Source organism: Nocardia sp. NPDC049935 (assembly GCF_055586645.1).
Genome location: NZ_JBVJHV010000006.1, coordinates 460,528 through 515,821 on the forward strand (window position 1 = coordinate 460,528; position 55,294 = coordinate 515,821).

58 protein-coding genes (2 of these 58 running past the window's edge) are annotated in these 55,294 nt (G+C 68.9%); 22 read left to right on the top strand and 36 right to left on the bottom strand.

Features of this window, described 5'->3' with window-relative positions:
- The 4 genes in view from ACZ6SF_RS24485 to ACZ6SF_RS24500 are tightly spaced (at most 33 nt apart) and all read left to right on the top strand, a layout consistent with a single transcriptional unit that may run on beyond the window.
- Positions 1-1,164, top strand: the 3' portion of a protein-coding gene (locus tag ACZ6SF_RS24485; RefSeq protein ID WP_466064948.1) for an NADH-ubiquinone oxidoreductase-F iron-sulfur binding region domain-containing protein. Its footprint begins 168 nt before the window's first position; 1,164 of the gene's 1,332 nt are visible here — the last part of the coding sequence; the start codon falls outside the window, past its left edge; it ends in the stop codon at positions 1,162-1,164.
- Entirely contained in the window at positions 1,161-1,379 is a 219-nt protein-coding gene (locus ACZ6SF_RS24490; RefSeq protein ID WP_466064802.1) for a ferredoxin, read from the top strand. The genes ACZ6SF_RS24485 and ACZ6SF_RS24490 overlap by 4 nt, the downstream gene beginning before the upstream one ends.
- Positions 1,380-1,412: 33 nt before the next feature.
- Positions 1,413-2,213, top strand: coding sequence for an alpha/beta fold hydrolase (locus ACZ6SF_RS24495; RefSeq protein WP_466064803.1), 801 nt, complete (start codon positions 1,413-1,415; stop codon positions 2,211-2,213).
- Positions 2,214-2,217: 4 nt separating this feature from the next.
- On the top strand, positions 2,218-3,003 hold the full coding sequence (locus tag ACZ6SF_RS24500; protein ID WP_466064805.1) for a MerR family transcriptional regulator: 786 nt from the start codon (positions 2,218-2,220) through the stop codon (positions 3,001-3,003).
- Positions 3,004-3,100: 97 nt separating this feature from the next.
- Here ACZ6SF_RS24500 and ACZ6SF_RS24505 read toward each other — a convergent pair whose 3' ends face one another.
- Complete coding sequence (locus ACZ6SF_RS24505) at positions 3,101-3,700, bottom strand: TetR/AcrR family transcriptional regulator (protein ID WP_466064807.1); 600 nt, start codon at positions 3,698-3,700, stop codon at positions 3,101-3,103.
- 179 nt (positions 3,701-3,879) lie between these two features.
- Here ACZ6SF_RS24505 and ACZ6SF_RS24510 point away from each other — a divergent pair, with 179 nt between their 5' ends.
- Positions 3,880-4,950: a phosphotransferase gene (locus tag ACZ6SF_RS24510; RefSeq protein ID WP_466064809.1), complete on the top strand. Its 1,071-nt coding sequence runs from the start codon at positions 3,880-3,882 to the stop codon at positions 4,948-4,950.
- 19 nt (positions 4,951-4,969) lie between these two features.
- On the opposite strand, the gene ACZ6SF_RS24515 is transcribed toward ACZ6SF_RS24510, so the two are convergent.
- From ACZ6SF_RS24515 to ACZ6SF_RS24540, 6 genes are all read right to left on the bottom strand, one after another.
- Positions 4,970-5,221: a hypothetical protein gene (locus tag ACZ6SF_RS24515; protein ID WP_466064811.1), complete on the bottom strand. Its 252-nt coding sequence runs from the start codon at positions 5,219-5,221 to the stop codon at positions 4,970-4,972.
- Positions 5,191-5,700, bottom strand: a complete 510-nt coding sequence (locus ACZ6SF_RS24520) for a twin-arginine translocation pathway signal (RefSeq protein ID WP_466064813.1) — start codon at positions 5,698-5,700, stop codon at positions 5,191-5,193. Before ACZ6SF_RS24520 ends, ACZ6SF_RS24515 begins: the two co-directional genes overlap by 31 nt.
- Positions 5,697-6,620: a hypothetical protein gene (locus tag ACZ6SF_RS24525; RefSeq protein ID WP_466064814.1), complete on the bottom strand. Its 924-nt coding sequence runs from the start codon at positions 6,618-6,620 to the stop codon at positions 5,697-5,699. Before ACZ6SF_RS24525 ends, ACZ6SF_RS24520 begins: the two co-directional genes overlap by 4 nt.
- Before the next feature lie 23 nt (positions 6,621-6,643).
- Complete coding sequence (locus ACZ6SF_RS24530) at positions 6,644-6,946, bottom strand: hypothetical protein (protein ID WP_466064816.1); 303 nt, start codon at positions 6,944-6,946, stop codon at positions 6,644-6,646.
- 27 nt (positions 6,947-6,973) lie between these two features.
- On the bottom strand, positions 6,974-8,476 hold the full coding sequence (locus ACZ6SF_RS24535) for a class I adenylate-forming enzyme family protein (protein ID WP_466064817.1): 1,503 nt from the start codon (positions 8,474-8,476) through the stop codon (positions 6,974-6,976).
- 142 nt (positions 8,477-8,618) lie between these two features.
- Positions 8,619-9,290: a TetR/AcrR family transcriptional regulator gene (locus tag ACZ6SF_RS24540; protein WP_466064819.1), complete on the bottom strand. Its 672-nt coding sequence runs from the start codon at positions 9,288-9,290 to the stop codon at positions 8,619-8,621.
- A gap of 99 nt (positions 9,291-9,389) precedes the next feature.
- Between ACZ6SF_RS24540 and ACZ6SF_RS24545 the strand changes: the two genes are divergently transcribed.
- A complete protein-coding gene (locus tag ACZ6SF_RS24545; RefSeq protein ID WP_466064821.1) occupies positions 9,390-10,565 on the top strand; it encodes an acyl-CoA dehydrogenase family protein in 1,176 nt (391 codons plus the stop codon).
- 135 nt (positions 10,566-10,700) lie between these two features.
- Here ACZ6SF_RS24545 and ACZ6SF_RS24550 read toward each other — a convergent pair whose 3' ends face one another.
- The 10 genes from ACZ6SF_RS24550 to ACZ6SF_RS24595 all read right to left on the bottom strand — a co-directional run bounded on the left by ACZ6SF_RS24550 (position 10,701) and on the right by ACZ6SF_RS24595 (position 21,504).
- The gene (locus ACZ6SF_RS24550) at positions 10,701-12,149 is read right to left on the bottom strand and encodes an MCE family protein (RefSeq protein WP_466064949.1); all 1,449 of its coding nucleotides are present in this window, start codon (positions 12,147-12,149) and stop codon (positions 10,701-10,703) included.
- Positions 12,150-12,151: 2 nt separating this feature from the next.
- Positions 12,152-13,420, bottom strand: coding sequence for an MCE family protein (locus tag ACZ6SF_RS24555; protein WP_466064823.1), 1,269 nt, complete (start codon positions 13,418-13,420; stop codon positions 12,152-12,154).
- Positions 13,421-13,424: 4 nt separating this feature from the next.
- Positions 13,425-14,663: an MCE family protein gene (locus ACZ6SF_RS24560; protein ID WP_466064825.1), complete on the bottom strand. Its 1,239-nt coding sequence runs from the start codon at positions 14,661-14,663 to the stop codon at positions 13,425-13,427.
- The gene (locus tag ACZ6SF_RS24565) at positions 14,660-15,691 is read right to left on the bottom strand and encodes an MCE family protein (RefSeq protein ID WP_466064826.1); all 1,032 of its coding nucleotides are present in this window, start codon (positions 15,689-15,691) and stop codon (positions 14,660-14,662) included. Before ACZ6SF_RS24565 ends, ACZ6SF_RS24560 begins: the two co-directional genes overlap by 4 nt.
- 1 nt (position 15,692) lies before the next feature.
- Positions 15,693-16,709 carry an MCE family protein gene (locus ACZ6SF_RS24570; protein ID WP_466064828.1) on the bottom strand — a complete coding sequence of 339 codons (1,017 nt, stop codon included), beginning with the start codon at positions 16,707-16,709 and terminating at the stop codon, positions 15,693-15,695.
- Positions 16,709-17,977, bottom strand: coding sequence for an MCE family protein (locus ACZ6SF_RS24575; RefSeq protein WP_466064830.1), 1,269 nt, complete (start codon positions 17,975-17,977; stop codon positions 16,709-16,711). Before ACZ6SF_RS24575 ends, ACZ6SF_RS24570 begins: the two co-directional genes overlap by 1 nt.
- 11 nt (positions 17,978-17,988) lie before the next feature.
- Entirely contained in the window at positions 17,989-18,846 is an 858-nt protein-coding gene (locus tag ACZ6SF_RS24580; RefSeq protein WP_466064832.1) for an MlaE family ABC transporter permease, read from the bottom strand.
- 13 nt (positions 18,847-18,859) lie between these two features.
- Positions 18,860-19,654 carry an MlaE family ABC transporter permease gene (locus ACZ6SF_RS24585; RefSeq protein ID WP_466064834.1) on the bottom strand — a complete coding sequence of 265 codons (795 nt, stop codon included), beginning with the start codon at positions 19,652-19,654 and terminating at the stop codon, positions 18,860-18,862.
- 741 nt (positions 19,655-20,395) lie between these two features.
- Positions 20,396-20,902: a hypothetical protein gene (locus tag ACZ6SF_RS24590; protein WP_466064836.1), complete on the bottom strand. Its 507-nt coding sequence runs from the start codon at positions 20,900-20,902 to the stop codon at positions 20,396-20,398.
- Positions 20,902-21,504, bottom strand: coding sequence for a TetR/AcrR family transcriptional regulator (locus ACZ6SF_RS24595; RefSeq protein ID WP_466064838.1), 603 nt, complete (start codon positions 21,502-21,504; stop codon positions 20,902-20,904). Before ACZ6SF_RS24595 ends, ACZ6SF_RS24590 begins: the two co-directional genes overlap by 1 nt.
- A gap of 430 nt (positions 21,505-21,934) precedes the next feature.
- Here ACZ6SF_RS24595 and ACZ6SF_RS24600 point away from each other — a divergent pair, with 430 nt between their 5' ends.
- From ACZ6SF_RS24600 to ACZ6SF_RS24630, 7 genes are all read left to right on the top strand, one after another.
- Positions 21,935-23,104: an amidohydrolase family protein gene (locus ACZ6SF_RS24600; protein ID WP_466064840.1), complete on the top strand. Its 1,170-nt coding sequence runs from the start codon at positions 21,935-21,937 to the stop codon at positions 23,102-23,104.
- A 28-nt stretch (positions 23,105-23,132) separates the two neighbouring features.
- Positions 23,133-24,365, top strand: coding sequence for a M24 family metallopeptidase (locus ACZ6SF_RS24605; protein ID WP_466064842.1), 1,233 nt, complete (start codon positions 23,133-23,135; stop codon positions 24,363-24,365).
- A complete protein-coding gene (locus ACZ6SF_RS24610; RefSeq protein ID WP_466064844.1) occupies positions 24,355-25,479 on the top strand; it encodes a M24 family metallopeptidase in 1,125 nt (374 codons plus the stop codon). The genes ACZ6SF_RS24605 and ACZ6SF_RS24610 overlap by 11 nt, the downstream gene beginning before the upstream one ends.
- Positions 25,476-26,474 carry an enoyl-CoA hydratase/isomerase family protein gene (locus ACZ6SF_RS24615; protein ID WP_466064846.1) on the top strand — a complete coding sequence of 333 codons (999 nt, stop codon included), beginning with the start codon at positions 25,476-25,478 and terminating at the stop codon, positions 26,472-26,474. Before ACZ6SF_RS24610 ends, ACZ6SF_RS24615 begins: the two co-directional genes overlap by 4 nt.
- Before the next feature lie 135 nt (positions 26,475-26,609).
- Positions 26,610-29,072: a CaiB/BaiF CoA-transferase family protein gene (locus ACZ6SF_RS24620; protein ID WP_466064847.1), complete on the top strand. Its 2,463-nt coding sequence runs from the start codon at positions 26,610-26,612 to the stop codon at positions 29,070-29,072.
- A 48-nt stretch (positions 29,073-29,120) separates the two neighbouring features.
- A complete protein-coding gene (locus tag ACZ6SF_RS24625) occupies positions 29,121-29,756 on the top strand; it encodes a type 1 glutamine amidotransferase family protein (protein ID WP_466064849.1) in 636 nt (211 codons plus the stop codon).
- Between the two features lie 14 nt (positions 29,757-29,770).
- Complete coding sequence (locus ACZ6SF_RS24630; RefSeq protein WP_466064851.1) at positions 29,771-30,217, top strand: MarR family winged helix-turn-helix transcriptional regulator; 447 nt, start codon at positions 29,771-29,773, stop codon at positions 30,215-30,217.
- Positions 30,218-30,220: 3 nt separating this feature from the next.
- On the opposite strand, the gene ACZ6SF_RS24635 is transcribed toward ACZ6SF_RS24630, so the two are convergent.
- The 3 genes from ACZ6SF_RS24635 to ACZ6SF_RS24645 all read right to left on the bottom strand — a co-directional run bounded on the left by ACZ6SF_RS24635 (position 30,221) and on the right by ACZ6SF_RS24645 (position 34,771).
- Entirely contained in the window at positions 30,221-30,976 is a 756-nt protein-coding gene (locus ACZ6SF_RS24635; protein ID WP_466064853.1) for an SDR family oxidoreductase, read from the bottom strand.
- 107 nt (positions 30,977-31,083) lie between these two features.
- On the bottom strand, positions 31,084-32,343 hold the full coding sequence (locus ACZ6SF_RS24640) for a KasA/KasB family beta-ketoacyl-ACP synthase (RefSeq protein WP_466064854.1): 1,260 nt from the start codon (positions 32,341-32,343) through the stop codon (positions 31,084-31,086).
- A gap of 262 nt (positions 32,344-32,605) precedes the next feature.
- Positions 32,606-34,771: a hypothetical protein gene (locus tag ACZ6SF_RS24645; protein WP_466064856.1), complete on the bottom strand. Its 2,166-nt coding sequence runs from the start codon at positions 34,769-34,771 to the stop codon at positions 32,606-32,608.
- Positions 34,772-35,153: 382 nt separating this feature from the next.
- Between ACZ6SF_RS24645 and ACZ6SF_RS24650 the strand changes: the two genes are divergently transcribed.
- Both ACZ6SF_RS24650 and ACZ6SF_RS24655 read left to right on the top strand, forming a co-directional pair.
- Complete coding sequence (locus tag ACZ6SF_RS24650; protein WP_466064857.1) at positions 35,154-36,884, top strand: sodium:solute symporter family protein; 1,731 nt, start codon at positions 35,154-35,156, stop codon at positions 36,882-36,884.
- Between the two features lie 9 nt (positions 36,885-36,893).
- Entirely contained in the window at positions 36,894-37,139 is a 246-nt protein-coding gene (locus ACZ6SF_RS24655) for a hypothetical protein (RefSeq protein WP_466064859.1), read from the top strand.
- A 235-nt stretch (positions 37,140-37,374) separates the two neighbouring features.
- Here the strand turns inward: ACZ6SF_RS24655 and ACZ6SF_RS24660 are convergent, their stop codons facing one another.
- The 3 genes from ACZ6SF_RS24660 to ACZ6SF_RS24670 form a co-directional block, all read right to left on the bottom strand.
- A complete protein-coding gene (locus tag ACZ6SF_RS24660; RefSeq protein WP_466064861.1) occupies positions 37,375-37,872 on the bottom strand; it encodes a L,D-transpeptidase in 498 nt (165 codons plus the stop codon).
- Between the two features lie 187 nt (positions 37,873-38,059).
- Positions 38,060-39,358, bottom strand: coding sequence for a hypothetical protein (locus ACZ6SF_RS24665; protein ID WP_466064862.1), 1,299 nt, complete (start codon positions 39,356-39,358; stop codon positions 38,060-38,062).
- Complete coding sequence (locus ACZ6SF_RS24670) at positions 39,355-39,579, bottom strand: hypothetical protein (RefSeq protein WP_466064864.1); 225 nt, start codon at positions 39,577-39,579, stop codon at positions 39,355-39,357. The genes ACZ6SF_RS24665 and ACZ6SF_RS24670 overlap by 4 nt, the downstream gene beginning before the upstream one ends.
- 332 nt (positions 39,580-39,911) lie before the next feature.
- Here ACZ6SF_RS24670 and ACZ6SF_RS24675 point away from each other — a divergent pair, with 332 nt between their 5' ends.
- Complete coding sequence (locus ACZ6SF_RS24675) at positions 39,912-40,370, top strand: SRPBCC family protein (protein WP_466064866.1); 459 nt, start codon at positions 39,912-39,914, stop codon at positions 40,368-40,370.
- On the opposite strand, the gene ACZ6SF_RS24680 is transcribed toward ACZ6SF_RS24675, so the two are convergent.
- From ACZ6SF_RS24680 to ACZ6SF_RS24690, 3 genes are read right to left on the bottom strand one after another with little or no spacing between them, the layout of a single operon-like run.
- A complete protein-coding gene (locus tag ACZ6SF_RS24680; protein ID WP_466064868.1) occupies positions 40,304-41,326 on the bottom strand; it encodes an alpha/beta hydrolase in 1,023 nt (340 codons plus the stop codon). The two genes, ACZ6SF_RS24675 and ACZ6SF_RS24680, sit on opposite strands and share 67 nt — an antisense overlap.
- Positions 41,323-42,006 carry a TetR/AcrR family transcriptional regulator gene (locus tag ACZ6SF_RS24685; protein WP_466064870.1) on the bottom strand — a complete coding sequence of 228 codons (684 nt, stop codon included), beginning with the start codon at positions 42,004-42,006 and terminating at the stop codon, positions 41,323-41,325. The genes ACZ6SF_RS24680 and ACZ6SF_RS24685 overlap by 4 nt, the downstream gene beginning before the upstream one ends.
- Entirely contained in the window at positions 42,003-43,337 is a 1,335-nt protein-coding gene (locus tag ACZ6SF_RS24690; protein ID WP_466064872.1) for a flavin-containing monooxygenase, read from the bottom strand. The genes ACZ6SF_RS24685 and ACZ6SF_RS24690 overlap by 4 nt, the downstream gene beginning before the upstream one ends.
- A 180-nt stretch (positions 43,338-43,517) precedes the next feature.
- Between ACZ6SF_RS24690 and ACZ6SF_RS24695 the strand changes: the two genes are divergently transcribed.
- Positions 43,518-44,558 carry an NAD(P)-dependent alcohol dehydrogenase gene (locus tag ACZ6SF_RS24695; protein ID WP_466064874.1) on the top strand — a complete coding sequence of 347 codons (1,041 nt, stop codon included), beginning with the start codon at positions 43,518-43,520 and terminating at the stop codon, positions 44,556-44,558.
- 2 nt (positions 44,559-44,560) lie between these two features.
- Here ACZ6SF_RS24695 and ACZ6SF_RS24700 read toward each other — a convergent pair whose 3' ends face one another.
- Entirely contained in the window at positions 44,561-45,043 is a 483-nt protein-coding gene (locus ACZ6SF_RS24700; protein ID WP_466064876.1) for a nuclear transport factor 2 family protein, read from the bottom strand.
- A gap of 194 nt (positions 45,044-45,237) precedes the next feature.
- Here ACZ6SF_RS24700 and ACZ6SF_RS24705 point away from each other — a divergent pair, with 194 nt between their 5' ends.
- Positions 45,238-45,768, top strand: a complete 531-nt coding sequence (locus ACZ6SF_RS24705; RefSeq protein WP_466064878.1) for a mycothiol transferase — start codon at positions 45,238-45,240, stop codon at positions 45,766-45,768.
- 10 nt (positions 45,769-45,778) lie between these two features.
- Here the strand turns inward: ACZ6SF_RS24705 and ACZ6SF_RS24710 are convergent, their stop codons facing one another.
- The 4 genes from ACZ6SF_RS24710 to ACZ6SF_RS24725 form a co-directional block, all read right to left on the bottom strand.
- Entirely contained in the window at positions 45,779-46,594 is an 816-nt protein-coding gene (locus ACZ6SF_RS24710) for a SigB/SigF/SigG family RNA polymerase sigma factor (protein ID WP_466064879.1), read from the bottom strand.
- Complete coding sequence (locus ACZ6SF_RS24715; RefSeq protein WP_466064881.1) at positions 46,584-47,027, bottom strand: ATP-binding protein; 444 nt, start codon at positions 47,025-47,027, stop codon at positions 46,584-46,586. The genes ACZ6SF_RS24710 and ACZ6SF_RS24715 overlap by 11 nt, the downstream gene beginning before the upstream one ends.
- Positions 47,028-47,196: 169 nt before the next feature.
- On the bottom strand, positions 47,197-47,874 hold the full coding sequence (locus ACZ6SF_RS24720) for a PAS and ANTAR domain-containing protein (protein ID WP_466064882.1): 678 nt from the start codon (positions 47,872-47,874) through the stop codon (positions 47,197-47,199).
- Positions 47,875-47,950: 76 nt separating this feature from the next.
- On the bottom strand, positions 47,951-48,358 hold the full coding sequence (locus ACZ6SF_RS24725) for an STAS domain-containing protein (protein WP_466064884.1): 408 nt from the start codon (positions 48,356-48,358) through the stop codon (positions 47,951-47,953).
- Between the two features lie 380 nt (positions 48,359-48,738).
- Here ACZ6SF_RS24725 and ACZ6SF_RS24730 point away from each other — a divergent pair, with 380 nt between their 5' ends.
- The 4 genes from ACZ6SF_RS24730 (at position 48,739) to ACZ6SF_RS24745 (ending at position 51,617) form a co-directional block, all read left to right on the top strand.
- Positions 48,739-49,749: an iron-containing redox enzyme family protein gene (locus ACZ6SF_RS24730; protein WP_466064885.1), complete on the top strand. Its 1,011-nt coding sequence runs from the start codon at positions 48,739-48,741 to the stop codon at positions 49,747-49,749.
- A gap of 5 nt (positions 49,750-49,754) precedes the next feature.
- Positions 49,755-50,405: a HemK2/MTQ2 family protein methyltransferase gene (locus ACZ6SF_RS24735; protein ID WP_466064886.1), complete on the top strand. Its 651-nt coding sequence runs from the start codon at positions 49,755-49,757 to the stop codon at positions 50,403-50,405.
- Positions 50,386-50,736 (top strand): CDGSH iron-sulfur domain-containing protein, encoded by a 351-nt coding sequence (locus ACZ6SF_RS24740; RefSeq protein WP_466064887.1) that lies wholly within the window; start codon positions 50,386-50,388, stop codon positions 50,734-50,736. The genes ACZ6SF_RS24735 and ACZ6SF_RS24740 overlap by 20 nt, the downstream gene beginning before the upstream one ends.
- A 125-nt stretch (positions 50,737-50,861) precedes the next feature.
- Entirely contained in the window at positions 50,862-51,617 is a 756-nt protein-coding gene (locus tag ACZ6SF_RS24745) for a metallophosphoesterase family protein (protein WP_466064888.1), read from the top strand.
- A gap of 122 nt (positions 51,618-51,739) precedes the next feature.
- Here ACZ6SF_RS24745 and mbp1 read toward each other — a convergent pair whose 3' ends face one another.
- From mbp1 to ACZ6SF_RS24770, 5 genes are all read right to left on the bottom strand, one after another.
- The gene (mbp1, locus tag ACZ6SF_RS24750) at positions 51,740-52,009 is read right to left on the bottom strand and encodes a microaggregate-binding protein 1 (RefSeq protein ID WP_466064951.1); all 270 of its coding nucleotides are present in this window, start codon (positions 52,007-52,009) and stop codon (positions 51,740-51,742) included.
- A gap of 135 nt (positions 52,010-52,144) precedes the next feature.
- Entirely contained in the window at positions 52,145-52,573 is a 429-nt protein-coding gene (locus ACZ6SF_RS24755; RefSeq protein ID WP_466064889.1) for a nuclear transport factor 2 family protein, read from the bottom strand.
- 46 nt (positions 52,574-52,619) lie between these two features.
- The gene (locus tag ACZ6SF_RS24760) at positions 52,620-53,150 is read right to left on the bottom strand and encodes a DnaJ family domain-containing protein (RefSeq protein WP_466064890.1); all 531 of its coding nucleotides are present in this window, start codon (positions 53,148-53,150) and stop codon (positions 52,620-52,622) included.
- Between the two features lie 90 nt (positions 53,151-53,240).
- Complete coding sequence (locus tag ACZ6SF_RS24765; RefSeq protein ID WP_466064892.1) at positions 53,241-54,605, bottom strand: hypothetical protein; 1,365 nt, start codon at positions 54,603-54,605, stop codon at positions 53,241-53,243.
- A gap of 185 nt (positions 54,606-54,790) precedes the next feature.
- Positions 54,791-55,294 carry the 3' portion of an alpha/beta hydrolase fold domain-containing protein gene (locus ACZ6SF_RS24770; RefSeq protein ID WP_466064894.1) on the bottom strand. 393 nt of this gene lie beyond the right edge of the window, so the window shows 504 of its 897 coding nt (coding positions 394-897); the start codon falls outside the window, past its right edge — the gene reads right to left on this strand; the stop codon is at positions 54,791-54,793.

The window sequence follows — 55,294 nt, forward strand, 5'->3', positions numbered from 1 at the left end:
CAGAGCGGGTTGCGAGGGCGCGGCGGCGCCGGGTTCCCGTTCGCGGTGAAGGTCGCGGCGGTCCGGGCCGGCACCCGGGCGGGCGCCGGCATGCCCGCGGGATGGACCGAGGCGATCCTGGTGGCCAACGGCGAGGAAGGCGAACCCGCGTCGTTCAAGGACCGCTGGCTGCTGCGCAACCGGCCGCATCTGGTGCTCGACGGGATCCGGCTGGCCGCGCTGCTCGTGGGCGCCCGGCGCGGCTACGTGTACGTCTCCGATCCCGAATCGGCCCGGGCGGTCCACGCGGCGCTCGACGAACTCGGCGGCGCGCTGCCCGACGGGCCGGATCTGGCGGTGGTACAGGTCGAACCCGGCTACGTGGCCGGCGAGGAATCGGCCGCCGTCCAGGCGATCAACGGCGGTCCGGCCAAACCCACCGACAAACCTCCGCGCCCCTTCGAATCGGGCGTGGCCGGACTCCCGACGCTGATCAGCAATGTCGAAACATTGGCGAATCTGCCCTTCCTGGACCGGTGGGGCGCCGACGCCTACCGGGCCGCCGGCACCGCCATGTCGCCCGGAACCTTCCTGTCCACGGTCACGGTCGCGGGCCGGGAGCCCGTGCTCTACGAACTGCCGCACGGGCTCCCGGTCGGCGAACTCCTCGCACTGCACGGGGTCTCACCCGCGGCGGTGCGCGGCGCGCTCGTCGGCGGCTACTTCACGGGTCTGCTGGACCGCGGCGTCCTGGACCTCACCCTCGACCACGAAACCCTGCGCCGGGCCGGTGTCGGCCTGGGCTGCGGCGCGCTCGCCGTGATCACCGAGGAATGCCCGGTGGCCGTCGCGGCGAGCGTCCTGAACTACTTCGACCGGGAGAACGCCGGGCAGTGCGGGTCGTGTTTCAACGGCACCGCGGCGATGGCCGCGGCCGCCACCGCGCTGGCCGAGGGCCGGGCCGAGCCCCACGATCTGTCCCGGCTGAAACGCTGGTCGACGGTACTGCGGGGCCGCGGCGCCTGCGGCACCCTGGACGCCGCCTGCAACACCGCCGCCGGCCTGCTCGACCGGTTCGGTGCGGAAGTCGCTGCCCACTTGTACAACGTGTGCCCCGACTGCGCCGCCGGACCCACGACCGACCAACCCCCCTTCCGGGTTGTCGAAACGGAGGCGTTGATATGAAGATCAAACTGGACCGCACCCTCTGCGACGGGTTCGGCATCTGCGCCCGGCACGCCCCCGACCGCTTCCCTCTCGACGATTGGGGCTACGCCGTCCTGGCCGGGGATCCGACACTCGACTCCGCCGAGGAACCCGCCGTGACCCGCGCCCTGCTCGACTGCCCGGTCCACGCCATCACCACCCTGCCCGAACAGAGCCCCCAGCAGCACCCTTGACATTGACCCGGGGTCAAGGTGGAGGGTGCCTCCATGACTCGTTCGATCATTTCACCGTGGACCGGCATGGTGCCTGTCGACGACACGGCCCTGTCGGTGACCGACACCCGCGGGTCCGGTCGTCCCGTTGTCTATCTGAACGGCTCCTTCGCCAGTCAGCGTTCCTGGCGGCGCGTGATCGCCGAGCTCGGCCCCGACTGGCGACACATCACCTACGACGAACGCGCCCGCGGCGGGTCGAAGCGGTCGGCGGATTACTCCTTCGAGGGGTGTCTTCGTGACATCGGCGCGGTTGTCGAGGCCGCCGGGGTCGACCGGCCGCTACTTGTCGGCTGGTCCTACGGTGCGGCGCTCGCGGTGCACTGGGCCGACCGCAATCCGGACCGGGTCGCCGGCGTTGTCTCGGTCGACGGTGCGGTTCCGTGGGGGCTTACCGGGGAGGCGAGCCGTGATCGGATCCGGAGCATTTTCCGCAAGATGCGAATGTTCCTGCCGCTCGCACGTCCGTTCGGCCTGGCCGCCTCGATGAGTGCCGCTCAGCACGCTGAGATCAATATCGAGATCAACGAGGTCTGCGCCGCGCTCGGACCGGTCCTGGACCGGCTGGCCTGCCCGGTGCGCTACGTCCTGGCGACGGGTGCGAACCTCGGTGGCGGCGCGGAGGAGATGGAGCAGATGCGTACCTCTCTCGATCCGGTGCTCCGCCGGAATCCGAATCTGCGGGTCGGCACGAAGGTCGAGAGCAACCACACGCAGATCCTGCGTAAGGACTTCCGGGCCGTCGCCGCCGCCGTGCGGGAGACCGCCGCCGCGCACGATCAGGAGGATCGCTGACTCGATGACCGACGGGGTGACCATCGGCCAGGCGGCTGCGTTCGCCGACATCACGATCAAAACGGTGCGGCACTACCACAAGCTCGGCTTGGTCGACGAACCAGCGCGCGACGGCTCGGGTTATCGGCGATACGGGTCGGCTGATCTGTTGCGGCTGGTGCAAGTCAGGTCGCTGGCTGCCGCCGGAGTGCCGTTGGCCGATATCGGTCCGCTCCTCGACTCCGATGCCGTGTCGTTCGCCGCCGCACTCGTCGACGTCGAGCGACACCTCACCGAGCGTATCGCCGAGTTGATCGCGCAACGGGATATGCTCCACCGGCTCTCCTCCGGTGACCGCACCTTGTTGCCCGACCGCGCTGTGGCGATGCTGGAGGGAATGCCGACCCTCGGCTTCACGCCGTACGACGTGCGGACCGCCCGAGAATCCTTCGTGCTGGCAAAGGCTCTGGTCCCCGAACGCTTCGACGACTACCTCACCGATATCGAGCACGCGCTGCAGGACCCCCGTTTCGTCGAACTGACCAGGCGCACGGCCGAGGTGGCCGGCTGGGAAACGGACGACGCCCGCGTCGCCGAACTGGCCACCGATCTGGCCGAGCACTACCTCGCCAACCCCACGCAGCTCAGGATCGTCACCGGCCTGCAAGCCCGCACCGAAGCCGCGACACGGTACCGGTTGGTCGCCCATCACCGCGAGCAGCGCGAATCAGCAGCGGCTCGGCTGACCGCGCTCCTCGAAGCGAAGCTCCGCGCCGCCGGCATCCACATCCCCAGGCCGGACCCCCACTGAACCGGTCCCGCTCTCCCGGCAGGGGTGCCGCGGCTACCGGATCTCCCGCCGGCCGCAGGGCGAACCGCAGCTGATATGGGTTTCCTTCTCGGTCGGGTCAGGAGGTGGATGTGATGCCGTGGAATACGGCGGTGAGCAGTCCATCGAACTTCCGCGACGTATGGGCGCCGGTATCCGGTGGGGTGAGAGTGCTCAGCAGCAGGGTGCCGATGAGGGCGTCCGCGACGGCGTCGATATCGGTGCCTGTGTGGATGTCCCCGGTGGCCGCGGCACGCCGCAGGCGTTCGGTGAGCCCGTGGTGCTGCGGTGCGCTGAGCCGATGGTAGAGCGCGGTTCCGTCCACGGGATTCGCGGCGGCCGCGGCGATGACTGCGCGTACGAGTGCGGCGTTGCGGGACTCGGCGATGAAGGCCGCGTGTTCGTCCAGCCAGGCGCGTAGATCGCGGTGGAGGTCTCCGGTGTCGGCGACCGGGAACGACGGCCCGCTGGTGTAGGCGTCGAGCACCGCCTCCGCGACCAGGGGCGCTTTCGACGGCCACCGCCTGTACAGGGTTTTCTTCCCGACCTCGGCGCGGGCCGCGACGCCTTCCATCGACAACTCGCCGTAGCCACGGTCGGCCAGCAGTTCGCGTGTCACCGCGAGGATGCGCTCGTGTAGCCGGGAGTCGCGTGGCCGTCCACCTCGCATATCGGGCATACCGCGAGCCTAGGCTGCCCGCACCCGATCCCCGCGCGCGGCGTCGGCGCTCGGCACAGGCTTCTTTGCGGCACACAGCATTCCGGCCGATTCCGCGGACGTCGACAGCGAGATGGGATACCGTGCAGTCACCAATTGATACGACACGGGTCGTGTCCTATCTGCTGGGTGGAGGAGCCATGACCCACACCGCACTCACCGTCCCCCGGGACTGGGACGCCATCACTCCGGAATGGATGACCGCCGCCTTGCGCGGCACCCACGATGCCGAAGTCGCCTCCGTATCCGTTGTTCTGCGCGACGACGGCACCAACCGGCGCGCCCGGCTGGCGCTGTCCTACGCCCGCGGCGAAGGGCCGGCCACGGTATTCGTCAAGGGCGTCGATCCTGCGCACCGTGACCTGGTCCGATTGACCAGCGGCCTGTTCCACGAGCCACGTCTGTTCGCCTCGGGCGTACTACTTCCCCTGGAACATCCGACGGTGTACGCGGCGGCGATCGATGAGCCCGGGGAAGACTTCGCGCTGGTGATGGAGGATCTCACCGCCCGCGGCGCCGACCCTCGCGATGCCACCCGCCCACTGACACCCGCCCAGGCGGTCAGCGGCGTCCGCGGGCTTGCCCGCCTGCACGGACGATACTGGGATCGGCGGGTCCACACCGAACCCGCGCTGGGCTGGCTCGAACCGTTCGTACCCTGGGACGGGATGGAGGCCGCACCGCTGCACTCCGCGCTGGAACGGCTCGGCGACCAGGCCCCGCCCGAGGTCCACGCGCTCGGCATGCGGCACCTCGTCGAGGAACTGTGGAAGCCCTACATCCACAGTCTCACCCGGGCCCCGCAGACACTGCTGCACGGCGACCCGCACATCGGAAACACCTATCTCACCGCGGACGGGCAGGTCGGATTCCTCGACTGGCAGGTCGCCCGCCGCGGCAACTGGTCGCTGGATCTCGGGTACTTCCTCCAGGGCGCGCTGACCACCGAGGACCGCCGAGCGAGCGAACCGGAACTGCTCGCGCAGTATCGTGACGCGCTGGAACTGCCCGCAGCGGAACTACCGTCGACGGACGAGATCCGGCTGCGCTACCGCGCCTCGGTCGCCCACGGGCTCACCCTCTGGCTGGCCACCGCCAGCGCGGGCGAACTCTGGCAGCGCCCGGATATCGCCCTCGCACTCGCCCAACGCTATTCGGCCGCCTACACCGACCTGGACACCGCCGACGCGGTCGCCGCCCTGTCTCGCTGATATCGGTTCGGCCCTGCGGCTACCAGATCTCCTGCCAGCCGCAGGGCGAACCGCAGCTGATATGGGTTTCCTTCTCGGTATCGCCGCCGGCGAAGGTCCGCACCGTCACCGAGGCCTCCACCGGATAGCCGCAGCGGGGGCAGGTCGAGAAATAGTCCAGCACCGGATAGACGGTGACCAGGGTGGGCGCCTCGCGGCGGATCCGGGGCGCCGGTCCCCGCGAGGCGCCACCCGCTGCGGTCAGACGGGATCGAACGACGAGATCAGCCATGAGTCCTCTACCTTCGACAGGGTCACCCGCACACTGCTCGCGGCCAATGCCGGCTCCGGCTTCTCGGCGCTGGTGGTGGTCTGGTTGATGAACAGCAGCGCCACCGCGGAGTCGTCCTGTAGTTCGGACACCGCCGAACGCACGATGACGGCCTCGGTCTTGACCGATTTGTCCTTGGCGGCGGGGGCGATGACCTTTTCGGTGAACTGGGTGTAGTAGTTCAGGAAATCGCCGGTCATCTTGGATTTCGCGGCCGCGAAGTCCTGGTCCAGCGAATCCGGCGAATACGACAGCAGTGCGACGGTGCCCTCGGTCGCGGCCGAGAGGACCTCGTTCTTCGCGGCGTCGCCCCGGGAGTCCGGGCGGTACTGGAAGAGCAGCAGCGAGGTCGCGGCGATGACCGCGACCACGGCGAGCACGGTCAGCAGGATGGTTTCCGGGGAGCGCGGCAGGGTACGGAGCGGGTTGGGGATTCTCACGGTACGAACTCCACTTTCGACATCTTCAACTCCGAGCCCTCGCGGGTGACGGTGACGCTGAGCCGCCACACCCGCGGTTCCTGCTGCGCCCCGGCGGTATTCGTCACGCGCGAGACCGCCGAGACCAGTACCACCGCCGATTCGTCGGTCATGGATTCGACCGCGGCCGCGGTGATCTCACCCTTGGTGGCCACCTGCGACTGCTGGACGACCTTGGTGAAATCCTCCGAGCGCGTCTGGAAATCGGTGCGGAACGCCCCGGTGGAATGGTCCAGAACCCGTTTCACATCGTCGGCGGCGCGGGCCGCGTCGAGTGTGGTCAGCGCGACCACACCTTCGCGGGCGGCGTTGAGGTACTCGTCCTCGCGCGCCTGCGCCGCACCGATCTCGTGGTGGTTCCACAGCGAAAAGCCGCCGGTCACCAGGGAAGCGACGATGACCAGCACCGCCACCGCCCGGCCGAGCGCGCGGCGCCCGGGACGCCGCAGCGTGGGCACCGCGACCTTGCGCACCAGTCGCCCGGCCTTTCCGCGCGCCCCGCTCGGGGCGGGTGCCGCGGCCGTCTTCACCAGGTCGACCTTCGTGGCCGCGGAATCCGATCCGGATTCCGCGGTATCCGATTCGGGTGTTTCGGAAGTTTCCGGTTCCACGTCGGCGGGCCGCGTCCCGGCAGCGGCCCGCTCGGTGGTATCCGGATCGTCCCCGGCCGCGGATATCTCCGCGACCGCCCCCTCCGGCTCCCCCGCGCCGGAGCCGGGGTCCTCACCCCCGGCTTCCCGGCGCAATCGCGCGGCCTTGGCGCGCGCCCGGGCCGCGGCGGCGGAGGCCTGGGCGGCGAGCGCCTCGGCCTCCGCCGCCGCGGCCTCCGCGTCGGCCTCCTCGACCGCCAGATTCAGCGGGTCGCTGGTGGTCTGGGGCATCTATCCCACCTCGATCACTCGTTCTAGTCGCTAGCGGGCAGCGGCTTGGCTTCCTTGATGGACAACGGGGTGCTGCCGACACTCAACGTGCCGGCCCCGGCCTTGGTCACGAGAACTTCCGCACCGGATTCGTCGACATAGCGCTTACCGATCAGATTCCCGTCCGCGAACCCGTCCTGCGGGCCGCCTTCCACGGTCGCCTCGCCCTCGAGGGGCACCATCGGGACCCCGCCGGCGCGCAGATCGTCGAGGCTGTCGGCGGCCCGGACGATGATGACCTGGGTATCGCACACCTGACTGCGTAGCCGGGTACCTGTCTTGACCATGAGTGTTGTTCCTTTCGGGCTGCGCGGCTACGCGCCGGCGGTTTCGCGGGTCAGTTCGGCGACGAGTTCGCGGCGCAGAACCTTCCCGGTAGGGGTGGCGGGGAGTTCCGCCCGGAAGACGATCCGGTCCGGGGTCCGCGAACCGCGCAGTCCGGACCGCACGTAGGCGCGCAGGTCCTCGGGGTCGGGGGTCCGCCCGGGTTCGGCGGGCACCACGACGGCGACGATGATCTGCCCCCATTCGGGATCTTCCACGCCGACGACCGCGACATCGTGCACGGCCGCGTGTTCGACCAGATAGTCCTCGATCTCGGCGGGCGCGATGTTCTCGCCGCCGCGGATGATGGTGTCGTCGCTGCGGCCGTGGATGAACAGGTAACCGCCGGCGTCGAGCAGCGCGAGATCCTTGGTCGGGAACCAGCCCTCGGCGTCGAGCACCGAACCGATCCCGGTGTAGCGGCCCGATACCTGCGGGCCACGGACGAAGAGTTCACCGGCGACATCGGCGGGTACCACCGCGCCGCTCTCGTCGCGGATCTGCACCTCGATACCGGGTACCGGCTGTCCCACCGATCCGAGCCGGCGCGCCACCGCGTCGTCGTCGGAGGCCAGCGCGGCGCGGTGATCGTCGGGGCCCAGTACCGCGATGGTGGAGCTGGTCTCGGTGAGCCCGTAGGCGTTCACGAAACCCACCTCGGGCAGCAGTTCGAGCGCGGTCCGCACCAGCGGCAGCGCCACCTTCGACCCGCCGTAGGCCAGGGTGCGCAGGGTGGGCAGCCGCGAATCGGTGGCCTTCAGCCCGGTGACAATCCGGTCGAGCATGGTCGGGACGACGGTCGCCGTGGTCACCCGCTCGGTATCGATCAGCCGGATCCATTCCTGCGGATCGAAATTACGCAGGTACACCATCTTGCGGCCCGCGTAGAGATTGGACAGGGCCGCGCTCACACCGGCGACGTGATACGGCGGCACGCAGATGAGGGAGACGTCGTCGGCCGCGGCGGAGGCGAATTCCACAGTGCCGGTGATATAGCTGACCAGGTTGTTGTGGGAGAGTTCGACCGCTTTGGGCTGCGAGGTGGTACCGGAGGTGAACAGCACGATCGCGGGACCGTCCGGATCCGGATCGGCGCCGGCCGGATCCGAGGTCCGGGCGCGGTCCAGAAAGTCCGCGGCGGTCCACAGCCGCTCGGCGGTCCCCGCGACGGCGGCAGCGTAGGCGTCGTCGTGGATCACCATCGGCGCGTCCAGCCGCGCCACGAGTTCGGCGAGTTTGTCGCCGCTGAGCCGGTAGTTCAACGGCGTGAACGGGACACCGGCGCGCGCCGAGGCGAAGATCAGCAGCGGCAGGAGCGCGCCGCCGGTGCCCACATAGGCCACGCTGCGCGCTCCGGAGGCCGTGATCGCGCCCGCGCCGCCGTGCGCCAGCGCGTCCAGTTCGGCTCCGGTCCAGCGCGATTCACCGGATACGACGGCGACCCGGTCCGGTTCGTTCGACGCCGCCATATCCAGCAGTAGCGAAATACTCATGCGACTACTTCCTGCACGCCGAGCGCCGCGAACCAGCGCCCGGCCGGGTGGTAGTGATATCGGAATTCTCGAAAATCGAGAATATCATATCCGCTGGCCCGGTACCCCGATTCAGCAGACCGATCAGTCCTTTTTCGGGCCGTCACCGGCGACTTCCCGCCACCCCGCCCGCGGCCCCGAGCGCCCCGAAGGCACAGAGATTCCAGACTTCGGTGGCGGTGATCGGATGCGGCTCGTCCGGACGGGCATTCTGCGCCACGAACATCACCGTCTGCAATGTCATGGCCGCCAGCCGGCGTGGCCGGGACCGCGACCGGAGATACCCTGCCGCCTCGGCCTCACCCATGAGGTCGACGAGGAGTTCGAACAGCGACGCGTGCGCGACCTGGATCTCGATCGGATCCGACATCAGCAGCTGCGGCGCGAATTCGGTGAACAGGGGGCGGTGCGCGCCGGGATCGGGCCGGCAGAACTCGAACATCAGCTCCACCGCCGTGCGCAGCCGGGCCAGCGGGTCACCGTCGTTGGCGGTGGCCTCGCGGACCTGGGTGGCCACCTTGGCGATCGCCTCCTCGTACAGCGCGAGCAGCAGTTCGTGCTTCCCGTCGAAGAGCAGATAGAAGCTGCGCAGCGACTGACCCGCCCGGTCGACCACCTCGTGCATGGTGAAATCGGTGCTGCCCCGCTCGGTGATCAGCATTCGCGCCGCATCCAGGAAACGCTGCACCTGCACACTGCCGAACAGCTTGGTGGTGCGGACCGACCGGGCATCGATCCGCTGCTGCAGGGTCAGCCCACTGCCGGTACTTCGCATGGCCGTACCTCCCATCACCGACGGTCGCACCGCCTACGGAAACTAGAATATCCCGATGAGAGAATGATATTCTCATATTCGGTCAAAGGGAGGTACATCGTGCAACTGACTTTCGACGAGGACGTGGAACGGTTCCGCGCCGAGTTCATCGCGTTCCTCGACGAGCACCTCCCACCCGAGGCGGTGGCGGTCGAACGGCCGGGGTCCAGTTCGCATATGCCCGCATGGGCGCGGGAGTGGCAGAGCCTGCAGTTCGATCACGGCTGGCTGGTTCCGGGCTACCCGCCGGAGTTCGGCGGCCGCAACGCCACCGTGCTGCAGCAGTACGTGCACCGGGAGGAACTCGGCGCGCGCGGTATCTACGAGAGCTGCAACCCCCAGGGCCAGGGCATCATCGCCGCCTCCCTGATCACCTTCGGCACCCCCGAACAACAGCAGCGCTGGGCCGTGCCGATCCTGCGCGGCGAGATGCCCGCGGCACTGGGTATGAGCGAACCCGGAGCGGGCTCCGATCTGGCCGGTCTGCGCACCCGCGCGGTCCGCGACGGCGACCATTTCGTGGTCACCGGCCAGAAGGTGTGGACCTCGGGCGCCCACGATTCCGATGTCATCCTGACCTTCGTCCGCACCGACCCCGACGCCCCCAAACACAAGGGCATCTCGGTGCTGCTGATCCCCACCGACACTCCCGGTGTCCGGCGCCGCCCGTTCGCCTCCGCCTGCGCCGCCGACGATCTCGATTTCAACGAGGTGTTCTTCGAGGAGGCCAGGGTCCCGGTGGAGAACCTGGTCGGCGAGCTGAACCAGGGCTGGACGGTGGCCAACGGATCGCTCGGCCACGAGCGCACCCTGCTGTGGATGAGTTTCGCGCAGCGGCTGCGCATGCTGGTGCAGGATTTCGAACCGCGGACGGCCCTGGACGCCGACCGCTACGCCACGGCGGTGATGGACCTGCAGGCCCTCGAACTGCTCGGCTCGACCGCGCTGGCGAAGGAATCCCGGGGCGAAACCGATGTGGCCTCGCTGTCGGTGCTCAAACTGCTGGGGTCGGAGGGGGTCCAGCGCGGTCTGGAGGCCGCGCTCGACGCCGCCGGGCCGGACGGGCTGAACCACCCCGGGGTCACCTCCCGGCACAGCCTGCTGAATCTGGAAGATCACGCGCCCAGCTGGTTCGAACGGTATCTGCGTAGCTTCTCCGGCACCATCGCCGGCGGCACGTCGGAAATCCAGCGCAATATCATCGCCCAGCGCGTCCTCGGGCTGCCCCGGAGCTGAGCCGAGCCGCCCGCCGGTGGTGAAACCGGCGGGCGGCCTCCTCCGGCTCGCCGGGGATACGGCCGGCGCGGACGCCGAATCGAAAGGGTGGGAGCGGAAAACCGCTCCCACCCTTTCGTGTGTGCTCCGGCGCGCTCAGCGCGGCAGCATCTCCTCCCAGCTGCTGTGCCCCTGCGACACCAGATCGGTCTGCCGGTAGAGCTGCCCGTCCGGGGCCATGTACTCCCCGGTTTTCGGGTCGTACTGGGCGTAGGCCACCGCCGGCGCCGTCGCGCCCCCACCCGAGGTGTCCGCGGCCGGAGCGTTCCCCGGAGGCGGCGAGAATCGCGAGTCCGGGGGAATCCCCTGACCCTCCAGCTCGGGGTCGCGCGGGTACGGTCCGAGCACCGGCTGATCCGGGGCCACCGGCACGTACGGCTGGTCGCTGTTGCAGATGGCGGCCGTCGGGGCGCGCTTGGACGGGTCGCCGGCACACGGGATATTGCGGGCGCCACGCACCGCCACCGGATGGTCCTGCGGCAGTTTGCAGTACAGGTTGTCGGGGGTGTCGATGGTCGTGGTGTCTTGCGGGGACCGCCATTCCGAGGGCGGCAGGAAGCCGACCGTGCAGGCGGGCGGATCGGAGACACCGCTCACCCGGAAGTCACCGATACCCAGTCCGGAGGCGTTCTTGGTCGGCTGGACCGCCTGGACCAGCGAGACCACCGGCGGCAGCAGCACCAGCAGCTGTTCCAGGCCCGCGTTGTAGGTCACCGCGAGCTGGCCGACCGAGGTGAGGTTCGACAGCAGCACCGGCAGGGTGAGCTGCAGATCGTCGAGCAGCCCGGCGACCTCGTCGGCCATCCCGGGACCGGAGTGCAGTACCTGCCGGATCTGTGGATCGTTGGCCACCAGCTGCCCGGTGACGTCGGCGGTCGCGCGGGTCCAGATGCGGATGGCATCGGCCGACTGCACCTGGGAATCCAGGAGCGGCTGCGCGTCCTGCACCAGGGTCCGGGTGGCGTCGCCGACCCCGTTCATCTCCGAGGTCAGCGTCTCGGCCGAGGTCAGCAGGGAATCGAGTTCGGGACCGGCGCCGTGGACACCGGTGAACATCTCGTCCAGCAGGCGGCGCAGATCGTCCTTGGGGATGGTGTCCACCAGCGCGCTGAGTTTGTCCAGCATCGGGCCCACGGGCTGGGGCACCGCGGTGTCGGCCCGCTCCACGGTGGCGCCGTCGTAGAGATAGGGCGGTGAATCGGTGCGCGGCAGCAGATCCACGTACTGCTCACCGACGGCGGAGACACTGCGCACCTCGGCGGTCAGATCGGCGGGGATGCGGCTCGACGAGTCGAGCGCCAGATGCGCGCGGACCCCGTCCTGGGTGAGCTCGACCGCGGTGACCTTACCCACCTGGATACCGCGATAGGTCACATTGCCGAACCGGTAGAGACCACCCGCCTCGGGCAGTTCCACGGTGACGTTCATATTGCCGACCCCGGCCAGGGTCGGCAGTTTCATGTACACCACCGACATCACGACCAGGCCGATCACCGACAGCACGCTGAAGATGACCAGCTGGGCACGGACGAAACGGGACAGCAGCATCAGCCGCCTCCAATCCCGGGGGGCAGGGGTATCTGGGGAAGCTGGATCTGCGGCAGCGGGAACGGCAGGCCCGGTGGCGGAGCGGGAGCGGGCGCCGGCGCGGGAGCCGGGGCCTCGGCGGGTGCGGGAGCGGGAGCGGCCGCCGGGGGCGGGACGATCCCGAACCCGAGCGGGTTCTTGGTCTGCTCCGCGTATCCCGGATCGCCGACAGCCGCCTGGATCACCGCGGTCGGGTCGCCCCACGGGGTGCCCAGCAGCAGTTCGCGGCGCAGCCGGGGGATCGTGAGGTCCACGGTCGCGAACAGATTGATGAAATCGCCGCGGACGCCGTTGTCCACCAGGTACTGGCCGTACGGGAACACCGTCGCGAACTGGATCGCGTGGTTGATATCCGGACCCACGTCCGCCAGCGCCTTCAGGGTGGGTTCCAGGTTGCGCAGGTTGGTCAGCAGATCGTCGTGCACGGTGGTCAGCACGTTGTTGGTGGTATCGCTGAAGGTGCGCAACCGGTCCAGCGCGGTGACCAGATCGGGACGCTCGGCGATCAGCACGTCCAGTGCGGGCGGGATCTTCTGCAGCGCCTCGGTGAGCCGGTCGCGCTGCGCGGCGAAGGTGCCGCCCAGGCGATTGAGGTTGTCGATGGTGGCGACGATATCGGCGCGCTGGTTGTCGAGCGCGCCCAGGAACACGTCCAGGCGGTCCAGCAGCGACCTGATATTGGTCTCCCGGCCCTCGAGAGCCGCGCTCAGGCTGCCGACGATATCGCCGATCTGGCCCAGACCACCGCCGTTCACCACGACCGACAGCGACGCCAGGGTCTGCTCGGTGGAGGGATAGGTCCCCGTATCCTCGAGCCCGATCCGCGCACCGGGTTCGAGCCGGCCCTCGGGCTGCTGTCCGGGTGGTGGGTTCAGGGCCAGATGCATCGATCCCAGCAGACTCGTCTGCCCGACCCGCGCCTGCGCGTTGGCCGGTACCACCTGTCCGGGCTGGATGGACACCTCCACCACCGCGTGCCAGTTCTCCACGTGGATATCGCCGATACTGCCGACCACCACATCGTCGATCAGCACGGGCGAGTTCGGGGTGAGGGTGCCGACATCGTTCATGTCCACGTAGAGCGTGGTGGAGTCCGGCCCACGGCCGGTGGCCCCGGGCAGCGGCAGGGAGTTCACACCGTCCCAGGAACATCCGGCGCCGGTGAACACCACGCACGCGGCGCCGAGCACCGCGGCGCGGAATCTGCGTCGGCAACAGGGTTTGGTCATAGGATCACCGCCCACCGGGGAACAGGATGTCCGCGAGCGTGGGCGCCGGCGGGGGCGGAGGCGCCCCCGGGTCCACCGCCTGCGGAATGAGATGGGGTTCGCTGTAGATGATCTTCTCCGGGTCCGCCGAGGGGCCCAGTACCGGATTCACCGGCACCGGCAGGTAATTGAAGTTCAGCAACCCCAGGACCGGGCCGAGATAGTCGCGGCACTTTCGCGCCGCCTCCTCCGCGCCGATGTTCTCGACGCTGGCGATACCGCCGCAGACGAACTCGATCGGATTGGAGAAGTTGTTGAGCACGAAAACCCCGGCCTCGGTCCCGGTATCGGGGTTGTAGATGTTGTAGAAGTTGGCCAGGCTGGTCGGGAAGATATGCAGCAGTTCCTCGAGTTCGCCGCGGTTGTCGACCAGGTTCTGGGTGACATCGGCCAGCCGGCCCACCTGTTCGGTGGCCTTGCCGCGGTTCTCGGCGACGAACCGCTGCACCTCCCCCACCGCGATGGACAGATTGTTCAACGCCGCGTCCAGATCGGAACGACTGTCCGACAGCACGCTGGTCAGCGTCGCGAGCCGGTTCTGGAACTGCACGATCTGCACATTGCTGTCGCGCAGCGCGGTGACGAATGTCTGCAGGTTGGTGATGGTCGCGCCGATATCGCCGCTGCCGTCGGCCAGGATCCGGCCCACGCCGGACAGTTGCGCGAGCATCTGCCGCAGTTTGTCACCGTTGCCGGCCAGGGCGTCGGCGGTGCTGTCGATGAACCGTCCGGCCGGGCCCGACGATTGGTCGCCGTCGGGGCCGAGCTCGGTGGCCAGCCGCGTCAGCTGCGTTTTGATCTGGTCCCATTCGACCGGGACCGCGGTGCGTTCCAGCGGGATCAGCGTATCGTCGGCCATCGTGGGCCCCTCCCCCCTGTAGGCGGGGGTGAGCTGGACGTACCGGGAGTCGACCAGGCTCTGCGCGACGATCACGGCCCCGGCGTCGGCCGGGATCTCCACATTCCGGTCCACGTTGAGGGTCATCTCGACCGCGGTACCGCGCGGCTCGATACCGGCCACGGTCCCGACCTTCACACCGGAGACCCGGACATCGTCACCGGGGTAGATGGCGGTCGCGGTCGCGAACATGGCGCGGACCGTGGTGGGGCCCAGCAGTGTCCGGTTCACCACCACGAAGGCGGCGACGAGCACAGCTACCGCCAGGACACCCGACCCGGCCTTGAGGATCACGGCTCGGCTCATCGTGGCGCCCCCGGTTGTGGTGCGGGTGGTTGCGGGACCGAACCGCCGAACGCAGCGTCGACGAACGGCCGGATCCATTGCGCGGGGATCAGGTTGGCGACATAGGCGTTGTAGAACGGGCCGCCCGAGACCGCTTCGCCCTGGGTCAGCGAGGCCTTGGCCAGCCCGGGGATCGCTTTGGCGATATTGTCCTTGTTCTGCTGCAGCATCTCCGTCACCGAATTCAGCCGGTCCAGTGCCGGTCCCAGCTCCGCCTCGTTATCGGCCACCAGCTGGGTGAGCTGATCGGCCACCGCCGCGACGTTGGCCAGGAGGGTGGCGATCGCCTGGCGGCGCTCGTCGAGCACTCCGACCAGCGCATTCGCATTGAGCAGCATGGTGTTCAGCTGTCCGCTGCGCTCGGCCAGGATCCCGGTGACCTCGCGTGAGGCGGTCAGCAGATCGCGCAGGGCCGTATTGCGGCTGTTGATGGATTTGGACACCTCGGTCAGCCCGTCGAAGGCCGGGCCCAGCTGCGGAGCGATGGCGTCGAGGGTGGAGGACAGCATATTCAGCGAGTTGTTCAGCGAATCGGTATCCATCGCACCGGTGGTGTTGGTGAGATCGCCCAGCGCGTCGGTGAGCGAATACGGCGACGAGGTGCGCTCCACCGGGATCGTATGCAAGGGCCGCAACCGGTCGTCACCGTGCGAGATCAACGTCATGATCCGCTTGCCCAGCAGGGAGCCGGTTTTGATCTGCGCGGTGCTGTCCGCCCCGAGGGATACGGAATCGCCGACCGTGAACAGCACCCGGGCCACGCCGCGGTCGAGTGCGACATCGGTGACGGTGCCGACCTTCACCCCGGAGACGATCACCTCGTCCCCTTTCTCCAGCCCGCCGGCCTCCTCGAACACCGCCTGATAGCGCACGGTGGTCCCCCAGGCGATCACCTGCTGGGACTGCAGCCCGAGCGAGATCACGCAGAGGATGAGCACGATGCCGACCAGGCCGTGCCGCAGTAGATGTCTTCCTCGATAGCGGAACATCTCAGGGAGCGCACCTTCCGTCGGTCTGCACGGCCGCGGGGATCTCGACGACCTGCCCGGACAGGTCGTTGACCCGTAGCGTCAAATCGCACAGGTAGTACTGGATGAAGTTGCCGTAGGCCCCGGTGCGCACCAGTTTCCGGAAGTTCTCCGGAGCCTTCTGCAGGGCGGTGTCCAGGGTCTGTTTGTCGTTGTCGATATTGGTCGCCAGGATGTTGACCTGGTCGATCGTGCCCGCCAGCGCCGGGCGGCCCTGGCTGAGCAGATCGGCGACCGTCGCGGTACCGGCCTCGAGCGAGTCGATGGCCGAGGCGATCGGGTCCCGGTCGTTGCTGAGCTGGGTGATGAGCTGTTCCAGCCGGTCCACCAGACCGGAGAACTGGCCGCCTTCGGAGGCCAGGGTCTGCATCACCGTGTTCAGGTTGTCGATCAGCTGCTCGATGATCTCGTTGTTGTCGGCCAGCGCCGCCGAGAACGAGGCGGTGCGGCCGAGAATGGAGTTCACCGTGCCCTCCTTGCCCTGCACGATCTCGAGCAGCGACCAGGTGAGCGCGTTCACGTCCCGGGCGTTGAGGCCCTGGATCACCGGTTTCAGCCCGCCGAGCAGCAGGTCCAGATCCAGAGCGCCCACGGTGTTCTCGATCGGGAGCTGCCCGCCGGCCTCGAGCCGGTTACCGGGCCGGTCGGTGAGTTCGAGATAGCGGTCGCCGACGAGGTTGAGATACCGGACCGCGACCTCGGTGCCGGTGGTGAGCGCCAGCGAGCGGTCGGCGTCGAAATCGACGCGCACTCGGTGATCGTCCTGCAGTTCGACCCCGCGCACCGACCCCACGACGACCCCGGACACCCGCACGGTGTCGCCGGTCCGCAGATCCGACGAATCGGCGAACACCGCCGAGTACTCGGTGGTGGATCCACTGCGGTATTCCCCGAACACGATGATCAGGCACGCCGAGAGCACCACCATCACCGCGGCGAAGATGCCGAATTTCAGCAGCGGCGTATTGCGCCGGTCCATCAGGGTGCTCCCTTCCCGGCGGCGGCCGGTCCGAACAGCGCCTGGGCCAGTGAGGTCGTATTCAGCGTGAGTCCGGACCGGAACGGCCCGGCCTGTGGGTTGGCACCGACATCGGCGACCACGAACGGCGGGAAGTCCTCGTAGGCCACCGGCAGCATCGAGCACTGCGGCCCGCCCTTGGCCGCCACCTTCGGCAGATGCTCCGGATACCGGTACGGTTCGACGCCCCAGAGGAAGTTCGCCGAGAGCCCGATACCGGGCACCTGCACCGGCGTCACCGACGACAGGTAGCCGAGACCGTCGAGGGCGCAGGTCAGCGCGGTGTGGTACCGGTTGGTGAGATTCGTGGTCGGTACCAGGGCGTCCATGGTGCTCACCAGCCCGGGCCCGTTCTCGCCGATCACCTTGTTCCCGGTATCGGCCAGCCCGATCAGGCTCATCAGCATCACATCGAGTTGCTGCTGCTCCTCCACCACCGTCTGCCCGAGTCGGGTCGCGTTGCCGACGGTGTCGAGCAGCGCGGGCGAGGCGTCGGCGTAGACGCCGGTCACCTGCGGAGCCATCGCCAGATCGGCCTGCAGTGCGGGCAATCCCGGTTCCACCTTGGCCAGGAACGCCTCGAAGTCGACCATCATCTGGCCCACCCGGTCACCGCGCCCGCGCATCGCGGAGGCCAGCGCGCCGAGGGTCTCGTTGAGCTTCTCCGGCTGGATCTGCGACAGCACCTGGGTGAGTTGCTCGAACACGGTGTTGATCTCGACGGTCACATGTTCGGCGTCGAAGACCTGCCCCGCTTCGAGATGGCCCGACGAGGGCTGCGCGGGCGGTATCAGCTGGATGTACTTCGCGCCGAAAACCGTGGTCGACGCGATATCGACCGTGATGTCGCCCGGAATCAGGGTGAGGTTGCCGCGGTCGATGGCGAGTTCGATCTCGGCGGTGCCGTCGGCGCGTTCGACGATGGAATCCACCGCGCCCACCGTCACCCCACGCAATTTCACCTCGGCGTCGGGGTACATCACCAGACCGGCGCGCGGCGCGTGCACGGTCACCGCCACGGTATCGGAGAAGGCGCCCTGGAACAGGGCCACCGCCAGCACGACGATCGCGGTACCGGCGGCCACCGCCGCCAGTCCCGCCGCCGGGCGCGCGGCGCCGGCCAGCGGCCGCAGCCGGTCGCGCCAGCGCCGGGGCGCGGGGCCCGCGGGGGTCCGCGGATCACCCGGCGCGCGGGCGTCACCCGCCCACGGTTGAGTTTCGTTTCCCACCACTGCCATCCCTATCCCGACAGCTCGAAGTTTCCGTTGGACCCGTACACCGCGAGCGACACCAGCAGCGTCACCGACACCACCGCGATGAGCGAGGTCCGGACCGCGTTACCCACCGCGGTGCCCACTCCGGAGGGCCCGCCCGCGGCGAAGAACCCGAAGTAGGTGTGGATGAGCAGGATGGTGATCGCCATCAGGATCGCCTGCAGGAACGACCAGAGCAGATCCACCGGATTCAGGAAAGTGGCGAAATAGTGGTCGTAGAGACCGGAGGACTGTCCCAGGATCACCACCGTGGTGAAGCGGCTCGCCAGGAACGAGGCGATCACGGCGATCGCGTACAGCGGCGTGATGGCGATCATCCCGGCCATGATCCGCGTTCCGACCAGGTATGAGATCGGCTCGATCGCAATGGATTCGAGTGCGTCGATCTCCTCGTTGATCCGCATGGCGCCCAATTGCGCGGTGACACCCGCGCCGAAGGTCGCCGCCAGGCCGATCCCGGCCACGACGGGCGCGGAGATCCGGACATTGATGAACGCGGAGAGGAACCCGGTGAGCGCCTCGATACCGATATCGCCCAGCGAGCTGTAGCCCTGCACGGCGAGCGTGCCGCCGGTGGCCAGGGTCAGGAAGCTGACGATCACCACCGTGCCGCCGAACGCGGCCAGCGTTCCCGCGCCCATGCTGATCTCCGCGATCAGCCGGATCGTCTCCCGCTTGTACCGCCAGGCCGAGATCGGCGCGTAGGCAAGGGCTTTCACATAGAAAATGGCATGGTCCCCGACCCTGCCCAGCGCATCCACCGGTTTGCGCAACCGGCGTAGCAGCAGCGGATAGCGTGAGTTCAGCACCTCGGAGGCTGTCATCGGATTCCTCCCCTCATCCGGTGGTCAACTGGATACCGATGGCCGTGACCATCACATTGATGACGAACAGCGACATGAACGCGTAGACAACGGTTTCGTTGACGGCGTTGCCCACGGCCTTGGCCCCGCCGGTGACGATGAGCCCGCGGTAGCAGGCGACGATGCCGGCCACCAGGCCGAACAGCAGCGCCTTCACCGACGAGATGACCACCTCGTTGAGTCCGGTGAGCAGGGTTATCCCGGCGACGAACGCACCCGGATTGACATCCTGGACGTAGACGGAGAACACATAGCCGCCGAGCACCCCGATGATGCAGACCAGGTTGTTCAGCAGCAGCGCGACGAGACCGGAGGCCAGCATGCGCGGCGTGACCAGCCGCTGCACGGGGTCGATCCCGAGCACCTCCATGGCCGCGATCTCTTCCCGGATGGTGCGCGAGCCCAGATCCGCGCACATGGCGGTGGCGCCGGATCCGGCGACGATCAGCACCGTCACCATCGGGCCCACCTGGGTCACCGCGCCGAACGCGGCGCCCGCGCCGGAGAGATCGGCGGCGCCCAGCTCGCGCAGCAGGATGTTCAGCGTGAAGCTGACCAGTACGGTGAACGGAATCGCCACCAGCAGCGTGGGAACCAGCGAAACCCGCACGATGAACCACGCCTGTTCGAAGAACTCGCGGGTCTGAAAAGGCCGGCGGAACGCGAATTTCACGGCGTCGGCGGTCATGGAGAACAATCCGCCGATCGTCTCGAGCGGGCCCGCGAAGCGGTCTTTGACCTGTATCCAGTACGGGGTGCGGGTGGTCATCCGAACCTCATCACATCGGATGCGGCTGCCGCATCGATCGGGCGGTCCCCCGGCAGGCGGGAAATCCGCCCGGGCAACCAAGAAGTCGGCATCGGAGTGCTCCTGTCGGACGATCGACGTCTCGGTGGGGCGGTCCGGGCGGCACGATCCCACCGAGACGGGGGCGGCCCGGGTGGGCCGCGGTGTGACGAGCGGTACCGGCTACGGCTGCGGAGGTGAGTCCGGAGGCTGTGCCGTCCCAGCCGGTGTGCTGTCACTATCTCGGTACGGAAATGTCATTCTCGATTTCCAATAGGATGGCATCCGCTTGAGGAGAACACAATACTTGCGGGCAAGTTTTCAGGAACCCCCAGGCAGGACGGCCACACCACGGCAACAACCCGCGAGAAAACGCCACGACCAGGCAATGTACACCCCACGACCGGTCGCGTGAACGAAAAAGAGGCACCCGGGGCAATCCGGATGAATTGTGAAATTTGGCGTTTCAAATTTGCCCGACACCGGACCCCGGGAAATGAATTCGCATAAATGCGTATGAACCACCGCGCGCCGGTTACGGGCAATTCCGCGCGAACTCTCGCGGCCCGGAACAATACCGGTGCGCCGGCCCCGCGCGAACCCCGGCCCACCCCACGGGCGACCCCGCGCTCGGCGACCGTCCGGGCCGGCGGCGAGAACCGGGCGCCCGCGCGGCGAGGGCCGGCCGCGCCCCTCGACGGACGACCCTCCCCAACCCCGGAACTACACGGCGGGTACGAGATCCGCGCACACCGGCGCGTACTCGGTGACCCCGCTGCGGAAGATCTCACTCGGCGTCACGGCGGCCGGCGACAGACCGGCGGCGACCATGGCCTGCGCCTTGAACGCGCGCGCGGCATAGCTCAGCCGGTGCAGCACCGGATCCACACCGTGATCCTGACCTGCGGGCCACCCGTCGCCCCAGACCACGACCTCGATACCGCGATCCTCCAAGGCCCGCAGCACACCCTTGCGGGCGCGGCCGTCCCTGCTACAGACGTCGGCGTTCACGGCCAGCGCCTGCGGCAGCCGCCCGGGGACCTCCGTCGCCAGCACCGTATCGAGTTCACGGACCTCGGCGCCGAGGATCTTCAGCGGCCGGATATCGGACGGCTGCGCGAGCAGCACCGTCACGTCCCAGCCGGCCACCGACCGATCGAACAACCAACCACCCGCGAACTGGACCGCGTCGGCCACGGTCGCCGCCACTACATCGAGCCGGTACCTCATCACTTCTCCTTCGCCGCCAAGTCGCGGGCCAGCGACTGGGTGTAACCGTTGAATACGTCGGCCAGCGGGATCGAACGATCGAGCAGCCATGAGATCTCCATTCCGTTCAGGAAGGCGACGATCTCCACCGCGCGGGTGCGCGGGTCGAAATCTGTGCGGTACCGGCCGGTTTCCTGGCCGCTGCGGATCGCCCGGGCGACGAGTTCGACCGCGGTACGCCAGCGGTCGAGCATGCGGTCGTGCAGAGGCGCCTCGGGCATCAGGTTCTCGACCAGAAGAACGACGAAGGTGCCGACCAGCTCCGGGTGGCGCTCCATCCGGGTGACGACCTTGCGGATCTCGACGACGAGATCGCCGCTGATATCCGCGTCTTCCAGATCCTGGGCGTCCCGAGCGTCCAGTACGGCGTGCAGCAGTTGATCCTTCGACGCGAAGTGATGCAACAGCCCCGCGGAGGTGACCCCGGCTTCGCCGGCGATCTGCGCCAGCGTGGTGCCGCGCCAGCCGTTTCGGGTGAGGAGCCGCTGCGCGACGGTGAGGATGCGCTGCCTGCGATCCTCCCCCTTCGCGAGGAGTGAGGCGTATGGACGAGGAGCTGTCATGGTCCGAACCCCGATCTGACAAACCTAGTGAACACACAGTAGGTTGGTTTCGATCCTGTGACAAGGGTTACAGAGAAGTTGCCCGCGTAATGGGCTTTCACAATGTGGCCACCGGGCGAGAACCGGCCCGATTCCGGGTCGCCGAGACCATTTCGGAACTCCCGCGGAACCTCCATGAGAATACCATTCTCACCCCTTCACCCGCAGACCGACCAGGAAAAACCCCGGATCTCGTAGAACGCCGCTCTCCATTTGTGATAATGTCGTTTTCAGCTTGGCGGCGCACCGCCCGCGACCCGGCCGTTCACTCCGGCGCCCCGGCCCGAGGCCGGTCATACCGGATCCGCATAACCCCGTGACGGCAGCGCGGGCGGCGATCACGCCCGCCGACGGCAAATTCGCGAATCACACGATCCATTGGAGGGTCACGATGCCGACTTCGCCCAGCAGTGCTCCGCTGTACCCCCCGCAGGGGTTCGGTCCGCCCAAGGACCGCCGGGGCCGGGCCGAGGGCACCCTCGGGCTTCCCGCCGGCACGGAGGTCTTCTCGGCCGACAACCACATCTCGCTCGCCGACGACATCTTCTTCGAGCGGTTCCCCGAGGAACTGCGGGACAAGGCCCCGCGGGTCTGGTATGAGGACGGCGCCTACCAGATCGGCCGGAAGGGGAAGTCGTTCCTGCCGGGAGATTTCAGCCGGGTCCTGATGCAGTACGACCCGCTGGAGGGGTCCGGCAGCACCAACCTCGAGGCCCGGCTCGCAGATCTGCGCGCCGACGGTATCGACAAGGAACTCGCGTTCCCCAATTCGCTGCTGGCCCTGCTGTTCTATCCGGACAAGGCGATCCGCGAACGCTGCTTCCGCATCTACAACGAGTACATCGCCGAGGTGCAGGAACGCTCGGGCGGCACGATGTACGGAGTCGGATTGATCAACTGGTGGGACCCCGAGGGCGCCCGCCGGACACTGGCCGAACTGAAATCGCTGGGGCTGAAGACCTTCCTGCTGCCGCTGTCGGCCGGTAAGGACGACGACGGCAACGTCATCGATTACGGCAGCACGCCGATGATCGGCGTCTGGGACGCCATCGAGGAATCCGGGGTTCCGGTCTCGCACCATATCGGCGAATCGCCACTGTCGGCGCCGTGCGAAGTGAACAGTGTCGTGGTCGGGATGATGCACAATGTCGCACCGTTCCGGGAGCTGTTCTCCAAGTACGTGTTCAGCGGCATCATCGACCGGCATCCCGGCCTGCAGATCGGCTGGTTCGAAGGCGGTGTCAACTGGGTCGCCTCGGCGCTGCAGGACGCCGAGCACATGCACGCGTCGTACCGGCACATGTACAACCGCCCGCTGGAACACGAGGTGCGTTACTACTGGGAGAACCATATGCGGGCCTCGTTCATGGTCGACCCGCTGGGCCTGGCCGTCATCGACCACATCGGCGTGGACCGGGTGATGTGGTCGTCGGACTACCCGCACAACGAGAGCACCTTCGGCTACTCCGAGAAATCGCTGGAGTCGGTGGTCACCGCGCTCGGCGCCGAGAACGCCGCCCGCGTCGTGAGCGGAAATATCAAGGAATTCCTGGGGGTATAGGCCGCCCACGCCGAGAAGGACCACATCGATGACCGCATTTTCCGCCGCCGCCGCGGCGATCGACATACCCGACCTCCCGGACCGCACCCGGATGCGCCGCGAAACCGGGGCCCGCCTCCGTTCGGCCATGGCCGAACGCGGCGTGGACGCGGCGATCCTGCTACTGAACAACAATGTCGTCTACGCGACCGGCGCCAACTGGCCGCTGGGCGACGCCGGACTCGCCCATGTCGAACGGCCGGTCGCGGTGGTGACCGCCGACGACGAGTGGCCGCATCTGTTCCTGCCGTTCCGGGCCGGAGCCGCCGCCGAATCCGAGCTGCCCGACGACCATCTGCACCCACCGGTCTATCTCGAATTCGACGAGGGTGTGGCCGATTTCGCGCGCACCCTCGCCGAGATCGTGCCGCCGGGGGCCACGGTCGCGGTGGACGAATTCACCGGCGCCATGCTCCGGGCGAAGGACACGCTCTTCCCGGGCGCCACACCCGTGGACGCCGCCACCGTGATCGGCCCCGCCAAACTGATCAAGACTCCGGACGAACTGTCCTGTATCCGCAAGGCCTGCCGGATCACCGAGGAGGCCATCGTCGATGTCCAGGCCTCCCTCGCCCCCGGGGTGCGCCAGATCGATCTGTCCGCCGGATTCGTGGGCCGCGCGTTCGAACTCGGCGCCACCGCGACCATGCTGGACGCGATCTGGCAGGTGATGCCGGAGACCAAGGCGGACGGCGTGTGGACCAGCCACGGCGACCTCGCGCTGCCGTTGCTCACCACCGAGCGGGAGCTGAAGGCCGGTGATGTGCTGTGGACCGATGTCAGCATCACCTACAACGGCTACTGCTCGGATTTCGGCCGGACCTGGATCGTCGGGCAGGATCCGACCCCGCGCCAGCAGGCCCAGTACCGGCAGTGGCGTCATATCCTCGGCGCGGTTCTCGAGCAGATCCGGCCCGGAGCCACCGCCGCGCAGCTCGCCCACGCGGCGACCGAGGCGGCCGGTGGCAGCCGGCCCTGGCTCCCGCATTTCTACATCTCGCACGGGATCGGCGTGAGCGCCGCCGAGATGCCCATGATCGGCACCGATCTCGGCGCCGAATTCGACGACAATTTCGTGCTTCGCCCCGGCATGGTGCTGGTCCTGGAACCCGTGGTCTGGGAGGACGGCACCGGCGGCTATCGCAGTGAGGAGATCGTGGTGGTAACCGACGGAGGTTTCATGCCTCTCACCGACTACACCTATGCCCCCTATGGCGACTGAGATCCTGCCGGACGATCGCACGCTGCGGCTCGGGCGCCGCGAGCGGGTGCTGGCACAGATGCAAGCCCACGACCTCGATGTACTGATCGCCGGACGGCAGGCCAACGCCCGCTATCTGTCCGGAGCCCCGCAGCTGTGGGTGGCCGGGACCCGGCCGTTCGGCCCGGTGGCCCTGCTGGTCCGGGCGACCGGCGCGGTCCACCTGCACAGCACCTGGGACGAGGGGATCCCCGACGACATCCCGCACGAGAACCTCTACGAGACCCTGTGGGACCCCCGCAATCTCATCGCGGTGCTGCGCGATATCGAGGGCGCCGCGACGGCCCGGCGAGTGGGCACCGACGCCCTCTCCCCCGCCTTCGCCCAGTTGCTGCCGACGGCCTTCCCGAATGCCGAGATCGTCGATGGCGAGCTCGCCTTCCGCGCGGCGCGGCGGATCAAGACCGCCGCCGAGATCGAGACCATGCGGGCCGGGTTGCGGGTCGCCGAGAAGGGACTCACCGCGGCGGTGGCGCAGCTCGCCCCCGGGGTAACCGAACAGGCCCTGGCCGGGGTCCTGCTGGAAGCGTGCGCCGCCGAGGGTGTGAGCACACCGGCCACCCAGGACGCGGCCTGGATCACCGCCCGCGACCATCCGTGGCAGCGCGCCACCCCGGACCGGACGGTCCAGGACGGGGATCTGGTCGCCTTCTCGTCCGGAGTTCTCGGCGACGGGTACATCGGCGAGGTCGGCCGCACCTGGCCGGTGGGCCCGGTGACACCCGCCATCGGCAAGCTGTACGGCCGCTGGAACCGGCTGTGGGAGAACCTGTTGCGGGCCTGCCGGCCCGGCGCGCCCGCGGCCGGTCTGCTCGACGCCTATCTCGACACCGGTGAGCCGTTGCCCGCCATGCCGGTGGCCCGCGGCCTGGGTCTGGGATTCGACCCGCCGGTGGTCGCGCCGGCGCTGCGCCGCACCGCCGAGGCCGAACCACTCGAACCCGGGATGGTGCTGGCGGTGACCGGTTATGTCTGGGCCGAGGGCGTCGGCGCGGTCTTCGGGCGCGACGCCGTACTCATCGGTGACGACGGCCCGCAGGTCCTGACCTCGAGTCCGCACTGGGAGCAGCCATGACGACACAGACACCGGCCAACGGTTCCTCAGCCGGCGACGAGCAGCCCGCCGCGCCGAGCGCCGAGGAGATCATCCGGTACGCGAAGGATCCCGCGACCCGCATCGCGACCATCACCTTCGACCGGCCCGATCAACTCAACGCCCCGACCATGGCCGCGCGCCTGCGCTACGGCGATCTGATCCACCGCGCCAGTATCGACGACGACGTCAAGGTGCTGGTCATCCGTGGTGCCGGCGACGATTTCGGATCCGGCGCCGATCTGGGCGAGTTCATGGCCGTACAGAACGACCCCGACCAGGGCCCGCGACTCAGCGAGTACAAGATCGGCCCGGACGAGGTCCGGTACCCGCCCAAGGAATCGTTCCGCCACGGCGCCTCCATCAGCCAGTGGTACGCCAACGCGCAGGCGGGCTGCCGCAGTCTGCAGGAGTTCAAGAAGATCAGCATCGTCGAGGTGAAGGGCTACTGCTACGGCTGGCACTTCTACCAGGCCGCCGATGCCGATCTGGTGATCTCCTCCGACGACGCGCTGTTCGGCCACCCCTCGTTCCGCTATTACGGCTGGGGGCCGCGGATGTGGACCTGGGCGCAGACCATGGGCCTGCGCAAATTCCAGGAGATGGTGTTCACCGGCCGGGCGTTCTCGGCAGCCGAGATGGCGGATTGCAATTTCCTCAACAGCGTCGTGCCCCGGGCGGACCTGGAGGCCGAGACCGATAAGTACGCCCTGGCCTGCGCCCGGAACCGCCCCACGGACACCGTGTTCATGCAGAAGGTGTTCTTCGAGATCATGAAACAGCAGCAGGGCGAGTACATGGGCAGCCTGCTCAGCGGTTTCTTCGAATCGATGGGCGGCCATATCCACGCCGACGACAACGATCTGATGCTGGACAACGCCTTCGACGGCGGGCTCAACAACTCGGTCAAGGACAACGACAGCCGGTTCCCGCCCGAGTTCCGGCTCAGCAAATCCGGCCGGCGGAAACCGGAGTAGCCGGCGGCACCGTCGCGGTGCGTACGACCGGGCCCTCGGCGGGACGCTGCGGCGTCCCGCCGATCCCCTGTCCGGGTGACCGGACACCGCCGGGCGGGACCCCCGGCCGGTTCTCGCAGAGGAATCGAGAGTGTTATGAGAGCGAATCGGGCCACCGGCCGTGACGATTCCCCGACGAACGCGCCGTTGACCGGCTACACCCTGGTCGATCTGTCGAGCGGGGTCGCGGGCGCGTATTGCACGAAACTCCTGGCCGATGCCGGCGCGACGGTGATCGCCGCCGAATCGCCGCACGGTAATCCGCTACGCACGCGGTCCGCGTCCGGCGCCCTGCCGGAACCCGGTACCGATGGCGCGCTGTTCCAGTTCCTGGCCGCCGGGAAGCACAGCGTCGCCGTCGATATCGGTGCCGAAGGTGACCGGGAGCTGCTCGAGCACGTGCTGGCCGACGCGGACGCGGTGGTCTGGTCACCCGGAGCGGCGCCGGCCGGCGATCCGCGCTACGCCCCGGCGGCGATCCGCGAACGTCATCCGCATCTCGTGGTCACGACGATCACCTCGTTCGGCCTGGACGGCCCGTGGGCCGGACGGGCGGCCACCGAGTTCACGCTGCAGGCATGGTCCGGCGGAATCGTCGGCCTGGGCCGCGGCGCGCCGGAGCGCGCGCCGGTGCATATCGGCGGTGACGTCGGGGAATGGTTCGCCGGCGCGCACGCGGCCGCTGCCGTCCTCACCGCCCGGCAGCGGGCATTGCGCACGGGTACCGGTGAACTGGTCGATCTGTCCATGCTGGAAACCCAGATCCTCGGCCTGTCGTACTATCCGGTCTCGTTCTACGACACCGTGAACCGGCCGTTCCGGACCCAGCGCCGGTTGAGCCGGCCGGGCGTCGCCACGGCCGCCGACGGGCTCATCGCGGTCGGCTGCGGTACCGCCCAGCAGTGGTTCGACCTGTGCGTCATGGTCGGGCATCCGGAGTGGATCGACGAGGATCCGACGCCGGCCATCACCGAGCGCACCAACGAGAAGGCCGGCGAGATCGCCGCCTGGTTCGCCGCCCACAAGGTCGACGAGATCCGGGAACTGGCCACGGCTTTCCGCATACCCAACAGTCCGGTGGCCGGCGGCGCCACCGTCACCGAGCTCGATCAGCACCGGGCCCGTGATTTCTTCACGGTCAACCCGCGCGACGGTTTCGTCCAGCCCGGTCCGCCGTTCCGGACCACACCGCCGGTACTGCGCGCTCCCGAACCCGCCCCGCGTCTGGGCGAACACACCGAGGACTATCGGGCCGCGGCGCCGGGCGGCCGTGACGCCGTGGCCCGGCCACTCGATCCGGCGCCGGCCGGGGCGACGACCGCGCTACCGTTCGAGGGGCTGCGTGTCCTGGATATGACCACCTTCTGGGCCGGCCCGTCCTGCACCCATTTCCTGGCACTGCAGGGCGCCGAGGTGATCCATGTGGAATCCGCGCAGCGTCCCGACGGGACCCGGCTCATCGCGGGGGTACCGGCCGACGAACCGCAGTGGTGGGAGAAGTCGGGGATCTTCTCCGGTCTCAACACCAACAAGCGCGGGATCACCGTCGACTTCCGTACCGAAGCGGGCCGGGAAATCCTGCGGGCACTGGTGAAATCCTGCGATGTGATCGTGGAGAACTACACACCGCGGGTGATCGAGCAGATCGGCCTCGACTACGACTCCGTACGCGCACTGCGCCCCGACGCGATCATGGTGCGGATGCCGGGATTCGGCCTCGACGGCCCCTGGCGGGACAATCCGGCCTTCGCGTATGTGATCGAGGACGCGTCCGGGCTCACCTGGCGCACCGGATATCCCGACCAGAATCCGGTCGAGCCCTACAGCCTGGGCGATCCCAATGCCGGGGTGCACGCCCTGGTCGCACTGCTGCTCGCGCTGGAGCACCGGCGGCGCACCGGCGAGGGCATGCTCGTGGAGGCCGCCATGGTCGACGCGGCGCTGAACATCACCGCCGAACAGGTCATCGAGTACTCCGCCTACGGCAACCAGCTCGAACGGGACGGCAACCGGGGCCCGCACGCCGCCCCGCAGAACCTCTACCGCGCGGCCGGTGTCGACGAGTTCGGCCGGCCCGACAACTGGATCGCGCTCGCGGTCGGCACCGACGAACAGTGGCAGGCACTCACCGAAGTCCTCGGCCGTCCGGCCTGGGCGGCCGACCCCGGCCTCCGGGAGGCGGCCGGGCGGCGCGACCGCCACGACGAGATCGACGATCACCTCGCCGTGTGGTGCGCCGGCCGCCCGGCCGCCGAGATCGTCGACCTGCTGTGGGCGGCGGGCATTCCGGTGGCCGAGGTCCGGCAACCGCACCGGCAGACCGAGATCCCCCAGCTGGCGCACCGCGGTTTCTTCGAACCCGTCGACCACCCGGTCAATCCGACCGCGCGGCACAGCACGGTCGCGGCCCGGTATTCGGCGGGACCGCGGCGGTATCACCGGACCCATGCCCCGCTGCTGGGCCAGGACAATGCCGCGGTGCTGACCGAGCTCGGGTACAGCGCCGGTGAGATCGCGGCGTGGGAAAGGGACGGGGTGATCGGCGGAACGCCGGGCTGAGCCCACCCGAAGTTGACAACATACTGTCAATCATGACAGGATGTTGTCATGACATCGAAGACCGTCCATATCGCCGTGTTCGACACTCTCGCGGACTGGGAGGTCGGTGCCGCGACCGCCCATATCAACAACGGCAACTGGCACCGGGAACCCGGGAAGTTCCGCACCCGCACCGTCGGCCCGGGCACCGCCGCGGTCACCACGATGGGCGGTATGCGGATCCTGCCCGACCTCGCCCTCGCCGATCTGTCGCCCGCGGACAGCGCCATGCTCATCCTGCCCGGCGCCGAGGGCTGGGACTCCGGCGAACTGGACGCCTTCGCCGAGAAGGCACGGGAGTTCATCGCCGCGGGCGTTCCCGTCGCCGCCATCTGCGGCGCGACCTTCGGCCTGGCGCGGGCGGGACTGCTCGACGACCGCGCGCATACCAGCAATATCGCCGAATACCTTGCCGCCAGCGGCTATTCGGGTGGCGCACGGTACGTCGAGGAACCCGCCGTCACCGATCGGGCCGTGATCACCGCCAACTCGACGGCGCCGTTCGAATTCGCCCGCGAAGTCTTCGCGGCCCTGGACCTGTACGAACCGCAGGTGCTCGACGGCTGGTACCGGCTCTTCGCGCACGGCGACCCCGCCGGCTACGCGGCGCTGGCGGAATACGAGGCCCGGCAGGCCGCGGTCTGAACCCGGACCGCCCCGTGGAGAATCCCGAACAGCAACTGTTCAGCAGTGCCGCCGTCACCTCGTTCCGGCTCAACGGCCAGTTCCTCGCGCTCGCCGAGGAACTGGCCGTACCGGCCGGGCTCACCGCCGCCTGGTGGCAGGTCCTGGGCGCGATCCTGCCCGCGCCCCTGCCGGTGGCCGGAATCGCCCGGGATATGGGCGTCACGCGGCAGAGTGTGCAGCGCATCGCGGATCTGCTGGTGGAACGCGGACTCGCCGAATACCGGCCCAATCCGGCGCACCGCCGCGCCAAACTGGTGGCCGTCACCGATGCCGGGCATGCCGCGGTCGCGCGGATCGGACCGCGGCACGCGGAATTCGCGGCCCGGCTCACCGCGGAGGTCGGGCGTCAGCGGCTCACCGAGATCGTCGGCGCGCTGACCGAACTGTCCGCCGCCCTCGGCACCCTCGAGTCCGAGTGACGCTCACATACCGGCGATCCGGCGCACGATCGACAGCGGCAGCACCTTCATCGCCACGCTGAACGGCACCCACGGCCACGCCGGGCAGTACGCCTTGAAGCGCCGCTTCTCGATCGCCGACACCATGGACCGCACCCCGGTCCGGGTATCGACGAGGAACGTCGGCGGATGCGCGGCCTTATCGTTCATCTCCGAGGCGATATACCCCGGGAAGATGATCGAGACGTCCACACCGGGCACGTTCTCGGCGGCGATACCTTCGGCCATGGCGGCGACGGCGGCCTTACTGGCGCCGTAGGCGGTCATGGTCTTGGGCATACCGCGCAGCGCGGAGATGGAGGAGATCACCACGAGATGCCCGCCGCCCTGGGCGCGGAAGATCTTCATGGCCGCTTCCGTCTGGGCCATCGCACCCAGGAAGTTGGTGGTCGCGGTCTGCCGGTTGGGCCGGTCGCCGCCCTTGCCGAACGGCACGCCCTTGCCCAGCCCGGCATTGACGATCACCCGGTCGAGCCCGCCCAGTTCGGCCGCGAACTCGTCGAACACCCGCGGTACGGCGTCGAAATCCGTGACATCCAGCGCGGCGGTGCGCACCCGCACCCCGGGATACGCGGCGGCGATCTCCCGCGTGAGCTCTTCGAGCCGTTCGGTACGCCGCGCGCACAGGGCCAGGTCGTAACCGAGCGCCGCGAACTGCCGGGCCATCTCCGCGCCGAGCCCCGAACTCGCGCCGGTGATGAGAATCGAACCAGTACCCACTGTGGTGCATCTCCTGTGGTCGGCCGGTACCGATCCCGGTACGGCGTTGATCGGCGGGCCTGCCGAGCCTATCGGGCGGCCGGATGATCGCCGGCCGTCGTCACGGGTCAGGCCCGGCCGAAGGTGAGGGCCACGTTGTGGCCGCCGAATCCGAAGGAGTTGTTGACCGCGTAGTCGATCCGGCCGTGACGGGGTGCGCCGGCGACGATATCCAGGTCGACCGCCGGGTCCTGATTGTCCAGATTCAGTGTCGCGGGTATGATCTCGTCGCGGATGCTGAGCACGGTGAGCGCCGATTCGAGGGCGCCCGCGGCGCCGATCGCATGACCGAGCGCCGATTTCGGCGCGTACACCGCGGGATGGGTACCCACCGCCGAATCGATGGCGGCGGCCTCGGCGAGATCGCCGATCGGTGTCGCGGTGGCGTGCGCGTTGACGTGGGTGATATCGGCTCCGGTGAGCCCCGCGGTCCGGATCGCCCGGGTGATGGCGCGGGCCGCGCCGGTACCCTCCGGATCGGGTGCCACGAGATGGTAACCGTCGGAAGTGATTCCGGCGCCGAGCAGTCGCGCCAGAACGGTGGCGCCGCGGGCCCGGGCATGCGCCTCGGTCTCGAGGATCAGCAGGGCCCCGGCCTCACCGAAGACGAACCCGTCGCGGTCGGCGTCGAACGGCCGGGAGGCGGCCTTCGGTTCGTCGTTGCGGGTGCTCATGGCGCGCATCATGGTGAAGGCCGCGATCGGCACCGGGTCGATATACCCTTCGACACCCCCGGCCACGACGATATCGGCGTCACCCATCGCGATCATCTGCCATGCCCGCGCGATCGCCTCCGAACCGGACGAACACGCCGAGACGGGCGTGACCACTCCGGCCCGGGCACCGAGTTCCAGCCCGACCACCGCCGCCGGGCCGTTGGGCATCATCATCTGCACGGCCAGCGGCGATACCCGCCGATAACCGTCGGTCTCCAGCCGGTCCCGGGCCTCCACGACCGCGTCGCCGCCGCCCTGGCCCGTCCCGATCGCGACCGCGAGCCGGTCCCTGTCGACCTCCGGGCGCCCCGCGTTCGCCCAGACGGCCCGGCCCAGCACGGTGGCCAGCCGCTCCACATACGCCAGCCGACGCATTTCCACCCGGCCCAGCAGTGTTTCGGGTTCGACCTTCAGCCGCCCGCCGATCCGCACCGGTAGATCGTGCTCCCGGACCCACGGCTGCTCGAGCCGGTCGATACCGGACTCACCGGCCAGCAGGCCGGCCCAGGTTCCCTCGATATCACCGGCGATCGAGGTCGTGGCCGCGAGCGCGGTGACGACGATCTCCGGGAATCTGCCGTCGACCGCGAACGGATTCCGAACCTGCACCATGCGCCTCCCTGCGCTCACCGTGCGAAACTTCGACCATGGGGGACAAGCGAGTAGAGCGGTACGACCATCGGGCATCTCGGGTGCGGCCACTCTCGATCCGGCGACGCCCGGTAACCGGGTCCGGATCGCGGCCCGGGCACACCGTACCGGTACCTCGCCCGATCCGATCCGCCGATGGTACCGGCGGCAGCCACGGCGCCGGGAGCGGCACGGATTCCGGCTCCCCACCCTCGCGTCCGGACGGGACGGGGCCCGGCCGGCGTCAGCGGGCGGCGCGGATCGGTGCCGTCGCCGGGGACACGAACGGCGTGAGAGCATCCCGGACCTGCGGATGGGACAGTCTGCTGTGCCGACGTCCCGGTAGCCCGTCCTCCGGCGCGCCGGCCGCCGCGGCACACGGATCGCGCTCGGTGACGGCCGTTTCCTCGGCGAACCGCTCACCGGTGAGATCGACGGCGGCCAGCCGGTGCCCGGTCCGCGCCTCGACGACGGTGAGCCGGTAGACGACCGCGAACAGATTCAGCGTGCGGCCCACCGGCCGGCCCGGTTCGGGCGAGTACTGGCAGGTACGGACCAGCGACCCGAGGCGGACCTCGGATACGCAGGCGACGAGTTGTACCGACCGGGCGTCGACGGGATGCCATACGGTCGACGGCCCGAAGCCGGTGTCCTCGGACAGGTCTCCGGCGAGGTACACCGGGCTGGGGCCCGGCGCCGAATAGGGCGCGGCCGCCTCGATCCCGCCCCCGTCCTCGCAGAGCGCGCCGTATTCGGCGACGTCGAACCGGGCGAAACCGGTGGCCGCGAAAACGGTCGCGGCCACCGCCGCCAGCGCCACTCCCGCCACCGCGGCCGCGAGCACCGACCGCGCGCCGCGACCGCGCACCCGCTGCCCCGGCCTGCGCGGGCCGGGCGCCGGGCGCACGCCCGCGCCGGTATCCCGCCGGTTCGGCTCCGGCCGTCGCACCGGACCCGGCAGTCCCCGCCGGACCCGCGCCGGAATCGCGACCGCACGTCGTGCCCGGCGGCCCACCTGCCGGGCGGAGGCGGCGACCGCCGCGGCACGGGGCACGCGCTCTCGCGGCGGCAACGGCTCGCTCCCGGCGGGCGGCGGGTCGGCGGGCGTTTCGAGCCGGGCTCCGAAACTTTCTTCTCGTGCGGGCTTTTCCCGGTGGACCCGGGTCGACGCGCCGGACCGGTCGGCCGGCCGCTGCCCGATATCTCCCGATTCGAGCCCGGGCGTTCCGTCCGGCTCGGCGCGGAGACGTGTCCCGGGCCGCTCACCCGCCGCCGGCTCATCCGATACCGGCCCACGGGTCGCGGCTGCACCATCGGTCGCCGGTTCATCCGCACCCGCCGGCCGCCCGCCGGTGGGCTCTTCGTCGGCCGGCGCCCCCCGGCTCCCCGACCGTGTGACACCCATCGACGGCAACCCGCGCACCACCCGCGGCGTAACTCGCGGGCGCCCACCGGAGGAGCGCGGCCGGTCGCCGCCCGCCACCGGCGCCTCGGGCCCTCGTGACGTCCCGGGGTCCGAGTCCGCGGAAATCGACAGGGATTCGGCCGCCGTTTCCGCGCGGGGACGTTCAGCGGGCCTCGCGGGAACATAGGACTCGGCCGCCGGTTCCGCGAGTTGGCGATCGGCGGGCCCCGACGGAACGCCGGACTCGGCCGGCGCCGAGGGATCCGTAGCCCGGCGTCGCGGGTTTCGGCCGGACTTCCCGAAACGCCCGAACCCCGACCAATCCCCGGTAGCGGGTTGCGCGGGAAGCCGCGCGGGCGCGGAGAACGGGTCCGCCGGGAACCCCTCGGCGGCGAGTTCGTCCGGCTCCGGAGTGGACCGCGAGACATCCAGCGTCTCGAACGCCCGCGCGATATCGGCCGCGCGCCAGCGGACCCCGGCGGCGGCCGGACGCCCGAAGTATTCGCCGAGGCCGCCCGATTGCCCGATCCGGACGAGAATCATCTCCTCGCCCGGATCCGCCGGCGGCGGGCTCCAGCCGATGCGGGAACCGGTCTTGGGGATCAGCACCACGAGGATGTCGATATGTTCGGACAGCCCGTTCCGGCGCAGCAGCCCGGCCAGTTCGGACCGTTGCCTGCGGGCCCGCAGCAGCGGATTCGCCGTCGCCGCACCGGTTCGCACATCCGCGTCCCGATCGTCGACCTGCCACCGGCCGCCGGGCGGAGTGTGGAGCGTTCCGTGCTGTACCGACCCGAAATCGGCCAGCACGACGAGGGTGCACGACTGCGGCGTCCAGACCAGCAGATCGGCCGTCGTCCCGGCACGGCGGCGGGGCCGGGGTAGCGGACATCCGAGCAGGGCGAGACCGCCGATTCGCTCGGGCCCCGGCCCCCAGTCCCGGATCAGACGGAGTACGAAACGCTGCACACTGGACAATTCGGTGCTCTGCACGCGTATGATCACGGCAACCCCTACATCGGTGACCACGAAACCCGCGCACACCACAGGGGCGCCAGGGACCGTATTTCCCTGGCGCACACTGTGTTTGGATGCGCCGTCGTCCATGGTAGCAACCCGCGGCACGGCGCACGAGAGCCTGCGCCCGCATAGCGGCGTACGCATTTGTGCAAATCAGCGCCCGCCACCGAGTCCCGCGCGCCCGTCCGGCGCCACCACCGGGCGTCTTTCCGGACACGCCCGGCATCTGTCGAAGATCGCCCGCGCCGACCGTCCCGCGCGGTACGTTTGATGCGCCAGAAGTCCGTTCTGGTAGTGCGGCCGGTCATCGGTGATCCGGTGAGGCGCGCCGCGCGCGGTTGCCGTGGCCGCTCGAGGAGAACGTTGTATGCCGCAGTTCGAGTTGTCCCAGGAGGTCGTCGACACATTCGCGGAAGGTGAGGTGCTGCGGCTGGACGCCCAGCCCGTCGACTACGCGATCGTCGCCCTCTATTTCGTCTTCGTCCTCGGAATCGGGCTGCTGGCCCGGCAGCGGGTGTCGTCCAGTATGGACTTCTTCCTGTCCGGGAGATCATTGCCGGCGTGGGTCACCGGCCTCGCGTTCATCTCCGCCAATCTCGGCGCGGTCGAGATCATGGGTATGTCGGCCAACGGCGCCGAATACGGGTTCCCGGCCTTCCACTACTTCTGGATCGGCGCGGTCCCGGCCATGCTGTTCCTCGGCGTGGTGATGATGCCGTTCTACTACGGCTCCAAAGTGCGCAGCGTGCCGGAATTCATGCGGCGGCGCTTCGGCACCGGCGCCCATCTGGTGAACGCGCTCAGTTTCGCTGTCGCGCAGGTGCTCATCGCCGGGGTGAACCTGTACCTGCTCGGCACCATCCTCAACGTCCTGCTCGGCTGGCCGCTGTGGATCTCGGTGATCGTCGCGGCGATCATCGTGCTGTCCTACATCACCCTGGGCGGTCTGTCGGCGGCGATCTACAACGAGGTCCTGCAGTTCTTCGTCATCGTCGCGGCGCTGCTGCCGCTCACCCTGATCGGCCTGCACCGCGTCGGCGGCTGGGACGGCCTGCAGGACAAGGTCGCCGCCTCCCCCGGCGGCGCCGAACAGCTGGACTCCTGGCCGGGTAACGCCCTGTCGGGTTTCGCCAACGATTTCCTCTCCATCATGGGCATCGTGTTCGGCCTCGGTTTCGTCCTCTCGTTCGGCTACTGGACCACGAACTTCGTCGAGGTGCAGCGGGCGCTGGCCACCCATTCCATCGCCGCCGCGCGCCGCACCCCGATCATCGGCGCCTACCCGAAGATCTTCATCCCGCTCATCGTGATCATCCCCGGCATGATCAGCGCGGTCCTGGTACCGCAGATGGCCGACTACAAACAGGCGGTCACCGCGAATCCGGACGTCCAGAGCGACACCACCTACAACCAGGCGCTGCTGTACCTGATGAAAGAGGTACTGCCCAACGGATTGCTGGGTGTGGGCCTGGCCGGCCTGCTGGCCGCGTTCATGGCCGGTATGGCGGCCAACGTCTCGGCGTTCAACACCGTGTTCAGTATCGACCTGTGGCAGCAGTACGTGGTCAAGGACCGGCCGGATACCTACTATCTGACGGTCGGCAGGCTCGCCACCGTGGGCGCCACCGTGGCGGCGATCTTCACCGCGTTCATCGCGGGCGGGTTCAGCAACATCATGGACTACCTGCAGACGCTGTTCAGTTTCTTCAACGCCCCGCTGTTCGCCACCTTCATCCTGGGCATGTTCTGGAAACGGATGACGCCCACGGCAGGCTGGACCGGCCTGGTATCCGGCACCGCCATCGCGGTCACCATCTTCGTGCTGAACGAGACCGGCGTGTTCTCACTGTCGGGCCAGGGCGTCAGTTTCGTCGCCGCCGGCGCGGCGTTCGTGGTGGATATCCTGGTCAGCGTGGCGGTCACCCTGGTGACCGCGCCGAAACCGGCGTCCGAGCTCGTCGGACTGGTGTACTCGGAGACCCCGAAGGAACTGCGCACCGATCCGGAGGCCGCCACCCTGCCCTGGTATCAGCGCCCGGTGCTGCTGGCGGGCATCGCGCTGGTGCTCGTGATCGTCCTCAATATCGCCACCGGATAGGAAACCACCGTGCTCTTCGATATCCGTACCATCGTCGGCGGCCTGCTCGGTCTCTACGGCATCGTGCTGGTGATCATGGGATTCTTCCACGACACCGCGGCGGAGGAGGCCAAGACCGGTGGTATCAACGTGAACCTCTGGGCCGGGCTGGGCATGGTCGTCTTCGCCGTGGCATTCCTCGCCTGGGCCCGGCTCCGGCCGGTCGTCGTCGACCGGCCGGACCCCGGCGCCGAGATCGAGGAGCCCACGAGCTGATCCGCGATTCCCGCGGCGGGACCGCAGGCGATCACCGCCCGGTATCCGGGCGGTGGAGTCGGTCCGGATCCGCCGTCAGTCCGGGAGGCCGATGGCGAAGCCGATCGCGATGAGCAGGCAGCTGATGATGGAGACGGCCACGATGATCCACATGCGGTCAGCCTACGAAATCGGCTCACCGAACCCGGTACCGGGTCGGCCACACCGGCGCGGCACACACCGCCGCGCCCGGCCGTCAGGGCACGACCTCCACGACATCACCCGGGTTCAGATAGTGGTAGACCGCGACGGCGCCGGGTTCGGTCAGGCGGATACACCCGTGTGACTGGTGTTCCACCGGCCCGATATGGAAGGCGATATCGTTGTTGAAGAAGACGGCATAGTGCATCGGTGCGTGGTGCATGGTGCTCCAGTGATACGGCCGTTTGAAGTCGACATCGAATACGCCGGGCGGCGTCTCGAAGCCGGGCATCCCGTGCGACATCGGGGTCGGGCCGTAGACCACCTTCCCGTTGTCCATCAGCCAGACCTCGTTCGAGGACAGCCGCAGGCAGGCCCGGGCGGCCGGGGAACACGGCGCCTGGGTCGGGATGATCGCCGGGGCGCCGGGCACATTCGGTCCGTTGGGCCAGAGCGGATCGGCGACCGCGGGCGCGGCGGGCGCGAGTACCGCCGCGAACCCGGCGAGCAGGGCCAGCCTGCGCATTCGATGGGAAAACCGTCCGTTGGTCATCTCGTGTCCACCTCTTCTCTCGATCCGCCGCCGCCTCCGGCGAGGGATGGCAAATTCCGAGCGAAACTACGAGAAACTTCGAGAACTCTCCGACGGTACAGTCATTCCCCGCGTTGCGGGCCGCAATCACCGGAGGTACGCCGGTTCGGATACGAATCGGCGTCGGCACAACACGGCCCGCAAACGATCAGGCAACACTCCAGCTATCGGTCGCGGCGCTGCGACGCCGGCCCCGCCGGCGTCGCTGGTAGAACACCTCCTCCACCGAGACGTTGGGCACCTGCTCGACGATCGCGGCCAGTGCGCCGTCGAGTTGCAGTTCGGTGATCCGCCGGTGCAGCCCGGCCCGCCGTTCGGCGGACAGTTGCGCCCATATCGCACCGATCCGCTGTTGCGCCGGGACCTCGGCGAGCGCCAGCAACCGGAGCAGCTCCGGCCACAGGTCACCGGCGTTGGCGACCTCCGGGAGTTCGGCGATCCGCTCCTGCGGGATCCGCGCCACCAGTCCCGCGACATACCGCTGGACATCGGGATGGGTGCGTTCGGTCAGCAACAGCAGACCCCGCCACGGTCCCGTCTCGAAGGCCACGATCAGCGATTCCACGATCGCGATCAGGGCCGCGGTGTTCGCGAAGATCGGGTTCATCGCCATACGCTGCAGCCCCGATGTGCTCATCTTGGAGACGAACGTCATCAGCTCGGGGGCAGCGCCCCGCTGGATGGTGTGGGCCGACAGTTTACCCAGGGCCTCGGGGGCGGCCAGGGACAGCAGGATATCGCCGATCTCGCCGACCACGACCGCGTCGGCCCGCGACATCACCGAGATCGCGGCCTCCTGCAGTTCCGGCGAGCCGGCCAGCACCGTCTCCATCATCCTCGGGATACGCCGGGACCGGCCGTCCAGCAACTGGCGCAGTATGTTGCTGATCGCGGTCGCGTTGTACGCGTAGGCGGCGGAGAAGATGATGCCCTCGTCGTCGAGGGTGCCCTGTTCGACGGCGGCCACCATTTTCGGAGTGGCGTAGGCCAGGAAGGGCCCGGCGGTGATGTGGTCCTTACGGCGCAGCACCTCGTTGACGATGGCCACCAACGGCTCCGAGGCCATGATGTCGCCCAGCTCGCCGAGCGCCTTGGGATCCACATAGGGCGTGCAATCCGCGGCGTATTCGGTTTTGAGCATGGTCAGCGTATCGGCGGCGGCGTCGGGATATTCGACCCCCACGGCCCCGGCGGCCCGCCCGGTCATCATGGGCGGCACGATGCGCTGCACCAGCGGCAGCGAAACCGTGAGCGGGATGATCGGGATCAACCGGCCGATGCGTTTGAACATCTCACCGTGATAGGCGAATATCCGGCCCGATATCCGCTGTTCGAGTTCGTTCAGGTGTTCGGCTCCGAGCCGCTCCAGATAGGAGATGCGTTCGACCGGGACGTGTAGCGTGCGAGCGAGCAGAATCATCTGCGCGCGGGTTACCAGATCGCTCATTTCTCGAGTAGATCCCCGAACATGATCCGGCGCGTGATCGCTTTGAACGGTGGCGGGAAGAAACGGATCATACCGTTGACGGCCTTGATGAGCAGATCCTTCTCCTGCTGCTGAGCCGCTCGGAACAATCCGAGCAGATCCTCGACCTCCCGGTCGGAAAGCATTTCCGAGGCTGCGGTGGGTCCGTTCAGTTCGCGGACGAGTTCAGTTTTGGCACTCATTCTGCTCCTGTGTCTCAATCGAAGGCCGGCAGCCGCGAAACCACCGCCGACCCCAGGTACTACCCGCACGACGATATGCCGAATCTTCATGCAGGTAAGCGCATTCACAACTGGCGTTACCCGCCTGCAATTTGGTGTGTCTCACATCGCCCGGTTCCGGTGACGCTACCCCAGCGGTCCGGCGCCGGTGGCCCGCGCTCGCGGCGCTGCCGGGACCTGGCGCGCAACACGTTTCCCGCGAGTGCCGGACAAGCACCCCGGAGGCACCTACTATGGGGTGTAGTAGATATCGATCCGCCGGTTCGCCGCGGACACGATCATGGGGAGGATTCATGGAAACGATCACTGTCGAGCGCACCATCGCCGCATCCACGGCATCGGTTTTCGACTGGATCAGCGATGCCCACAACTACACCCGCACTCCGCTGGTACTGCACGAACGGCTGGCGACACCGGGAGAGGGCGCGCCCTACGGCCGGGGCGCGGTCCGGTTCCTGGTCTGGTTCATCGGGGTGTTCTGGGAACGGATCACCGCCTACGACCCGCCGCATTCGTTCGAGTACCACGTCTACCGCAGCATTCCGCCCGCCCGGCACGAACACGGCCGGGTCGAGGTCATCGACACCCCGGCCGGAGCCCGGGTGGTGTGGACCACCACCGTGCAGTTGCGCATACCGCTCGCCGGCGCGATGCTCACCCGCCGGGTGGCGCGGCCCCTGCTGAACTACGCCTTCGGCCGGGTACTCGAGGTCGCCGACCGCGATCTCACCGGGTCCTCCACGGCCAAGTGACGGCGCAGGAACAGCAACTGGTGCTCGACCGCCGCCTCGAAGAGCGGGTTGCCCGGCCAGACCCCGAAGTGGTCGCAGGGGTAGTGCCGGACCTCGGCCCGGGCCGCGAACGCGGCCGCCGCCGCGGCGTGCGGCGGCGCGCCCCGGTCGAAATCGGCGATCTGCATCAGTACCGGGAGATCCAGCTCGGCGGCCGCGCGGGCCGGCCGGTAACCCGGAAGCTGGAGCAGCACACTCGAATCGATCTCGTTACGCCAGGTGGGCCCGGCCAGCGCCCGATAGGCCTCGGCGTAACCGTCCAGTGCCAGCGCGGCCGTCTCTCCCGGCGCTCCGACCAGTGGGATCAGGCCGCCGCCACCGGTCAGCGCATCCAGGCGGCCGCGTAGCGCCGCCACCGTACCCCGCGCGGTGGCCGCCACCCCGCCGTGCCGGATCGCCAGCGCGGCGGCGGCACGGCCGTCGACCAGCGGGGTGAGCGATACGAGAGCGGCCAGTGCGGCACGAGCGGTGCCGGATTTCCCGGCGGTGGCGCGGGCGGCGGCCCCCGCCGCCAGGACATGCCCGCCCGACAGCGAGACGCCCCACAGGATCACCCGCCGGGGATCCACCCCGGGCAGGTCCGCGGCCGCCCCGATCGCGGCCCGGTAGTCGGCGAGCTGTTCGGCCATCCGGATACGTTGCCGGGGAGTGCCGCCGCTGGCGCCGAAGTACCGGAAATCGAAGGCCAGCACGTCTATTCCGGCGGCGGCGTAGGCCCGGGCGAAGGGTTCCAGGCCGGAGTCCTTGGTGCCACCGAAACCGTGGGCCATCACGGCCACGGGCCGCCCGGCCGGACCCTCGAGCGCGCGGGAGGCCGCGGGGAAATGCCAGGCGTGGCAGTCGTCGGAGCCGGACCGGAAGGTCAGGTCGGTCCGGCCGGTCGCGGTGGCGCCGTCCGGTATCCGGTGCAGGGTCATACGTGGTTCCTCGCGATGGTGGATGCGGCGGTCACCGGCAGCGCGCTGCCGCCGGGGCCCGGGTGATCGCTGCCGTAGATCGAACGCAGCCAGACACCGACCACAGATTCGATATAGCTCTCCCGGTCCAATTCGACGCCGTAGGTGAGGCGTTCGAGGAGACGTTCGTTGAGCAGCAGCAGGACATCGGCCAGGGCGGTGGCGTCACCGCCGGCGGGCGCGCGGCCCGTGGCCCGTTCGTTCTCGATCATGGCCGCGATGGACGGGATGAACTCCTGGCGATCGGACTCCCACAGATCGTGAATCGCCGGGGAGACACTACGCGCGGTGAGGACCGCGCGGTACAGGTGCCGGTGGCGGTCCCAGAAGCCCACGAGCCCGCGGATCGTCGTCTCGATCCGCTCGGCCGGCGCACCGTCGCCCACCAGTATGTCGTTGACGCGGAACACTTCCTCGTAGCCCTGTTCCAGCGCCGCGGCCACGGCGGCGGCCTTGTTCTCGAAATAGAAATAGAACGCCGAGCGGGTGAGGCCCGCGCGCCGGGAGATCTCGGCGATATTGATCGGCTCGAGCTGCCCGCCGTTCTCCCGCAGCAGATCGTCCAGCGCGCTCAGCAATGCCGCGCGGCGCTGGTCGCCCCGCTGCGGGGACCGCCGATCGGTCCGCGGTCGCGCGCTCATCCCGGCAGCCCGGATACCGCGCGCCGGGCCCGGCGCCGGCCGGCCGGGATCTCCGAGAGCCGCAGATCCCGCTCGTAGACCCAGTAGTCCAGCTGCTGAGTGTGCCGCGGGCGGTCGACGATATGCCCGGTGAACCGCTGCTGATCGGATTCGATGACCTGCCGCATCGTTTCCGCCGCCGGTGGCAGGTAGTGACCGGCCGCGTAGGCGGCCACCAGCCGGGCCTGGCACTCCACGAAGGGAAACAGCGTCGGGAAGGGCTGAGCGAATCCCACGAACGCGAGATTGTCGATACCCGGCGCGAAAATCCGCTTGTAGAGCGATATCCGGTTGTCCGGCGCGCTCAGGAACGCCGGATCGAAGAAGGGAAAGGTGATGTTGTAGCCGGTGCAGTAGATGATGACATCGAAATCCTGCCGCGTTCCGTCCTGGAAATGCACTGTGCTGCCGTCCAGCAGGGTCACATCGGGTTTCGCGACCACGTCACCGGACCCCAGCCGCAGCGGCAGTTCCACCGATTGGGTGGGATGGGCCTCGAAGAACTTGTGATTCGGCTCCGGCAGACCGTATTTCACCGGGTCACCCGCGACGAGCGGGGTGAACATCTGGGTCAGTTTGCGCTGCCAGGACAGCGGCACGTAGGGCACGGTCCGGAAATACCGGTCGGCCGGGGTGCCCGCGAAATACTTCGGCACCACCCAGGCGCTCGACCGGGTGGACAGCCAGACCTCGTTGTCCATTGCCCGCGAGGACAATTCGACGGTGATATCCGCGGCGCTGTTGCCGATCCCCACGATCAGGATCCGCTTGCCGTAGAGGTCCAGTGGGGTCCGGGGGTCGATATACGAGTGCGAATGGATGGATTCCCCGGTGAACTCGCCCGGGAAATCCGGGAACCGCGGATCCCAGTGGTGACCGTTGGCGACGACCAGCCGATCGAAATTCCGGACCTCCCCGGATCCGGTCGTGACCTCCCAGCCCTCGGCAGTGGGCCGGGCATGCTCGACGCCGTTGCCGAATTCGATCGAACGCTTCAGATCGAACGCGGCCGCGTACCCCTCGAGGTACTCCTTGATCAGCGTGTGGTGCGGGAAGTCGGGATAGGAGTCCGGCATCGGATAGTCGCGGAACGAGAGCTGATACTTCGAGGTGTCGATATGCAGCGATCGGTACGCGCTGGAATGGCCGTTCGGATTACCGAAGGCCCAGTTCCCGCCGATGCGGTCCGAGGATTCGAAGCAGGTGTACGCAATGCCGTAGTCGCCCAGCATCTTCCCGGTGGTCAGGCCGCTGATACCCGCCCCGATCACGGCAACGGTGGGTTCGGGCATACGACCTCCTGCACACAGCCCCGCCGCGGCGACGCGCTTCCGATGATCCGAGTGACCTCGGTCACAAGCGACCATAGGTCCAGAGTTGACAGGTGTCAAGAAAAATTCACCCTTGTCAGTGACCCGATCCCGGGCCTACTTTCGTGAGGCACGTCATAGTCGCCGGCCGGGAGGAACCCCATGCGAGCACTACAACTCACCGAACCCGGCAGGCTGGAGCTACGTGAGGTCCCCACCCCGGAGCCCGGTCCGGGACAGCTCCTGATCCGGGTCGGCGCGTCCGGGATCTGCCATTCCGATCTGCATGTGCTGCATCTGCCGTTCAAGGTGCGCGAGGAGCCGCTGACCCTCGGCCACGAGATCGCCGGCACCGTCGCCGCCCTCGGCGCGCATGTCGAGGGGCGCGAGATCGGTGACCGCGGCCTGATCTATCTGTGCTGGTCGTGCGGGATCTGCCCGGAATGCGTGAGCGGGAACGAGAATGTCTGCCGCGCGGCCGGGCGGGTCGCCATGCCGCCGTGCCCCGGGCTCGGACCCGACGGCGGGATGGCGGAGTACGTCGTGGTGCCGGCGACCTCGTTCATACCGATCGGCGATATGGATTTCGTCGCCGCCGCGCCGCTCGCCGATGCCGCGCTCACCAGCTATCACGCCATCCGCGGCGCCCGCGATCAGCTGCGGCCGGGCGCGACCGCCGTGGTGATCGGCGCCGGCGGGCTCGGCCATGTGGGCATCCAGATCCTGCGGGCGCTGAGCCCGGTGCGCGTGGTCGCGGTGGATTCCGATCCCGGCAAACTGGAACTGGCCGCCGAATGCGGTGCGCACGAGGGGCTCCCGGCCGGTGACGACACCGCGGCGCGGATCCTGGAGATGACCGGCGGCCGCGGCGCCGAGGCGGTTTTCGATTTCGTCGGCGTCGACGCCACGGCCCGGCTCTCGGTCGAATGCGTCGGCCCCAACGGCGCCTACCGGATGATCGGATTGGGCGACGGCGATCCCGGTATCACCGCCGGACCGGCCGGCGGTCCCGGACTGCCGTGGGGCGCGACCGTGCGTAAATCCTATGGCGGCACCCGCCGCGACCTCATCGAGAGCGTGGCCCTGGCCCGGGAGGGCCGGATCCGGGCCCGCACCGAACAGTTCCCGCTCGCCGACGGCGCGCGGGCCTACGCCCTGCTCGAGCAGGGCCGGATCCGCGGCCGGGCGGTGCTGGTGCCCTGAGGCTATTCGCCCCGGGCGGCCGCCCACATATTGCTGAGCAGGGTGTGGCTGGGAGTATCCGCCAGCGACTGCGACGATTCGTAGATCCGGACGTAGGACGTCGCGTGGATCCGCCAGATCCCGTCGGCGCCGCGCCGGTAGCGGTCGGTGTAGTAGCCGGAACCGCGGATCAGCACCCCGAATTCGGTGGCCAGCACCGTGTCCTCGAAGAGCCAGCTGCCGGTCGCGGTATCACCGTCCACGGCGATCTCCGGATGGTTGGCGACATGGGTGGTCACGATGCCGGGGCCCATGTTCGCGCGCATGAACTCCACCACGGCCTCGCGCCCGTCCAGCGTGAGTTCGCGGCCCATCGCATGGGTGCCGTAGCGGGCTTCGATCTCCGGGTCCAGGGTGTCCGCGAAATCGTCCCAGCGTTTCAGGTCCAGAGTGCGGAAGTAGCGGTATTTGAGACCGCGGAGAAGCTCGAGTGCCTGCAGATCCATGCAGCCACCTTGGCACGAGCACCCGCTATCGGCAAGAACATGTTCTAGTTTTGGCGCCGCCGCTCGCCCGGCACGACCCGGTTTGCCGCCCGCGGTCCGTGGTACAGCGCCGATAGGCAACCGAAGTGGCCGGCGTTCCGGTCTCGTCCACACCGGCGTCGCGCCGCATCCCCCGCGAGCGACGGAGACGACGTATGAACAGCGATCGGATACTGACCGATGCCTTCGAGCGGATCCGGGAGGCGGTGCACGACTCGGTCGACGGGCTCGGCGAGGAGGCGCTGAACTACCGCGCCGATCCGGGCGCCAACTCCATCGCCTGGCTGATCTGGCATCTCACCCGCGTCCAGGACGAACATCTCGCCGAACTCGCCGGCAGCGAGTCGCTGTGGACCGGGCGCGGCTGGTTCGAGCGATTCGACCTGCCCATCGATCCGCGGGCCACCGGTTACGGCGACACCGCCGACGACGTGGCCCTGATCCACGCCCCCGCCGAACTCCTGACCGGCTACTACGATGCCGTCCACGCCCGGACCCTCGGATACCTCGGCACACTCTCCGGCCGGGACCTGGACCGGGTGATCGATACCGCCTGGGACCCGCCCGTCACGGTCGGAGTGCGGCTGGTCAGTGTGATCGCCGACGATCTCCAGCACGCGGGCCAGGCCGCCTACCTCCGGGGCATGCTGTCCCGGACACCGGCGGACGCGGACGCCGGGCGGTGAACAACGATTATCAGTCGCGGAGCGCCTGCTCCCGCAGCCACCCGAGGGTGCGGGAGAGGATCCGCGAGATATGCATCTGCGAAACCCCGAGCCGCTCGGCGATCTGCGACTGGGTCTTGGACTCGAAGAACCGCATCCGCAGCACCTCGCGCTCACGGTCGGACAGCTCACCGAGCAGCGGTTCCACCGCCAGATAGTCCTCCACCCAGCCGTAGGAGGGCTCGTCTGCGCCCAGCGAATCCCGCAACGGCAGCGCGCCCGAATCGCCGTCCTCGCCGGCCGGCGCGTCCAGGGAGGAGGTCTGGTAGGCATTACCCGCGATGAGGGCCTGGGTCACCTCCACCACGTCGATACCGAGCTCGGCGGCGATCTCGCTGGCCCGCGGCATCCGGCCCAGCCGCTGCGACAGCGACTCGACCGTGGGGCCGAGGTTCAGCTGGATCTCCTTGACCCGCCGCGGTACGCGCACCGACCAGGTGTTGTCGCGGAAATGACGCCGGACCTCCCCCATGATCGTGGGGACGGCGAAGGACAGGAACGACGAACCCCGGGACACGTCGAAACGGTCCACGGCGTTCAGCAGGCCCACCCGCGCCACCTGCAGCAGATCGTCGTAGGTCTCACCGCGCCCGGAGAACTTCCGGGCGATGTGCTCGGCCAGCGGCAGACAGCGACCGAGGATCTCCTCACGCAGGCGGGACCGCTCCGGATCGTCGTCGGCGAGTGCCGCCAGAGTGGAGAAGAGTGGCTCGATATCGTCGTAGCTGTCGTTGCCGCGATGGCGGCGCGAAGGCCCGGGGTCCGCCCGCGGTCCCTCATGCCCCATCGGCGCCTCCTCTGTACCAGCTGAATTCGACCTCGGTGGGGTATCCACCGCCGGAGATGTCGTACGGATGCTGCACCACGTGAACCGACCGGGTGAGCGTGCGCACGATATGCCAGCCGAAGCCCTCCTGATCCCGGAGCGTGTCGGTCATCGACATCGAGGTTACGCGCACGGTCATGCGATGTTCGTCGTAGTCGAAATCACAGCCCAGCGTCGTTTCGGGCACGGCCACGGCGATCAACGAGGTGGCCACCTCGTCGAGGGCGAGGCGGATATCGGTGACCTCGTCCAGGCCGAAGTCCGCGATCAGCGAGACCGTCTCGGCCAGCGCGCGCAGCATGACGAGTTGCTCGTCGCGGGCCGGTACCCGCACGCCGATCGTCGTCGTATCCGCCGACGTCGTATCCACAGAGTCGGAGACACTCTCCGCCATGCGCACCACCACCTCGTTCCTGCGGCCCGCCGCCCGGCGGCCGGCCGCTGCTGGGCTCTGACACCCCCGTGACCGTCGGTGACGCCGCGTTTGTCTTCCTCGGTTGTCGCCCTGAATTCTCACATGCGCAGTTACCCGGGCAGACCGCGCCGAAACCCCCGGCCGCGTCTCACTGCCCGTCGACCCGCTCGTGCACGGTCAGCAGCAGATGGTCGAATTCGGACCGCAGCCCCGGCGAGACCCGCTCCACCGAACTCAATTCGGTCACCAGGCGCCCGGCCAGCACCCGCAGTTTGGTGTTGGTCTCCTGCGAGCGCCAGGTGAGCACGCGGAACGCCTGCTCGGCGCTGATCCCGTACACCAGCATGAGCGCGCCCTTGGCCTGTTCGATCACCGCGCGCGCGGCATAGAGTTCGGGCAGCGCGTCCTGCAGCGTTTCCTGCCGTTCCTCGCGCAGGGTGGCGGTGAGATCGACGTAGTAGCCGGTGGAGCCGATCACCCGGCCGTCGTCATCGGTGATGGTGTCGGCCACGACCAGAACCTGGCGGGTGTTGCCGGCCGTATCGATGATCCGGTGCCGGCTGCAGAACGGTGTGCACTCCGATACCGACTGCGCCAGCGCCGCGGCCACCTGGGCGCGGTCGTCGGGGTGTTTGTGCGAGAGCAACGTCTCGGTACTGGGCGTCATCGGCTCCGGCGGGTACCCGTGCATCCGGGCCACGCCCTCGGACCATTCCCAGCGCTGGTCGGCGAACCAGAATTCGAACGCGCCCGCGCACTGATCCTCGCCGAAGTCCGGGTCGAGGACCTCCGAGTCACCGGCGCCGTCTCCGTTACGTTGCGTCACGCTATGAGTATCGACTGTCCCCTGTCGGCGCGCGACCCCCGGTCCGCCGCAGCGGGCCGGGGGCCGGGGGCCGAGCTCACGGCCGCAGTGCGGCGCGCAAGGTCGGGTAGTAGCGGAACTGGTGGCGAACCCCCACCACCTCCAGGGCGCGTTCGACCTCCCTACGGCCGCTGACCAGCCGCAATTCCACCCCGGCGGACCGGGCGTCACGTTTGGCGGCGGCCAGGATCATCGCCGCCCGCAGGCTCATGAAAGTGGTGGCCCGCAGGTCCAGCACAACCGTCCGATGGCCGCCGTCGCCGCATCGGCGCAACAGTTCGCGGAAGTCGTCGTGCAGCACCGCGTCCAGCTCACCCTCCACCCGGGCGATCACCCAACCGGCCTGGTCGGTGCTGGGCCGCGACCAGGTACGACCCGGTATCGAGGGGCGCGGGCTGTGCTTGCGGTGATGGTCGACCTGGTACAGCGTGGTGGTAACCGACATATCAATCCCGTCCGTGTGGTGGGGATTTCCGGTGGCGTGACGACTGCGAAGACTTCGGCGGGAGTACGAACGTCGGCTCCCACCCGGCGAGCCCGGGCAACCGGCGGACGCGGCACCGGGATCGGCTGCGTGTTTTCAACCTGCGAACCATTTTGGCACGCGCCGCAGCCGCTGTACACCGCTCGCTTCCGGCCGCCGACCGGCCGCCGACCGGGCATCGGAGAGCGGGTAACACGTTTACATCCCGGAGAGCAGGCTATTGCGAGGGCACCGGCCGGTGCCGCGACCGGCGGACGGCGACCCACGAACGGCGCCACCGCGCGTGATGCGGCCTACCTTGCCCGCCCGCCGTGCCGGGGTCGCCACGAAAGGTTGGAGCCATGGTCGAAACACTCTCCGCGGCCGGCCGCACCGATCGCGGTGCGCCGCTGCCGCTGCCCAGGGGGCCGTTGTCGGCGGAGCTGCTGACCGCACTGACCGCGGAACCCGGCGGTCCGGTACCCGCGGCCCCGGCGGATCTCGACCCGTTCGGCGACGACCTGCATCTGACCCTGCACACCTGCTACGAACTGCACTACCAGGGCCTGCGGCAGGTGGATCCGGAGTGGGAGTGGGATCCCGGCCTGCTGACGCTGCGGGGTCAACTGGAGCGCCGGTTCCTGACGGCCCTGCGCGCGGAGGTACCCGGCGGGAACGACGTGGACACCGAACTGGAGCGGCTGCTCACACCACCCGCCGGCGGCGGGCTCGCGCGCTATCTGCGCGACGAGGGCACCTGGTGGCAGGTACGCGAGTATTTCGTGCAGCGTTCGCTCTACCACCACAAAGAGGCGGATCCGGTGGTCTGGGTGATCCCGCGACTGCGTGGTCAGGCCAAGGCGAGCCTGGTCGCGGTCGAGTACGACGAGTTCGGCGGCGGCCGCGGAGACCGGGTGCACGCCCGCCTCTACGCCGATCTGCTGCGCGGCGCCGAACTCGATGACGGCTACCTCCACTACCTCGACGTCATCCCCGCTCCGATGCTGGCGCTGGTCGATATGATGTCGCTGTTCGGCCTGCACCGCGCCCTGCGCGGCGCGCTGGTGGGACATTTCGCGGCGGTCGAGATCACCTCCTCGCCGGCGTCGGGGGTCCTGGTCGAGGCGCTGCGACGGGTGTCCGCGCATCCGGACTGCCTCCGGTTCTACAGCGAGCACGTGACCGCCGACGCCGTGCACGAACAGGTCGTGCGCCGCGATGTCCTCGCCGACCTGCTGCGCCGGGAACCCGGATTGGCCGAATCGGTGGTCTTCGGTATCCAGGCCACCGATGTCCTCGAGGACCGCTTCACCGATGCGACCCTGCGATGCTGGGACCGCGGGGACAGTTCACTGCGGACGTCGGGGCGGTGAGGCCGGTGCTGGTTCGTGCCCCGGGCGTATACCGGCCGCAATCCGATACCTGGCTGCTGGCCCGCGCCATGAGCGAAGCGGCCCTGCCCGCGGGCGCGCATGTGCTCGACGCCTGCACCGGGACCGGCGCGCTGGCCATCCACGCCGCGCGCCGCGGCGCCGCCCGGGTGACCGCGGTCGACCTGTCCCGCGCCGCGGTGGCCTCCGCATGGCTCAACAGCCGGCTGCACGGCGTCCGCCTGGAATTGCTCTGCGGTGATATCACCCGGGCGGTCGACGGCCGCCGGTTCGATGTGATCCTGGCCAACCCGCCGTATGTGCCGAGTGACCGGCCGGGCCGGCCCAGCGGAGCCGCGCGCTCCTGGGACGCCGGCCGGTACGGCCGGTCACTGCTGGATCCGCTCTGCGCCATGATGCCGCGCCTGCTCGGAATCGGCGGTATCGCGCTGCTCGTGCATTCCGCGGTCGCCGACCCCGGTGCGAGCCTGCGGCAGTTGCGGGCGGGCGGTCTGAAGGCCACGGTGGTCGCGCGCACGATGATCCCGTTCGGGCCGGTGATGTGGGATCGCAGCGGCTGGCTGCGCACCCACGGGCTCATCCGGCCCGAACAGCGGCACGAGGAGCTGGTGGTGATCCGTGCCGACCGGACCCGCTGATATCCCACCCGATCCCGACGCCCTGCTCGCCGCGGTCCGCGGCCGGGCGGCTCGCGGGGAGGCGAAAGCCGCGGACGGCGGATCCGGCCGCGGCGAGGAGCGATCGGCGCACCCCGAACCCTCCGGGCCGGACGGCGCTCGGCCACGGATCGTCAGATTCATGCCCGACGGACCGGCCTTGATCGAGGGTCCGGTGGAACTGATCGATACCGAGGGCAACCGGGTGCGTGCCGACCGTTTCCTGGTGGCGATCTGCCTGTGCAGACGCTCCCGCGCCTACCCCCTCTGCGATACGAGTCATCGCCGGCACCGCCGTCCGCCGGCGTCGTGACCTGATTAGCCGCCACCGTTACGGGTAGCCGCTCCCTATGGCCCCGAGGCACCAGCAGCAGCCGCGCGTCCATCCGGGCCGGCCACGCTCTGACGCGTCCGGGACCGGCGGAAGGAGTGGGGCAGATGCGGATCGCTGCCGTCGGAGATATCCACTTGGGCACGGAGTCACGCGGGTCGTTGCGCCCGGCGCTGCGGGAACTACCGGAGCGCGCCGATGTGCTGCTGCTCGCCGGTGACCTGACCCAGCACGGAACCCTGGACGAGGCCGAGGTCGTGGCAGCGGAATTCACCGAGGTGGGGGTGCCGGTCGTCGCGGTTCTGGGCAATCACGACCATCACAGCGACGCCGAGCACGACATCACCGGTCTGCTGGAAGGCCACGGAATCACCGTGCTGGAAGGCTCGGCCACCACACTCGAGATCGGCGGCCGCACACTGGGTATCGCCGGGACCAAAGGGTTCGGCGGCGGTTTCGCGGGCGCGTGCGCGAGCAGGTTCGGGGAACGCCTGATGCGCGAATTCGCGGGCCACACCCTCGAATCGGCCGCGGCGCTGGACAGTGCGCTGGGAATCCTGGATACCGACGTCACCGTCGCGCTGACCCACTACTCCCCCGCGCGTGAGACGCTGCACGGCGAGCCGCGTGAGCTGTACCCGTTCCTGGGTTCCCATCTGCTCGCCGCACCCATCGACCGGCACCGCGTGGATCTCGCGATACACGGCCACGCGCACGCCGGGACCGAATCCGGCACCACCCCCGGCGGTACCGGCGTGCGCAATGTCGCGCGGCCGGTCATCCGCAGGGCGTTCGCCGTGTACGAACTGCCCGACCACGCGGAGACCGGGCGCCCACCGGGCCGCGCCGCCGTGACCTCCTGATCGCCGGGCTCCCCCCGAGTCTCGGCCGGTTCCTGCCGTACGACCGATGCGGCGGCCGCCCGGAGGCGACCGCCGCATCGGCGTGTACTCGGTTACCGGTGTCATCACCGGCGGGCTACGGATCAGGCGCCGGAGTCCGTTGTCCGGCCCTCGCCGGAGCCCTGCTCACCACGCTGCTTACGCTCGGCCTCCGCGGCTTCCAGGCGCGCGTCGTGGGCCTCGGCCTCCTTTTCGGCGGCGGTCCGCTGCGAGTCGCCCTTCTCCTGCTGGGCCTTGCCCTCGTCACGCAGGGAGTCGTTGTCGAGAATCGCTCCCGCGGCCTCCTTGACCTTGCCCTTCGCACCTTCGACGACACCTTCGATGCCCTCTTCGACGTTCTTGCGCTCGGCCACTCGATCCACCTCCGAGATATCGGTTGTTCGGTCGGATACCGGGCGCGTACCCGGGGTCGCGGGCTTCAATCCGCGAAAATCCCCCGACCGGCGGTGTCCCCACTCACAGGGTGCGGCGAGCCGCATCGGCGCGGTCTACGGGGCGAACGCCGCCTCGATCCCGTCGAACCACGCCGATTCCTCGAACAACCGGGTACTGCGCCAGCCGTCGGACGTACGCACCAGATCGTGGTTGTACCAGCCGCCACAGGTGAACTGGCGGCCCGGGGACACGATCATCGGATTGAAGAACATGGCCCGCACCTTCGCGGTGTCACCGGCCAGCTCGACCGCGATATTGGAGATGAAATGCTGGGTCCGGGAGAAGAGGGCCAGCTGTTCGGTCAGCGTGGTGACCACGGTCTCGAGATCACCGGCCGGACCACCGGCGCTGGTGTAGTCGATCTGCGCGTCCGGGGTGAACACGGAGCGGTACAGCGTCCAGTCCTTGTCGTCGACCGCGGTCGCGTAGCGGGTGAGCAGATCGTCGATCTCGATACGGTCGGCGAGGGTCCGTGCGTCCATCCCTCCATACAACCGCACCGCCGGGCTCCGGCGCGGCGGTATGGGCTCAGCGCCCGCCGAAGATACGCCGCCACCACCGGGCCGGTTCGCCGGTACGCGCGGTAGCCGGCGGACCGTTTTCCGGTCGCCCGGCGCCGCGCATCCCGGCCCGCGCGGCCTCCGCGGTGGCACGCCAGGCGCGCACCACTTCGTCGGCGTCCACCGGCGCGATCGGCACCTGCGGACCGGTGGGCATACGCAGCCAGTCGACCACGCGACGGTTGAGTTCGGCCACCGTCTCGCGGACGTCGGCCTCGCCCGGCAGTTCGGCCACGACCTCCGGTAATCGCTCGATCTCTCGCCGCAGTTGCAGCGACGGCGGCAGCATCAGATCGCCGCTCACACCTTCGCGGCGCAGATAATCACGCAACCAGGCATTCTCGTCGTGATACGGATTGCCCGCGCCCGGAAGCGGCCGGCCCGCACCCCTCAGGTTCTCGAACTCGCCGCGGTCGGTGGCTTCCCGGATCTTGCGGTCGACCCAGGACTCGAAATCCACCCCGGCCGGTTTGCGCCCGGTGGGCGGGTGCTCGGACATCGTGCCTCCTCACCGTCTGATTCCACGGTAGTGCGTGCCCGCACCGGGAGGCGGCACGATATCCGGCACCGGCCGGTCGGGCCGCGCCGCTCAGGCGCCGTTGGTGGAGGTACTGCGGGTGCGCCCGGACCGGGCCTTACGGCGTTCGGCCTGGAGTTCGGCCAGTTCCTGTTCCAGGATGTCGGCCACCCGGAACTGGCCGGTGTCGTAGCCGTCGGAGTTGCGCACGACGTCGAGGAACTCGTCGGTTTCCTTGTCCCCGGACATCTTGCCGTTGGACGTGGAGTTCCGTTTCTGCGTGAGCTTCTTGGTGACCGCGGACGCGGGTTTGGTGACCGGGAGTTCATCGGTCACGTCCGCTGGTTTCGAGGCCGCTGAACCCTCATCGAACAGCGGCGAGTTGGTGGCCATTTCATCCAGTAGCGAACTGGTCCGGCCGATCAGACCCGACGTGACCTCCGCCAGATCACCGGAACGGCGTTTTCCCGAATCACCGGCTTTACCCTCGGACCGGAAGGCCGATCCGTTCGAGGACGCCGCGGGGACCGTGTCCTTCTTCGCCGCTTCCAAGGCCGCCGGTTTCGACGCGCCGGCGGACTCGCCGATCGGCAGCGTCGTCGAGGCCTCGGCCGCGAGGGAGGCCCGGTGCACATTGACCCGGTGCAGGTTGTTGCGGATCTGCTCGGCCGGGTCCGGCAGCACCCGGACCTGGTCGGTCGCGCGCAGGATCGCAGTGCCGTAGCGGTTGCTGACGGCGTCGTGGATGAGCAGGGCCACACCGATCATCACCGGCGCCACCGCGTGCACCGCGACGTCGTACCAGTCGCCCGCCCGCACGTACGGATACGTGTTGAGTCCCACGGTCAGCGTCAGCAGCGCGATCTCCGCCGCCGCCACCTGTTTCCGGTTGTTGATCACACCCCATTCGGCCACCTTGTTGGTGCCGATCATGATGATGATCAGGCAGGCGCTGATCATCGCTTCCAGCAGGTAGCTGAACCAGAACAGGGGATCGCTGGCACCGGTGGGCGCGATGTTCTGCTGGACGTTGACCGCCGACCACAGCATGCCCGCGGCGACCACGCCTGCCAGCGCACGCAACGACCAGGACCGATGGCGGTACAGCGATGCCAGTTTGGCATGCGGGCTGGACTCACGGCGTTGCGCGGCGATGGCCTTGCGGGCGAGCAAGAGGTCGCGCATATCCGCCTTCTCGATCTGCTCGGTGGTCTGCCTGGCCCGATCGTTGGCGGAGGATACCGCCTGGATCTCCTTCCAGCGTTGACCGCGCTCCTGCTCCCGGATGCGCTCGGCGAGATCACGTTCGGCGCTCAGCTCCGACTCGGACAGCGCCTCGGTGAGCGCCGGGTCGAACTGATAGGCCAGCCGGCTGCGGGCGTGCTCGACCCGCTGGGCCAGCTTCGTGACATCGTCCTCAACGGGCTCGACAGTCATTTACGGCTCCCGCCTCGGTTGATTCGATGGCAGACAAGTAGTCACGCCGGGGTACGGTACCGCGCTTTGCTCCGCTGTGCACCGTCACGGTCGAAACAACCGATTTCCGCGCTCGTTCACAGACTGTTCACGAGATCGGCTGTCGCCGATCCGGTTCCGCGCGAAACCCGTCCGCGCGGCGGCTCTCAACCACCCCTACCAGCCGGAATACCCGCCAAGGCAGCCAGGATCGCGCGCCGGACGGGTCCGGCCTCGGGCACCGGAACCAGCGGGTACACATGAAACGCACCGGGCTCCTCCACGAGACGCACTGCGGCGCCCGCGCGTTCGGCGAACAGCCGTGCGTCGGGATGGAGGATGTCGTGGGTGCCGACGTAGATATCGGTGTGCGGCAGCCCGTCCAGCGGTCCGTTGATCGGACTGAGCTCCGGCCGGCCCAGATCGTCCCCGCCGGCCCAGACCCGCCCCGCCTCCAGCAGACCCGGCCGCGCGAGCCAGGGGTCGGCGTCCTGTACGCGGTCGATCTCCGGGTTGGCCAGTCGCATATCCAGGCAGGGCGCCAGCAGGATCAGCCGCGCCGGCGCGGGCAGGCCCGCGGCGGGCAGCGATTGGGTCAGCAGCAGCGCCAGCGTGCCGCCCGCGGAGTCTCCGGCCAGAACCACCCGCCCGGGATCGAATTCACCGAGCAC

Excerpts from the sequence above, each read along its gene's own strand:
- ACZ6SF_RS24490 (WP_466064802.1), top strand. The coding sequence starts at position 1,161 with ATGAAGATCAAACTGGACCGCACCCTCTGCGACGGGTTCGGCATCTGC.
- ACZ6SF_RS24495 (WP_466064803.1), top strand. The coding sequence starts at position 1,413 with ATGACTCGTTCGATCATTTCACCGTGGACCGGCATGGTGCCTGTCGAC.
- ACZ6SF_RS24500 (WP_466064805.1), top strand. The coding sequence starts at position 2,218 with ATGACCGACGGGGTGACCATCGGCCAGGCGGCTGCGTTCGCCGACATC.
- ACZ6SF_RS24505 (WP_466064807.1), bottom strand. The coding sequence starts at position 3,700 with ATGCCCGATATGCGAGGTGGACGGCCACGCGACTCCCGGCTACACGAG.
- ACZ6SF_RS24510 (WP_466064809.1), top strand. The coding sequence starts at position 3,880 with ATGACCCACACCGCACTCACCGTCCCCCGGGACTGGGACGCCATCACT.
- ACZ6SF_RS24515 (WP_466064811.1), bottom strand. The coding sequence starts at position 5,221 with ATGGCTGATCTCGTCGTTCGATCCCGTCTGACCGCAGCGGGTGGCGCC.
- ACZ6SF_RS24525 (WP_466064814.1), bottom strand. The coding sequence starts at position 6,620 with ATGCCCCAGACCACCAGCGACCCGCTGAATCTGGCGGTCGAGGAGGCC.
- ACZ6SF_RS24530 (WP_466064816.1), bottom strand. The coding sequence starts at position 6,946 with ATGGTCAAGACAGGTACCCGGCTACGCAGTCAGGTGTGCGATACCCAG.
- ACZ6SF_RS24535 (WP_466064817.1), bottom strand. The coding sequence starts at position 8,476 with ATGAGTATTTCGCTACTGCTGGATATGGCGGCGTCGAACGAACCGGAC.
- ACZ6SF_RS24540 (WP_466064819.1), bottom strand. The coding sequence starts at position 9,290 with ATGCGAAGTACCGGCAGTGGGCTGACCCTGCAGCAGCGGATCGATGCC.
- ACZ6SF_RS24555 (WP_466064823.1), bottom strand. The coding sequence starts at position 13,420 with ATGACCAAACCCTGTTGCCGACGCAGATTCCGCGCCGCGGTGCTCGGC.
- ACZ6SF_RS24560 (WP_466064825.1), bottom strand. The coding sequence starts at position 14,663 with ATGAGCCGAGCCGTGATCCTCAAGGCCGGGTCGGGTGTCCTGGCGGTA.
- ACZ6SF_RS24565 (WP_466064826.1), bottom strand. The coding sequence starts at position 15,691 with ATGTTCCGCTATCGAGGAAGACATCTACTGCGGCACGGCCTGGTCGGC.
- ACZ6SF_RS24570 (WP_466064828.1), bottom strand. The coding sequence starts at position 16,709 with ATGGACCGGCGCAATACGCCGCTGCTGAAATTCGGCATCTTCGCCGCG.
- ACZ6SF_RS24580 (WP_466064832.1), bottom strand. The coding sequence starts at position 18,846 with ATGACAGCCTCCGAGGTGCTGAACTCACGCTATCCGCTGCTGCTACGC.
- ACZ6SF_RS24585 (WP_466064834.1), bottom strand. The coding sequence starts at position 19,654 with ATGACCACCCGCACCCCGTACTGGATACAGGTCAAAGACCGCTTCGCG.
- ACZ6SF_RS24590 (WP_466064836.1), bottom strand. The coding sequence starts at position 20,902 with ATGAGGTACCGGCTCGATGTAGTGGCGGCGACCGTGGCCGACGCGGTC.
- ACZ6SF_RS24595 (WP_466064838.1), bottom strand. The coding sequence starts at position 21,504 with ATGACAGCTCCTCGTCCATACGCCTCACTCCTCGCGAAGGGGGAGGAT.
- ACZ6SF_RS24600 (WP_466064840.1), top strand. The coding sequence starts at position 21,935 with ATGCCGACTTCGCCCAGCAGTGCTCCGCTGTACCCCCCGCAGGGGTTC.
- ACZ6SF_RS24605 (WP_466064842.1), top strand. The coding sequence starts at position 23,133 with ATGACCGCATTTTCCGCCGCCGCCGCGGCGATCGACATACCCGACCTC.
- ACZ6SF_RS24610 (WP_466064844.1), top strand. The coding sequence starts at position 24,355 with ATGGCGACTGAGATCCTGCCGGACGATCGCACGCTGCGGCTCGGGCGC.
- ACZ6SF_RS24615 (WP_466064846.1), top strand. The coding sequence starts at position 25,476 with ATGACGACACAGACACCGGCCAACGGTTCCTCAGCCGGCGACGAGCAG.
- ACZ6SF_RS24620 (WP_466064847.1), top strand. The coding sequence starts at position 26,610 with ATGAGAGCGAATCGGGCCACCGGCCGTGACGATTCCCCGACGAACGCG.
- ACZ6SF_RS24625 (WP_466064849.1), top strand. The coding sequence starts at position 29,121 with ATGACATCGAAGACCGTCCATATCGCCGTGTTCGACACTCTCGCGGAC.
- ACZ6SF_RS24640 (WP_466064854.1), bottom strand. The coding sequence starts at position 32,343 with ATGGTGCAGGTTCGGAATCCGTTCGCGGTCGACGGCAGATTCCCGGAG.
- ACZ6SF_RS24650 (WP_466064857.1), top strand. The coding sequence starts at position 35,154 with ATGCCGCAGTTCGAGTTGTCCCAGGAGGTCGTCGACACATTCGCGGAA.
- ACZ6SF_RS24660 (WP_466064861.1), bottom strand. The coding sequence starts at position 37,872 with ATGACCAACGGACGGTTTTCCCATCGAATGCGCAGGCTGGCCCTGCTC.
- ACZ6SF_RS24665 (WP_466064862.1), bottom strand. The coding sequence starts at position 39,358 with ATGAGCGATCTGGTAACCCGCGCGCAGATGATTCTGCTCGCTCGCACG.
- ACZ6SF_RS24670 (WP_466064864.1), bottom strand. The coding sequence starts at position 39,579 with ATGAGTGCCAAAACTGAACTCGTCCGCGAACTGAACGGACCCACCGCA.
- ACZ6SF_RS24675 (WP_466064866.1), top strand. The coding sequence starts at position 39,912 with ATGGAAACGATCACTGTCGAGCGCACCATCGCCGCATCCACGGCATCG.
- ACZ6SF_RS24680 (WP_466064868.1), bottom strand. The coding sequence starts at position 41,326 with ATGACCCTGCACCGGATACCGGACGGCGCCACCGCGACCGGCCGGACC.
- ACZ6SF_RS24685 (WP_466064870.1), bottom strand. The coding sequence starts at position 42,006 with ATGAGCGCGCGACCGCGGACCGATCGGCGGTCCCCGCAGCGGGGCGAC.
- ACZ6SF_RS24690 (WP_466064872.1), bottom strand. The coding sequence starts at position 43,337 with ATGCCCGAACCCACCGTTGCCGTGATCGGGGCGGGTATCAGCGGCCTG.
- ACZ6SF_RS24695 (WP_466064874.1), top strand. The coding sequence starts at position 43,518 with ATGCGAGCACTACAACTCACCGAACCCGGCAGGCTGGAGCTACGTGAG.
- ACZ6SF_RS24700 (WP_466064876.1), bottom strand. The coding sequence starts at position 45,043 with ATGGATCTGCAGGCACTCGAGCTTCTCCGCGGTCTCAAATACCGCTAC.
- ACZ6SF_RS24705 (WP_466064878.1), top strand. The coding sequence starts at position 45,238 with ATGAACAGCGATCGGATACTGACCGATGCCTTCGAGCGGATCCGGGAG.
- ACZ6SF_RS24710 (WP_466064879.1), bottom strand. The coding sequence starts at position 46,594 with ATGGGGCATGAGGGACCGCGGGCGGACCCCGGGCCTTCGCGCCGCCAT.
- ACZ6SF_RS24715 (WP_466064881.1), bottom strand. The coding sequence starts at position 47,027 with ATGGCGGAGAGTGTCTCCGACTCTGTGGATACGACGTCGGCGGATACG.
- ACZ6SF_RS24725 (WP_466064884.1), bottom strand. The coding sequence starts at position 48,358 with ATGTCGGTTACCACCACGCTGTACCAGGTCGACCATCACCGCAAGCAC.
- ACZ6SF_RS24730 (WP_466064885.1), top strand. The coding sequence starts at position 48,739 with ATGGTCGAAACACTCTCCGCGGCCGGCCGCACCGATCGCGGTGCGCCG.
- ACZ6SF_RS24745 (WP_466064888.1), top strand. The coding sequence starts at position 50,862 with ATGCGGATCGCTGCCGTCGGAGATATCCACTTGGGCACGGAGTCACGC.
- ACZ6SF_RS24755 (WP_466064889.1), bottom strand. The coding sequence starts at position 52,573 with ATGGACGCACGGACCCTCGCCGACCGTATCGAGATCGACGATCTGCTC.
- ACZ6SF_RS24760 (WP_466064890.1), bottom strand. The coding sequence starts at position 53,150 with ATGTCCGAGCACCCGCCCACCGGGCGCAAACCGGCCGGGGTGGATTTC.
- ACZ6SF_RS24765 (WP_466064892.1), bottom strand. The coding sequence starts at position 54,605 with ATGACTGTCGAGCCCGTTGAGGACGATGTCACGAAGCTGGCCCAGCGG.